The sequence below is a fragment of the Agromyces selenitireducens genome (genome assembly GCF_052748465.2).
The window spans coordinates 3,610,793-3,667,722 of sequence record NZ_CM188259.1; the positions used below are offsets into that span (position 1 = coordinate 3,610,793).

The window sequence follows — 56,930 nt, forward strand, 5'->3', positions numbered from 1 at the left end:
GTGCGATCTCACCGCGTTCCGCGAGTCGGTGAAGATCGAGCGGAGCCTCCGCAAGCGGGTCGACGCGGGCGAGGAGCTCGACGCGGTCGACGCACAGCTGCTCGAGCACGCGAAGCTCGTGCAGTACGCGGTGATCTTCGACCGCATCTTCCGGTTCGCGATCACCGGCTCGCGCGTGCGGAACTACGACGGCCTCGGCGGCCAGCTGCTGTTCGCGTGGCTGCACCAGAAGCACGTGCTCGAGTGGACCGACGTGTCGCTCAGCTTCGACTGGGCCGCCGTTCCCGACGCGGTCGTCGAGCTCGGCGACGCGATCGACGAGCTGTACTGGAAGTCGATCGACCGCCCGAAGACGGTGCACTGGCTCGCCGCGTACGACCTCGTGCGCAGCGTGCTCACGCCCAACCCGGCGTCGGTCTGGGCCGAGGGCCTGCCGCGCGAGGTGCTCGCCGGCCCGCCCAAGGGCTACACCGACCTCGTGATGGACGACGAGTTCCCGCTGTCGATGTTCTACGAGGCGCTCGACAAGAAGATGAAGCCGGTCATCGAGTCGACGGTGGGCATCACGGCCGCCGACGCCTGACGACCGGCCCGGCCCGGCCCGGCCCGGCGAACCACCCGCGAGTCACCCCGAACGGCCACAACCCGAGGCATCCGCCGGTCGTTCGGGGTGACTCGCGCCATGAGAGGATCTCCTACCGTGACTCAGCTGCAGGACAAGGTCATCGTGATCGCCGGCGCCACGAGCGCCTCCGGGCGGGCCGTGGCCCGCGCCCTCGTCGACGCCGGTGCGCGCGTGGTCGTCGTCGGCACCCACCAGGGCCGGCTCGACGAGCTCGAGGTCGAGATCCCCGGCGTCGCCGGCGAGCGCGCCGACCTCACCGACGGCGACGACGTGCTCGAGCTCGCGATGCGCGTGCACGCGAGGGTCGGCGACGTCGACGGCGTCGTCCACCTCGTCGGCGGATGGCGCGGCGGCGGCGGCATCGCCGGCCAGACCGAGGAGGACTACCGCGTGCTCGAGCGCTCGTTCACGGCGCTGCGGTACGTGAGCCGCGTGTTCTTCGACGACCTCGTCCATTCCGATGCGGGCCGCATCGCGATCGTGTCGTCGACGACCGTCGAGAAGCCGACCGCCGGCGGCGCGAACTACACCGCCATCAAGGCGGCCAGCGAGTCGTGGATGCGGTCGCTCGCCGACGGATTCGCGAAGGCCGAGGCGCCCGCCGCGGCGGTGACCTTCCGGGTGAAGGCGCTCGCGGGCCTGGAGGACCGGCTCGCCGACGCCGTCGTGGCGCTGTGGTCGACGGACGCCGCGGCAGCCGACCTCAACGGCCGCGTCACGACGCTCGAGGCCTGACTCGCGGCGCGCCGCCGACCGCGTCGGACCGGTCAGTCGACGGTGGGCGGCAGCGCGGCATCCGTCGCGGGCTCGTCGCCGGCGTGCGGACCGGGCGTGACCTCTCGGGCGGTGTCGGCCGGGTCGTGCTCCGCGCGGCTCAGGAGCACGAACGGGATCGCGAGCGCCTGGACCACGCCGCTCCAGAGCATCGAGAACCCGTAGCCGCCGATGTCGGCCGTCCGGCCGAGGACGGGCTGGATGACGGCGCCACCCGCACTGCCGAGCAGCGAGTCGAACGACAGCACGGTCGCCCGCTGCTTCGACGGGATCATGTCGTTGAGGTACGCCCGGTGCACGGGGTCGTCGATCGACGACGAGACGCCCCACACCGCGATGAGCACGATCGCGACCCAGAAGTTCGCGGAGATCGCGAGCGCGACGAGCACGAGCGCGCTCGTCACCGTCGACAGCAGGATCACCGACGTTCGCTTGTGGAACCGCCGCCGGACGACGGGCGCGAGCAAGCCGCCCACGATCCCGGCACCCGACAGCAGGGCCGCCGCGAGTCCCGCGATAGAGTAGGCGCCCTCGTCGCCCCACAGCTCGAGCAGGTACGGCTGGAGCGCGTAGAACGCGTAGAAGCCGACGCCCGTCGTGAACGGCGTCGTGAACATGAGCCAGCGAACGGGGCGGTTGCCGAGCCCGTACTTCACCGAGGCGCGGAAGACCGTCCCCGTGGCCTTCAACGGCCCGGCGCCGCGTTCGGGGGTGAACCCGAGGTCGCGCATGAGCGCAGCGGCCACGCCGAACATGACCAGGAGGATGCCCGCCCTGATGAGGAACGGCACGCCGAGGTTCGTGAGCTGCGCGATCACGCCGCCGAGCACCGACCCGCCCAGCATCGCCACGCTGCCGACGATGACGGCCCGGCCGAACACCGCCTCGAGGCTGCCCGAGTAGCCGGTCGCCTGGAGCGCATCGACGAGCCACGCGTCCACGGCGCCCGAGAAGAACGTGAAGCCGAGCCCGAGCAGCACCGACACGATCGCCCACGCCCAGAACGGCGACTGCCACACCCAGAGCAGCCAGTACAGCGCCGTCGTCGTCGCGAGCGTGACGGTGCCCAGCAGGTACGAGACGCGCCGTCCGAGCGTGTCGGCGACCACGCCCGTGGGGATCTCGAAGATGAACATGCCGACGCTGAAGAACGCGTTCGCGGCGAACGCCTCGAGGTTGGTGAGGCCCGCGTCGAGGAGGAACAGCGTGTTGATGCCCCAGATGAACGAGGCGGCGAGCGTGTTGCCGAGCGTGAGCGTGTAGTAGGTCCCCTGCACGCGACGGGCGGCCCGCCCGTCCCCCTCGAGGACGTTGCGGGCGCTCATCTCCGGCAACCCCGGCCCCCGCGACCCACGGTGCTCATCATGCACCCCGAGCCTGCGGCGAGGGAAGTGCGGAGACGATGCCGGGGACCGGCAAGTCCCACATCGGGTGGTGGCTTTTGTCGTGGAATGTTGAAAGCCGCGCACGTTTAATGCTCTTTTGCTTGACCACTGTTCGATTAATGCCGTAGCGTCCGAGAAAGTTCGTGGACGCCGACCCACGGGCAACGGAGCGGGGAGTGGCTCGAACGGCCGCCGCGCCCGTCATCGAATCGGTTCAGTGCAAAGGAGCATCATGGATGAACTGACGGAACAGGCCGAGCACGACGCCCGCATCCTCGGGCGCAGCCTCGGCCTGACGCGCCGGCAGCTGCTGGCTGCCACCACCGGCATGGCCGCGGCCGCCGCGGTCGGGCTCGCGGGAGGACACACCCACGCGCACGCCACGCCGGCGGCCGCCTCAGGCGGCAACGGGGTGCTCGTCCCGCCCGGCAAGCGGGGCATCATCCTCTACACCGTCCGGGACGCGGTCGGCCGCAACCCGCTGACCACCGACCCGAGCCTGCCCTCTGGCTTCAAGGCGGTCTTCGAGGAACTCGCGAAGATGGGCTACAAGCAGATCGAGTTCGCGGGGTACAACCAGAACGCCAACTCGCCGGGAGGCAACGTCAACAACGTCGCCGGGGCGCAGCTGCTGCGCACCTGGCTCGACGACAACGGGCTCGAAGCCGAGGGCAACCACGGCTCGATCCCGAGCGTCGTCAACGACGCCACGCTCGCGCAGTTCGACGCGCAGTGCGAGATCGCGAACATCCTGGGCTTCGGGCACATCGGCACGGGCAACGACCCCACCCGGAGCTCGTACCTGGCCGACTGGCAGACCGCCGCCGAGGTCTGGAACACCTTCGGCGAGCGCGCGGCGTCGCACGGGCTCAAGCTGTACACGCACAACCACGACCAGGCGTACAGCTTCCTGCTCGACAGCGGCCCGCTCGACGCCGCCGGCAACCCGACCCGTTCGAGCGGCCTGCGCCGCCTCGAGTGGTTCCTGCAGCACACCGACCCGAACTACGTGTACCTCGAGATGGACGTCTACTGGGCGCACGTCGCCCAGCACCGGTACCAGAGCTTCACGGCACCGGACGGGTCGGTCGTCGAGGACTGGTTCGACCCGGCCGGCCTGGTCGCCGAGCAGACCACGCGGTTCCCGCTCTTCCACGCGAAGGACGGCGCCCGCAACGACAGCGCGGCCGGCTACTCGATCGTGCCGTTCGGCGCGGGGGACATCGACTACACGACGTTCTTCCAGCGCATCGGGGCGAAGGGCTACCACAACGCGATGTACGAGCAGGACAACGCCTCGAGCGTCCCGATGGCCTCGCCGTCGATGTCGCTGGAGAACGCCGCCTCCTCGTACGCCAACCTCGCCGCACTGCGCGGCTGACGCGAGCCCCGGGCCGCGCGGTGCCCTACTCCCGCGCGGCCCGGCACCACATGGATCCCGCCGAACCTCCTTCAATGCCGACTGGAGCACATCCATGCACATCGCACGATCACGCCTCGCGGCGCTGACGATCGGGGCCGCGGTCGCGGCATCCGTCGCCTTCGCGGGGCCCGCTGCCGCTCACCCCGGCCACGACCACGGCGACGAGGTCACGGCCACGACGTGGGCCAACTACGAGCGCGTCACGCTCGCCACGACGGACGGGGTCGGCGAGCCGATCGACCTGGCCGTCCTGCCCGACTCGCGCGTGCTGCACACCACACGCTCGGGGCAGCTCCGCCTCACCGATCCGGCCCAGGGCACCACGACGACGGTCAACACGATCGACGTGTACGCCAACTCCGAGGACGGCCTGCAGACCGTCACGCTCGACCCGGACTTCGAGGAGAACGGCTGGGTCTACCTCTACTACGCCCCGCGCGTCATGGAGGCTCCGTACCCGACGACGACCCCGACCGGCTCGGCACCGCAGACGCTGCCCGCCGGCGCCGACGCGTCGTACTGGGACCAGTGGAAGGGCTACAACCAGCTCAGCCGCTTCACGTGGGACGCCGAGGCGAACGCCCTCGACATGTCGACCCAGCAGGACATCATCAAGGTCGAGGTCCAGCGCGGGCAGTGCTGCCACGTCGCCGGTGACGTCGCCTTCGACAACGACGGCAACCTGCTGCTCGCCACGGGCGACAACACGCCGGCCGGTACCCCCGGTGCGAACGGCTACGCGCCCAACAACGACCGCCCCGGCTACAACCCCGGCTTCGACGCACGTCGCGGCGCCGGCAACACGAACGACCTGCGCGGCAAGATCCTGCGCATCTCCGTGCAGGAGGACGGCAGCTACACGATCCCCGAGGGCAACCTGTTCGAGCCTGGCACCGCCGACACGCGTGCCGAGATCTTCGCGATGGGCCTCCGCAACCCGTTCCGCATGGACTTCGACCCGGTGACGGGCGCCGTCACCTGGGGCGACTACGGCCCCGACGCCGGCACCGCGAACGACCTGCGCGGCCCGATGGGCTACGTGGAGTGGCAGTCGACGACCACGCCGATCAACGGCGGATGGCCCTTCTGCCACGGTCCGAACGCGAACTACAACGACTGGGACTTCGAGACCGCGACCCAGGGCGAGTGGTTCGACTGCGAGGGAACGCTCATCAACACGAGCACCCACAACACCGGGCTCGACCAGCTGCCCACCGCGACCGCGCCGCAGATCTGGTACGGCGACCGGCCCGAGCACCAGCCCTGGCCGGAGTTCGGATCGGGCGGCCAGGCCCCGATGGGCGGCCCGACCTACCGCTACGACGAGGAGAACGAGTCGGCCACCAGGTTCCCGGCCTACTGGGACGGCAAGGCCTTCATGGGCGAGTTCTCGCGCGACCGCGCGTTCGTGTTCTCGCAGGACGACCCGGACGGCGAGGTCACGGAGATCGAGGACTTCCTGCCGAACAGCGCGCTCGGCGGCGCGGACCTCGGCGCGTGGGACAACGTGATGGACATGGAGTTCGGTCCGGACGGTTCGCTCTACGTGCTGAACTACGGCGACGGCTTCTTCCGCCCCAACCGGGATGCCGGCCTCTACCGCATCGACTACGTCGAGGGCACGAAGGGCCCGCGTGCGGTGGTCGAGGCATCCGTCACCTCTGGTGACGGCCCGCTGACCGTCGAATTCGACGCCTCCGGTTCGACGCACCCCGACGAGCTCGCGCTGAGCTACGCGTGGGACTTCGAGAACACGGGCACGTTCACCGAGGGTGAGGCGACCGCGTCGCACACCTACGAGGAGGACGGCCAGTATCAGGCCCGCGTCCGCGTCACCGACGAGGGCGGCCGGGTCAGCCTGGCCTCGCTCACGATCACCGTCGGCAACACCGCGCCGATCGTCGAGATCGTCTCGCCCGTCAACGGCTCCTTCACCGACTGGGGCGACGAGGTCGCCTTCGAGGTGAAGGTCACCGACCCGGACGAGGAGATCGACTGCGAACGCGTGCTGTGGAGCTACGGCCTCGGCCACGACAACACGCACACGCACCCGCTGTTCACGGGGTCGGGCTGCACGGCCACGATCGAGACGGCCCTCGAAGCCGGGCACGGCGAGACCGAGAACATCTACGCGCAGATCGGCGCCTCGTACACCGACGCCGGCACCGACACGGCGCCCGCGCTGACCGGTGACGACGTGGTGCTCCTCAACCCACGTGCCCTGCAGGCCGAGCACAGCGACGCCCGCAGCGGTGAGCAGACCGTCGTCGACGACGAGACGGCGGCGGGCTTCCGCCACCTCACCGGACTCGACGCCGGCGAGTGGATCGCGTTCGACCCGGTCGAGTTCGGCGGCATCACGGGCGTCCAGGTCCGCGCGAAGGGCGAGGGCGAGGTGTCGCTCCGCTGGGCCGACGCCGACGCCGACGCCTTCGCGACGTTCTCCGTCGACTCGGCGGAGTGGTCGGACGTGTCGGTGCCCCTGGTGACGATCCCCGAGGGGACCGGACGGGTGGTCGTGACCTCGACGGGAGGCGTGGACCTCGACCAGTTCGTGTTCACGACCTCGGCGGGCGACATCCGCTCGCTGCTCGACACGCTCGCCGCAGGCACGCGCATCACCAAGGGCGCGGCCGTCTCGTTCGGCGACGTCCTCGACGAGGTCGAGGCGGCACTCGAGGCCGGTGACGCGGCGACGGCGACCGAGCGGCTGCAGTTCATCGTCACGCAGGTCCCCAACCGGATCCGCACCGACGATGACGCCGCGACCCTCGTGATCCGCGCGGTCGAGGCGGTGATCGCCGACCTCGCATAGCGCTTCGCGGCGGCGGGGCTCATCACCCGCCGCCGCGAATCAGGCCGGTGCGGTCGGGAAACGACCTTGGCGGGATCCGCCGGCCGCACCAAGTCCGAGTCGGGCCGTGCTCCACGTGGAGCACGGCCCGACTCGTCGTGCGCACCTCTCGTGCACCCGCCCGGTTCGGCACTAGCCTTCGACCATGGTGCGCCTCCTGATCAGCTTCGCGATCTCCCTCGTCTCCGCCGCGCTCGGCCTGCTGATCGCCGCCTGGATCCTCGAGGACTTCCACGTCGAGCCCGGCGGCTTCATCGTCGCGGTCCTCGTGTTCGCTATCGCGCAGGCGATCCTCTCGCCCTTCATCTTCAACGTGGCCCGTCAGTACGCTTCGGCGCTCCTCGGCGGGATCGGCCTCGTCTCGACGTTCGTCGCCCTGCTCATCGCGTCGCTCTTCCCGGGCGGCATCCGCGTCGACGGCGTCGTCACCTGGGTGCTCGCGACCCTCATCATCTGGATCGTCACCGCGCTCGGCATCTGGCTGCTCGGCCTGTGGTGGCTGAAGGGGCGCCGCGCAGAGCGCAAGGGCGCCTGACCGGGGGCATACCCACCCGGGTACCAGACCCGGCGTCGTGCGCGCAACGGCCTTGCGATCGGCCGCCCATCCCGGTGGCATGGGCGCCAGGAGGTGGACGCCATGTCGACGAACAGGGAAACGCACGCCACCGGACACGGAGGCGACGGGCACGGCAGCGCCGAGCATGACGAGAAGGAGCAGTCCCGTCAGACCCTGAGGATGTACCTGCGCTTCGCCGCGATGATCCTGACCTCGATGGTGGTCATGTACTTCGTGATGTTCGCCGGCTCGTGGGAGTGGACACACATCCGGTTCAGCCAGAGCCGCATCTTCATGGCCGTGACGATGGGCGGCACCATGGGACTGGTCATGCTGGCCTGGATGCTCGGCATGTACAAGAGCACGAAGGGCAACATCGCCGTCATCGCCGCGAGCGTGCTCCTCATCGGCGGCGGCATCGCCCTCGACCGCACGCAGGCCACCGTGGACGACACGTCGTTCATGCGCGCGATGATCCCGCACCACTCACTGGCGATCACCCGGTCCGAGCGGTTCCAGAACGAGGACGTCCGCGTCTGCGAGCTCGCCGTCGAGATCAGCGAGGCGCAGCGACGCGAGATCACCGAGATGGACTGGCTGATCCGGGACATCGTGGAGAACGGCCCGGCGACGACCGCCGCCGAGGCGGAGTCGCGCGCCGTGCCCGACTTCGGCGAGCCGGCCGATCGGACCTGCCCGTCCGAGTGACGGCCCCGGCAGCGGCGCGACGAGGGGTGACGGATGCGCGGCTCGGGCAGCCGGCGGCGCGTGGCGGGTGGCGGGTGGCGGGCGTCAGGCGTGCTCGGGACGGTACGCGAGCACCGCGCCCGCGACCGAGATGCGCACCTCGGCGCCGCGCGGCATGAGTCCCGACGCGGTCACGCGGGCGCGCAGGCGCATGCCGTCCGCGAGCGCGATGGCGAGCATCGCGTCGTGTCCGGTGTACTCGACGTCCGTCACCACGCCGTCGAGGGCAGCGGATGCGACCGACTCGGCACCGGCGGCGACGGATGGGGCGTCCGCGGGCGTGACGCGCAGCTCCTCCGGCCGGATGAGCACCGTGACGGCGTCGCCGTCGGCGGGCGTGAGCCCCGCGGCATCCGTCACCGGAACCGCGCGCAGCCGCCCGACCGACGTCGCGACCTCGTCGCCGTGCAGCACGCCCGGCAGGAACACCGCATCGCCCACGAACCCCGCCACCCACGGCGTCGCCGGCACCCGGTAGACCTCCTCGGGCGTGCCGAGCTGCAGCACCTCGCCGCCGCGCAGCACCGCGACATGGTCGGCGATCGACAGCGCCTCGGCCTGGTCGTGCGTGACCAGGATCCCGGTGACGCCCTCCGCGCGCAGCAGCTCGCGCACCGAGGCGCGGAGGTCGGCCCGCAGCATGGGGTCGAGCGCGCCGAACGGCTCGTCGAGCAGCACGAGCTCGGGTGCGGAGGCGAGGGCGCGCGCAAGCGCCACCCGTTGGGCCTGCCCGCCCGACAGCTGGCCGGGCGAGCGGTCGGCGAGCGGGCCGAGGTCGACCAGGTCGAGCAGGCGGCGCACCTCGTCGGACTTCGCCGCACGACGGGCGGCCCGCGAGGAGCCGCGGCCGGCGAGCATTCCGAACGCGACGTTCTCGGCGACCGTGAGGTGCGGGAACAGCGCCGCGTCCTGCGGCACCCATCCGATGCGGCGCTTCTCGGGCGCGAGGTGGATGCCGTGCGTGGTCACCATCCGGTGCCCGATGCGGATCTCGCCGGACCGCGCGCGGAGCAGGCCCGCGATGGTGCGCAGCAGCGTCGTCTTGCCGCAGCCGCTCGGACCCACGATCGCGAGGAGCTCGCCGTGCGGAACCTCGACGTCGACGGCGTGCAGCACCGGCGCCCCGTCGTACCCGACGGTCAGGTCGCGGACCTCGAGCCGACTCATCCGATGACCTCCCTGATCGGCTCGTGCGCCGCGACCCGACCGGTGCTCGTCGCGGGCGCGATCGCCTCGCGGGTCGCCTCGCGTCCGGCGCGCGCGTCGGAGAGCAGGAACGCCGGGACCGCGGCGACCAGCAGCAGGGCGACGGCGTACGGCGCCGCGGCGCCGTACGCGGAGACATCCGTTCGCTGCCACAGCTCGACCGCGAGCGTGTCGGTGCCGGTCGGTCGCAGCATGAGCGTGGCGGGCAGCTCCTTCATGGCGCTCACGGCGGCGAGCAGGGCGGCCGCGAAGATGCCCGGGCGGGCGAGGCGCGCCGTGACCGTGAGCCACGTGCGGGCGCGCGAGTTGCCCAGGGTCCGCGAGACGTCCTCGAGGGACGTGGGCACCTGGCCTGTCGCCGCGCGGATCGACCCGATCGCCTTCGGCATGAACAGCACGCCGTAGGCGAACGCGAGCACGAGGGCGGTCTGGTACAGCGCCGGGACGACGCTGAGCGAGAAGAACACGAGCGACAGCCCGACCACGATGCCCGGCAGGCCCAGTGCGAGGTAGCCGGCCGACTCGATCGTGCGCACGGCGCGGCCCCGGTGCCGAGCCGCGAGCACGCCGATCGGCAGCGCGAGCGCGACGGCGACGACCGCGCCCCCAGCCGAGAGCAGCACGGTGTTGCCGATGGCCTGCGCGAGGTTCGCCGGGTCGAAGGCGCGCAGCGTCTCGGCCGTGAGCACGCGCGAGAGCAGCACCGCGACGGGCACGACGACGGCGACCGCGGGCACCAGCGCGAGCAGCAGCATGCCCGGCATCGTCCAGCGGCCGAGCCGCGCCATCCGTCGCCGACCCGTCGCAGGCGCCGCCTGGATGCGCCGCGCGGCGCGACCGCGCGCGACCTGCTCGGCGACCACCACGAGCAGCGCGAGCGTCACGAGCAGCACCGCGAGGACCGCCGCCTCGTCGCGACTGAAGCTCGCCGAGTACGCCTGCTGGATCGCGGTCGTGAGCACGGGGAACCGGAAGAGGGCCACGCCGCCGAAGTCGCTCAGCGTGTACAGCGCGACGAGCAGCGCGCCGGCGCCCACGGCCGGCCGGATCTGCGGCCACGTGCCGAGCATGAACGAGCCGAGCGGGCCGCGCCCGAGCGTGCGGGCGACGTCGTCGAGCCCCGTGCCGCCGATGCGCAGCGCGGCCGCGACCGGCAGCGTCACGTACGGCACCGACACGAAGCTCAGCACGAGCCACGCGGCCCAGAACCCCTTCATCGACGGCTGCCAGGCGAGCCATCCGTACGCGGCGAGGTACGACGGCATCGCGAGCGGCAGCGCGGCGAGCACCGCCCAGAACCCGCGCCAGCGCAGCCGGGTGCGGGCGAGCAGGTACGCGCTCGGCACGCCCAGGGCGACCGCGGTGGCGGTGACGGATGTCGCGAGCAGCACCGAGTTGCCCACCAGCATCGGGATGCGGGGCCGCTCGAACACCGCCGCGAGCTCGGCCGGGTCGGCCGAGGCCACCCGCACCACGAGGTGCACGACGGGGATCGCGGCGAGCGCGACGGCCACGAGGGATGCCGCGACGAGCCCCCACGGGCGGCGGGGGCTCGGAGTCGCGACCTGGGCAGTCATGTCGTGGTCAAGCGTAGGGCTGCGAAGGCGGATGCCGGCTGGGAGGGGTCCGCGCGCAGCATCCGCTCACCCGCCGCTAGATCAGGCCGTTGTCGGCCAGCAGGCGCTGGGACTCCTCGACCGAGTCGAGGTCGGAGAGGTCGAGGCCGGGGTTCACGAGCGTGTCGATCGCGGGCAGGCCCTCGGGGGCGTCGATGCCGGGCAGCAGCGGGTACTCGAAGGTCTCCTCGACGAAGTACCGCTGCGCCTCCTCCGAGACGAGGTACTCGACGAACGCGCGGGCGTCCGCGTCATCCGCCGCGCCCTTCAGGATCGCGGCACCCGTCACGTTGACGATGCCGCCCGGGTCGCCGGGCAGGAACTTCAGTTGGGCCCGCATGCCGTCGGCGCCGACCTCGGCGGCCTGGCGGAACCAGTAGTAGTGGTTGATGAGGCCGAGCTGCACCTGGCCGGTGTTCACCAGGTCGAGCGTGGCGAGGTTGTTCTCGGTGAGCTCGGGGTCGTTCGCGGCCATGCCCTCGACCCAGGCGGCGGCAGCCTCTTCGCCCTCGAGCACGCGCAGGGCCGTGATGAAGGACTGCGTGCTCGCGTTGCCGGGCGCGAACGCCACCTCGCCCGTCCACTCCTCGCCGGTGAGCGCGTCGACGGAATCGGGCACCTCGTCCTCGGCGAGCTCCTCGCCGTCGTACGCGATGACGCGGGCGCGGCCGGTCACGCCGATCCACGAGTCGTCCTGCGAGGTGAAGCCGTCGGGGATCAGGCCGGCAAGGTCGGACGGGATGTCGGCGACCAGGTCGGCGTCGGCCAGCGCGCCGAGCGCGCCGGCGTCCTGCGAGAGGAAGACCTGCGCGGGCGTCTGCGCGCCCTCCTCGAGGAGCAGCGCCGCGAGCTCGGGCGTCGCGGCGTATCGGGCCTCGACGTCGATGCCGGTCTCCTCCTCGAACTGCTCGACGAGCGGGCCGACCAGGCCTTCGTCGCGCCCGATGTAGACCGTGAGCGTCCCTTCCTCGTCGGCGGGGTCGGTCGCACAGCCCGTCAGGACGAGTGCTGCGGCGAGGCCGGTCGTGGCGAGGGCGATTCCGCGGTGGGCGCGCATGGGCGGGCTGACTCCATCGGTCGGTGGAAGGTGAGGACCCGTCGAACGCGGGTGGTACTTAGCTTAGCCTCACCTGCCTTCGCGCGCGTGCGGGGCGTCGCTGCGCGACATCCGCGGTCGCCCGAGCGCTCGCGCTCGACCCCGATTCGCTCGGCTCCGGGCCCGTCCCCTCCCCTCCCGACGCCCACCGTTCACAGGAGTTTCCGCCGTGCGAAGGACGAACGGGGCGACGAGATCCTGCGCATCGCGGATTCTCCGGTACACCGCGAGCGCTCCGAACGCTTGACGCACCTGGACGGCCGGCGTAGCGTAAGCAAATCATTAATTAAGGAGTTGCTTACGTGAAGGCGGCGGACGACGAGCTCAGCCGGGTGTTCCACGCACTCGCGGATCCGACGCGGCGGGCGATCCTGTCCCGCCTTCATGCCGGTCCGGCGACGGTGGGCGCCTTGGCTGAGCCGTTCGCGATGAGCCGTCCGGCGATCTCGCAGCACCTCGCGGTGCTCGAACGCGCCGGGCTCATCGAACGCACCGCCACCGCGCAGTGGCGCACGTGTTCGCTGCGCACCGAACCACTAGACGAGGCGTCGGCCTGGGTCGATCGGCACCGCGGCGAATGGAACGAGCGGTTCGATCTGCTCGACGAGCAGCTCCGCCGGATGAAAGGGGAGAACCCATGACCGAGCGCACGCATGACGCGCAGTTCACCATCACGCGCGTCTTCGACGCGCCCCGCGAGCTGGTCTGGCAGGCCTGGACGGCGTCGGCGGATGCCGCGGAGTGGTGGCATCCGCGCGGCATCGAGATCAAGGAGGGCAGCGTGGCGATCGACGTGCGACCCGGCGGGCGGTACGCCTACACGATGGTGAACCCCGCCGACGGCGCCGAGTACCCGACCGTGGGCGTCTACCGCGAGGTCGACCCGCCGAAGCGGCTCGTGTTCACCTGGGCGTCACCCGGCGAGCCGGATGACACGGCGCCCGTGATCACGATCGACCTGCGAGAACTCGAGGGCGACCGCACCGAGATGCTGTTCCACCTGCGCGGCGTCGCCGGAGCCGCGGGCGACGAGAACGTCTACGACGGCTGGGACTCCGCGTTCGACCTGCTCGACGAGCAGCTCGCGGCGCAGGTGCGCTGATGGGCCGCCTCGTCGTCGAGCAGATCGTCTCGGCCGACGGGTACGCGGCCGACGCCGACGGCGGCATCGGGTTCTTCGAGGCCTCTCCCGAGATCGCCGGCGACGCGGCATCCGGCGCCGGACCGATCGACCGGGAGCAGCTCGAATGGCTCGCCGGCGTCGACGCGATCCTCCTGGGTGCGAACACCTACCGCATGTTCGCCGACTACTGGCCCGACGCCGATCCCGCCGTCGAGCCGGTCGCCGAACCGATCGCACGGCTTCCGAAGCACGTCGTCTCGAACACGCTCGAGCGCGCGCCGTGGGGCGACGGCGAGATCGAGGTGCTGCGGGGGGATGCCGCGGCATCCGTCGCCCGCCTGAAGGCACGCTTCGACGCGACCGTGCTGTGGGGCAGCCTGCAGCTCGCCGACGCGCTGTTCGAGGCCGGACTGGTCGACGAGTTGCGGCTGCGGGTCGTGCCCGTGCTGATCGGGGCCGGGCGGTCGTTCACGCCGACGGGGCTCGGGCAACGCGGGCTCGCGCTCGACCACGCGACGACGCAGCCGTCGGGGCACGTCTCGCTGCACTACCGGCTTCGGTGAGCCTCACCGGCGCGGATCGGCGGCGAGCCGATCCGCGCCGGTCGGCTCCTCGGCGGCGACCGACCCGGTGACGCCGGCGAACTGCGCCGAGATGAGCCGGTACGACCGCGTCGTGAAGGCGAGCAGCGCGAGGGCGACCATGACGAGCCCCGCGAACAGGAACACCAGGGCGATGCCCCGGGCGTCGCCCTCGCCGAGCACCCAGCCCCATGCCGCCCGCCCGCCCTCGGACTCCATGAAGGGGATGATCCAGAACTCGGCGATGGGCGCGATGAGGAACGCCGTGACGGGCGCCGCCGCCGACTCCACTGCGGCGGCCAACCCGAAGACCCGGCCCTGCCGGCGGAACGGCACGACCTTCTGGATCACCGTCTGCTCGGCCGCCTCGACCGCCGGCACGAGCGCCATGTAGAGGAAGATGCCGGCGGCGTACAGCCACCACCATTCGCGGATCGTGAACAGAGCGCCGAGCACTCCCATGCCGACGACCACGAGGAGCATGGTTCGGATCGGGTTGCGCCCGAGCCCGAATCTCGCGATCGCGATGCCGCCCACGATGAACCCCGTCGACGCCACTCCGAGCACGATGCCCCACACCTCGACGGCGAACAGCGTGAGGCCGTACGGGTCCATGAGTGCCAGGTAGACGCCGCCGATCAGGTTGTTGAACGTGGCGAAGAGGATGAGCGCGAACAGCCCCGGCGCGGCCCGGATCGCCACGACGCTGCCGCGTACGTCGATCGCCGGCTGACGGTCGCCGTCGCGCTCGGGGATGCCCTCGGGGATGCGGAGGAACAGCAGGTGCACGAGCGCGGCGAGGGTCAGTGCGATCGCGATCACGAGGGTCCACCCCATGCCCAGGAACCCGATCGCGAGGCCGCTGAAGACGCTCGTCACGATGAACGCGAGGCCCTGCACGGTGCCGACCATGCCGTTCGCGTTCGCGTGCCGCTCGACGGGCACGAGCAGCGTCACCGTCGTCGACAGCGCGATGTTGCGCATGTGCTCGACGACCGAGCCGAACAGGATGATGCCCGCGAACACCCAGAACCAGGGTCCGCCCAGGTCGACGAGCGCCGACTCGGGCTGCAGCAGGTAGACGACCCCGGCGAGGGCGAACGACGCGAGCGTCAGGGCGCTCGAGAAGATCATCACCTGGAGCTTGCGGTGCCGGTCGACGATCGTGCCGAACAGCATCGCGAAGAACGCGATGAGCAGCATGTAGGCGCCGCCGATGATACCCGTCGCGAGCACCGAACGGGTCTCGAGGTACACCCAGAAGGTGAGCGCGAACCACAGGAAGCTCGTCGTGATGTTCGCGACCATCGTGTTGGCGAGCACCTGGAGGAACAGGCGCATGCCGTTCGGCGGCGGCTCCACCCCGGGTCCGGATGCCCCGCGCGAGTCGGTCTGTCCCTCGGCCATGATCGGGAGCGTAAGCCGATCCACCGACATCCGGGAGCCCCACCTCACCCGCGCGACGGATGCCGTGGGGGGCGGCGGCGCATAGCGTGGTGCCATGCCCCGCAGCCCCGAGGAGACGCCGCCCGTGCTCGACGGCGTCGAGTGGGTTCGGCCCCGGCCCACCCCGGAACACGTGCGGAACGACGCCCTCCTGGCGTTCGTGCTCCTCGCGGCGGCCACCGCGAGCCTCGTGCTCTACCGCGCGACAGGCTACGGCGACGACGCGCACTGGGCCTGGTCGGCCCTGTGGGCGGCCGGCATGACCCTGCCGCTGGCCGCGCGTCGACTCGCCCCCGAGATCGTCGCGATCGTCGCGGCGGGCGTCTTCATGGCCGGAGCGATCGCCGAGGTCGGCGAACTCCTCATCTGCAACATCGCCCTGTTCATCGCGATCTACACCGTCGGGGCGTGGGGCCGGAGCCGAGTCCGCGCCCTCGTCGCGCGTGCCGTGATCGTCGTCGTCATGTTCGGCTGGCTGCTGTGGACGCTCGCCTACTTCTCGGCGGTGCAGGACTACCTGCCCGACCTGGACCGCGAAGCTGACGGGCTCCTCTCGCCCTACGTCGCGTACGGGCTCATCAACGTCCTGACCAACCTGCTGTACTTCGGCGGTGCGTGGTACTTCGGTGACGCCGCGTACCGCTCCGCGCGAGCGCGGGTCGCACTCGAGCAGCGCACGTCCGAGCTCTCCGCGGAGAGGGAGCGGTCGCGCGAGCAGGCGGTCGCCCTCGAGCGCATGCGCATCGCCCGCGAGCTGCACGACTCCGTGGCCCACCACGTCTCCGTGATGGGCGTGCAGGCCGGTGCCGCGCGGCGCGTGCTCGAGCGGGATCCGGAGGCCGCGGCATCCGCGCTCTCGTCGATCGAGCAGAGCGCGCGCGACGCGGTCGACGAACTGCATCGCACGGTCGCGGCGCTGCGCGCACCCGATGACGCGACCGGGGCACGGACGGCGCCCGGTGACGGGGTCGGCGACTCCGAGCCGACGGATGCCGCGGTGAGCACGCTGCGCATCGAACGCCTCCCGCGTCTCATCGACGACGTGCGCGCCACCGGCCTGCCGGTCGAGCTGACCGTCGTCGGCGAGTCGCGCGACGTGACGCCCATGGTCGACCTCGCGCTCTACCGCATCGCGCAGGAGGCGCTCACCAACGTGCGCAAGCACGCGGGGGCGTCCGCGCGGGCCGACGTCCGCGTGCGCTGGCTCGACGAGGCGATCGAACTCGAGGTGACGGACACGGGTGTCGGCGGGCGGGCGACGGGGGATCCCGTCGGGGCGGCTCCGGCCAGGGGCGGGATCCGCACCGGCGGCCTCGGGCAGCTCGGCATGCGCGAGCGCGTCGCGGCGGTCGGCGGCACGCTCGAGCTGGGGACCCGTCCACGGGGCGGCTACCTCGTGCGGGCGCGCGTGCCGTACCGGCGGGGGACCCGATGACCGCGGGCGGGGCCGCGAGAGCCCCCGGTTCCGCCATCCGGGTGCTCGTCGTCGACGACCAGGCGCTCGTGCGCGCGGGGTTCCGCACCATCCTCGACTCGGAGGAGGGCATCACGGTCGTCGGCGAGGCGGCGGACGGCGAGGACGCGATGGATGCCGCGGCGTCGTTGCGGCCCGACGTGATCTGCATGGACGTGCAGATGCCGGGGACGGACGGGCTCGAGGCGACCCGCCGCATCCTCGACGCCGCGTCGCCGACGCCGCCCGCGGTGCTGGTGCTCACCACGTTCGACCGCGAGGACTACCTGTTCGCGGCCCTCGAGGCCGGGGCGAGCGGCTTCCTCCTGAAGAACTCGAGCCCCGAGCAGCTCATCGAAGCGGTGCAGGTCGTCGCCCGTGGCGACGCGCTGCTCTCACCGGACGTGACGAGGCGGGTCATCGAGGCGGCATCCGCGGCTCGGCGACCGCGAAGCCACCCCCCGGAACCCGCCCTCGCGGCGCTCCGCGACCTCACCGCTCGCGAACGCGAGGTGCTCGTGCTGCTCGCCGAGGGACTCTCGAACGCCGAGATCGCCGCGCGCATGTGGGTCGGCGAGGCGACCGTGAAGACGCATGTGTCGAAGGTGCTGATGAAACTCGGGCTCCGCGACCGGGTCCATGCCGTGGTCTACGCCTACGAGCACAGCATCGTGCGGCCACCGGGCTGAGCACCGCCGTCCGGCCTCCGTCGCGCGACGGAGGCCATGCGCAGCCGGCGTCGACGAACCCGACCTGCGACGGATGCCGCGGCCGGAGCTTCTGCGTACCGTGGTCCGCATGCTCGAACTCAGTCACCTCACCAAGCGGTACGGTGAGCGCCTCGCGCTCGACGACGTCTCCTTCACGGTCGGCGCGGGCCGCCTCACCGGGTTCGTGGGCGGCAACGGCGCGGGCAAGACGACCGCGATGCGGATCATCCTCGGCGTGCTCGCCGCCGACACCGGCCGGGTCGCGCTCGCCGGGTCCCCCGTCACCGAGATCGATCGCCGCCGGTTCGGTTACATGCCCGAGGAGCGCGGCCTCTACCCCAAGATGCGGGTGCTCGAGCAGATCGTGTACTTCGCTCGGCTGCACGGCTGGAGCCAGGCGGCGGCGCGACGCAACGCCCTCGACCTGCTCGAGCGCCTCGGGCTCGGCGAGCGCCTCGACGACACCGTCGAGTCGCTCTCCCTCGGCAACCAGCAGCGGGCGCAGATCGCGGCGGCGCTCGTGCACCGACCGGAGGTGCTCGTGCTCGACGAGCCGTTCTCCGGCCTCGACCCGATGGCGGTCGAGACGGTGCAGTCGGTGCTGACGGATGCCGCGGCATCCGGTGCGCCCGTGCTGTTCTCGTCTCACCAGCTCGACGTCGTCGAGCGGTTGTGCGACGACCTCGTCATCATCGCCGACGGCCGCATCCGCGCGTCCGGATCGAGGGACGAGCTGCGCGAGCAGCACGGCGCCGAGCGCTGGGAGCTGCTCATGTCGGGCGACGCGGGCTGGCTGCGGGAGCGGCCGGGCATCCGGGTCGCCCGGTTCGACGGCGGGTGGGCCGTGTTCGAGGCCGAGTCGGAGGCGGCCAGGCAGGCGGTCCTCGCCGAGGCGGTCTCGCGCGGCGAGGTCGTCACGTTCGCACGCGAGCACACGACGCTCGCCCAGATCTTCAAGGAGGTCGTCCGATGACCGTCGATGCACGCCACGACGCGGAGCGCACCGTTCCGACGTTCCCGGCGACGGTCGGGCTGGTCGCCGGCCGCGAGATCATGTCGCGGCTGCGCTCCAAGGCGTTCGTGATCTCGACCGCCATCCTGATGCTCGCGGTCCTCGCGTCCGTCATCCTGCCGAGCGTGCTCGGCGGGGGCGATGAGGACGCCCGCGTCGCGGTGGTCGGCTCCGCAGCGGCGGCGACGGACGGCGTCGACGGGCTCGAGTCCGTGCCCGTGGCCGATCGAGCGGAGGGCGAGGCGCTCCTCCGCGACGGCGAGGTGGAGGCCGTCGTCGTGCCCGCGACATCCGAGGGCGTCGGCGTGACCGTGATCGGGATGGACGAGGCGCCGGGTCCGGTCGTGTCCGCGCTGTCGATCGCGCCCTCGGTCGAGCTCCTGGAGCCGGCACTGGTCGACACGGGCCTCGCCTACCTCGTCGCGTTCGGCTTCGGGATCGTGTTCTTCATGTCGGCGATCACGTTCGGGTCGACCATCGCCTCATCGGTGGTCGAGGAGAAGCAGACCCGCGTCGTGGAGCTCCTGCTGTCGACGGTCAGCGCGAGGGCGCTCCTGACCGGGAAGGTCGTCGGCAACTCCGTCATGGCCTTCGGCCAGATCGTGGCGATCGCGGGGCTCGCGCTGATCGGCCTGGCCGCCACGGGCCAGCGCGTGCTGCTCGGCGGCGTCGGCCCGTCGGTCGCCTGGTTCGCGGTGTTCTTCGCGGTCGGCTTCGTCATGCTCGCGGCGCTGTTCGCCGGCACGGCGTCGATGGTCTCGCGCGTCGAGGACGTGGGGTCGGTCACCACGCCGGTGACCATGCTGATCATGCTCCCGTACTTCCTCGTGGTGTTCTTCTTCGACGACCCCGTCGTGATGGCGATCATGAGCTACGTGCCCTTCTCGGCGCCGATCGGGATGCCGGTCCGGATCTTCCTCGGCGACGCGGCGTGGTGGGAGCCGCTGCTGTCGCTCCTGATCCTCGCTGCGACGACCGTCGCCGCCGTCCTGATCGGCGAGCGCATCTACCACAACTCGCTGCTGCGGATGGGAGCGCGCGTGAAGCTCGGCGAGGCGCTCGCGAAGTAGGGCTCCGGTCAGCGGATGCCGGCGACCACCGCGACCGTGCCGGCGGCGGTGCGCTCGGGATCGCCGCCGTCGCCCTGCGTGCACGCGGCGAGCGCGAGCACGCTCCCGACGCACAGCACGAATCCCGCGAGGTAGGGCACCACAGTCCGATCGATCACGGGGGCAACGTTCCCCCAACCAGGGGGTGGCGTCAACGGGTTGCGCATCACGTTCACGTCTCGTTCACGCGCGGGCGCGGCATCCGCTCGGCCGGGGAACGGGTCGTCGGGCCGCGTCTGGGAGAATCGTCCGGTGACCCACGAATTCGTCCCCCTCCACGATCCCGAGTTCCGCGGCTTCGCCTCCGACAACTACTCGGGCGTGCACCCCGAGGTGCTCGCCGCGATCGCCGGCGCCAACGGCGGGCACCAGGTCGCGTACGGCGACGACGCCTACTCCGACGACCTGCAGAGGCTGTTCGCGCGGCACTTCGGCGACCCCGTCGAGGTGTACCCGGTGTTCAACGGCACGGGCGCCAACGTGACGGCGCTGCAGTCGATGCTCCCCCGCTGGGGTGCGGTCATCGCCGCGTCCACGGCCCACATCAACGTCGACGAGGGCGGTGCGCCCGAGCGGGTCGGCGGCATCAAGCTGCTGACGGTGCCGACGGACGACGGCAAGCTGACGCCCGAACTCGTCGACCGCGAGGCGTGGGGGTGGGGCGACGAGCACCGCGCGCAGCCGCTCGTCGTGTCGATCACGCAGACCACGGAGCTCGGCACCGCGTACTCGGTGGACGAGATCCGCGCGCTCGCCGACCACGCGCACGAGCGCGGCATGAAGCTGCACATGGACGGCGCGCGCATCTCCAACGCGGCCGCCTCGCTCGGGCTGCCGCTGCGCGCCTTCACGCGCGACGCCGGCGTCGACGTGCTGAGCTTCGGCGGCACCAAGAACGGCGCGCTGCTCGGCGAGGCCATCGTGGTGCTGGACCCCGAGGCATCCGTCGGCTTGAAGTACCTGCGCAAGCTCAACATGCAGCTGTCGTCGAAGATGCGGTTCGTGTCGGCGCAGCTCATCGCGCTCCTCGACGGCGACCTGTACCTGCGCAACGCGTCGCACTCCAACGCGATGGCGCGCCGCCTGCGCGACGCGCTCGACGCCGGCATCGCCGCGGGAGAGATGCCGGGCCTGTCGTTCACGCAGGAGACCCAGTCGAACGGCGTGTTCGCGGTGCTGCCGCCGGGGGTCGCCGATCGACTGCGCGAGCGCGGGTTCAAGTTCTACGACTGGGACGCCGCGCGCGGCGAGGTCCGCTGGATGTGCGGGTTCGACACCACCGAGGACGACATCGACGCGTTCGTGCAGGGCATCCGCGAGGAGCTCGCGCGCGGCTGATGGTGTGCGTTGCTCAGGACGGCGCGCCGGTGGCGGCGCTGTCGGGCGGCGAGTCGTCCTGAGGAACCGTCTGTTCGCGGACGCGGTTCCTGAGAACGGATGGCGCGGGCCCGCAGCATCCGACCTCGGAATACCGATCCGATCGATGCGTTGTAATGGAGTGGGCCGACGGCGTCCCGGCACATCCGCACCGTCCGGGAAGGCCACGCCATGACCCTCATCGAAACCACCACCCGCCGCGCCGACACCGACGCACCCCTCATCGCTCCCCTCATCGAGCGCTGGAGCCCGCGCGCCTACGACCCCGCCGCAGAGCTCTCGGAGCAGGACGCCCGTACCCTGCTCGAGGCGGCACGCTGGGCGCCGTCGGCGAACAACCTGCAGCCGTGGCGGTTCATCTTGGCCCGCCGCGGCGACCCGGCCTTCACCACGATCCACGACGCGCTCATGGGCTTCAACCAGGCGTGGGCCGACTCGGCCGCCGCGCTCGTCGTGAACGTCGCCGAGGTCGCCGACGACGCGGGGACGCCGCGCCCGTGGGCGAAGTACGACCTCGGCCAGGCGGTCGCCCACATGACCGTGCAGGCCCAGCACGACGGCCTCCACACCCACCAGATGGGCGGTTTCGACGGCGCCCGCCTCGCCGAGGCGTTCGGGCTTCGCGACGGCCTCGAGATCGTCTCCATCACGGCCGTCGGCAAGGTCGGCGACGCGTCGGCCCTGCCCGAGCCGCTCCGCGAGCGCGAGGTGGCCCCCCGCAGCCGCAAGCCGATCGACGAGCTGCTCATCACCGCGGCCTGAGCCGCCCGCCGAATCCGACGGGAGGAACTTCCGTGAGACACGCCGTCCCCGCGCGGGCGACGCGCGCAGCATCCGCCCGAAGTTCCTCCCGTGCCGGCTACGGGCGCAGCAGCACCTTCGTCGCGCGGCGTTCGTCCATCGCGGCGTAGGCCTCCGCGGCATCCGTCAGCGGCAGTTCGAGGTCGAAGACGAGACCGGGGCGGATGGCGCCGGAGCGCACGTCGGGCAGCAGGTCCTCGATGTACCCGCGCACCGGCGCGACGCCGCCGTTCACGCCGACGTTGCGGTTGAACATCTGCCGGATGGGCAGCTCGGGGCCTCCGTTCGGCACGCCGACGTAGCCGACCATGCCGCCGGGCCGCGCCGAGCGTAGCGCCTGGTCCATCGACTCCTTCGTGCCGACGCACTCGAGCACCCGGTCGGCGCCGATGCCGCCGGTGAGCTCCTGCACCGCCGCGACACCCTCGTCGCCGCGCTCCTCGACGACGTGGGTGGCGCCGAACTCGCGAGCGAGCGCCTGCCGGTCGGCGTGCCGCGACATCGCGATGATCGTGGTCGCGCCCAGGCGCTTCGCGGCGATGATCGCGCACAGCCCGACCGCGCCGTCGCCCACGACGGCGACCGAATCGCCGGGGCCGACGCCGGCCGAGACCGCCGCGTGGTGACCGGTGCCCATGACATCCGACAGGGTCAGCAACCCGGGGACCTCGTCGTCGTCGACCGGCCCCGGCACGACGACCAGCGTGCCGTCGGCGAGCGGCACGCGCACCCGCTCGCCCTGCGCGCCGTCGGCGAACCCGCCCGCCTTGTCGTCGCCGCCCCACCAGCTGCCCTGCAGGCACGAGGTGCTCACGCCGTTGCGGCAGTTCGCGCAGGTGCCGTCGCAGACGTAGAACGGCGCGATCACGAAGTCGCCGGCCTCCACGCGCGCGACGTCGGAGCCGACCGACTCGACCACGCCGACGAACTCGTGCCCGATGCGGTGCGGCTCGCGCGTCGGGGTCACCCCGCGGTACGGCCACAGGTCGGATCCGCACACGCACGCGGCGACGACGCGCACGATCGCGTCGCCGCCGGTCGACAGCACGGGGTCGGGCACCTCCTCGACGCGGATGTCACGGGCAGCGTGGATCACGGTGGCGAGCATGCCCTCGAGCCTAGGCGGCGACCTGCGACGGGTCGATCCGGGCGCACCCGATGCCGTGTCGTCGGGCTCCGGCAGAATGCTTCGAGTGACCGGCATGACCGCCTTCTGGAGCGCACTCCCGACCGAGGGGCGCTGGCTGCTCTCGACGGTCGCGATCTCGACCCTGGGGCGCGGTCTCACTCTGCCGTTCACGATCATCTACCTGCACGAGGTGCGCGGCTTCGACCTCGCGCTCTCCGGCGCGCTCATGAGCCTCATCGCCGTCACGGGGCTCCTCGTGACGGGCCCGGGCGGGACGCTCATCGACCGATACGGCGCGCGCCCGGTGCTGCTCGCCGGACTCGCGTCGATGGTCGCCGGGGCGTCGCTGCTCGCGTTCGCGACGCATGCCGCGGTCGCCGCGGTCGCCCTCGTCCTCATGGGCGTGAACTTCGGCGTGTCCTGGCCAGGCTTCAACGCGCTCATCGCCACCGTCGTCGACGGCGATCTCCGCCAGCAGTACTTCGGGGTCAACTTCGCCCTCGTGAACCTCGGCATCGGCGTCGGCGGCGTCATCGGCGGCTTCTTCGTCGACGTGGCCGAGCCGGCCACGTTCACCGCGATCTTCCTGATCGACGCGGCGAGCGCCCTCATCCCGATGGCGCTGCTGCTCGGTCCGCTGCGACACGTCCGCACGCACGCCGCGCCGGAGGAGCACGTCGACGAGTCCGCTGACCCGGCGAGCTACCGGGCGATCCTCCGCCGCCCGGCGATCCTCTGGCTCACGCTGCTCACGTTCATCGCGATGTTCATCGGCTACGGGCAGCTCGAGGCGGGCTTCCCGGCGTTCGCGCGCCAGGTCTCGGAGGTGTCGACGCGCGTCGTGGGGCTCTCGTTCGCGGTGAACACGGCCGTCATCGTGGTGCTGCAGTTCGCCGTGCTCAAGCTCATCGCCGGTCATCGTCGCACGCGCGTGATGCAGGTGATGGCCGTGATCTGGGCCGGCGCGTGGCTGCTGCTCGGCGCCACCGGACTGCTGCCCGACTCGATCGCGGCGGCGATCGGCGTGCTCGCATTCATGGGCGTGTTCGCCTTCGGCGAGACGATGCTGCAGCCCACCGTCCCCGCGATGTACAACGACCTCGCCACGGACCGCAACCGAGGGCGGGTCAACGCGATCAACTCGGCGGCGTTCCAGGGCGGCGCGATCACGGGCCCGATCGTGGCCGGCCTGCTGCTCGGCGAGGGGCTCGACGCCTGGTACATCGCGACGATGGTCGCCGGCTGCGCCGCGATCGCGCTGCTGGCCGTGGCCCTCGAGCGCCGCGTGCCGGCGTCGGCCAACGGTGTTCCGGCGAGGGCGCCGGTGGTCGAGTAGCGGCCACCGGCGTACGGCTACTCCTCGACGATCTCGGCGTCGATGACGTCGTGGTCGCCGCCGACCGGCACGTCGCCCGGAGCCTCGGCCCGCGTGACCGTGAGGTGCTCACCGCTCGGGTCGAGCCCGACCACGACGGTGTCGCCGTCGCGGATCTCGCCCGAGAGCAGCGCCCGCGCGAGACGGTCGGCGACCTCGGTCTGGATGAGCCGGCGCAGCGGGCGGGCGCCGTACAGCGGGTCGTACCCGCGCTCCGACAGCCAGGCGCGCGCGTCGGGCGTGACGCCGAGCTCGAGCCGGCGCTCGTGCAGCCGCGCCGTGAGCCGGTCGACCTGCAGGTTCACGATCTCGCCGAGCTCCTCCTGCGTGAGCGTCGAGAACACCACGAGGTCGTCGAGTCGGTTCACGAACTCGGGCTTGAACGACTGCCGCACGGCCGCCATGACCGCGCCCTCCTTCTCCTCCCACGACAGCGTCGGGTCGATGAGGAACTGCGACCCCAGATTCGACGTGAGCACCAGGATCACGTTGCGGAAGTCGACCGTGCGACCCTGCCCGTCGGTCAGGCGACCGTCGTCGAGCACCTGCAGCAGCACGTCGAACACCTCGGGGTGCGCCTTCTCGACCTCGTCGAGCAGGATCACCGAGTAGGGCCGACGGCGCACGGCTTCGGTGAGCTGGCCGCCCTGCTCGTAGCCGATGTAGCCGGGAGGGGCGCCGACGAGCCGCGAGACGGAGTGCTTCTCGCCGTACTCCGACATGTCGATGCGCACCATCGCGTGCGGGTCGTCGAACAGCACGTCGGCGAGCGCCTTGGCGAGCTCGGTCTTGCCGACGCCGGTGGGGCCGAGGAACAGGAACGACCCGGTCGGCCGGTCGGGGTCGCTGACTCCGGCGCGGGCACGGCGCACGGCGTCGGCGACGGATGCCACGGCGCGCTTCTGCCCGATGACGCGCTTGCCGAGCTCGCCCTCGAGCTGCAGCAGCTTCTCGGTCTCGCCCTGCATGAGCCGGCCGACGGGGATGCCGGTCCACTGCGCGATGACGGCGGCGATGTCCTCCTCCGTGACCTGCTCGTTGACCATGCGGGGCTCGTCCGGCGCCTCCTCGGCGCGCTCGGCCTCCTCGAGGTCGCGCTGCAGCCGGGCGATGGTCTCGTACTCGAGCTGCGACGCCTTCGCGTAGTCGGCCTCGCGCATGGCACGGTCGCGCTGGGTGATGGCCTCGTCGAGCTCCTTCTTCAGTTCGCCGACGCGGTTCAGCGACATCCGCTCGCGCGCCCAGCGCTCCTCGAGTCGCACGAGCTCGCGCTCCTGCTCGGCCAGCGTCTCGCGCAGCTTCTCGAGCCGCTCCTTGGACGCGTCGTCCTTCTCCTTCTTGAGCGCGAGTTCCTCGAGCCGCAGCCGGTCGACCTGGCGCTTGAGCTGGTCGATCTCGACGGGGCTCGAGTCGATCTCCATCTTGAGCCGGCTCATGGCCTCGTCGACGAGGTCGATGGCCTTGTCGGGAAGCTGGCGGGCCGTGATGTAGCGGTTCGACATGGATGCCGCGGCCACGAGCGCGGCGTCGGTGATCGTCACCCCGTGGTGCGCCTCGTACCGGCCCTTCAGCCCGCGGAGGATCGCGACCGTGTCTTCGACGGACGGCTCGCCGACGAACACCTGCTGGAACCGGCGCTCGAGCGCGGCATCCTTCTCGATGTACTCGCGGTACTCGTCGAGCGTGGTCGCGCCGATGAGTCGCAGCTCGCCGCGCGCGAGCATGGGCTTCAGCATGTTGGATGCCGCGACGGAGCCCTCGCCGCCGCCCGCGCCCATGAGCAGGTGCAGCTCGTCGACGAACGTGATGATGCGGCCCTCGGCGTCGTTGATCTCCTTGAGGACGGCCTTCAGGCGCTCCTCGAACTGGCCCCGGTACATGGCGCCCGCGACCAGGGCGGAGATATCGAGCGCGACGAGTTGCTTGTCCTTCAGCGACGCGGCGACGTCGCCCGCGACGATGCGCTGCGCGAGCCCCTCGACGACCGCGGTCTTGCCGACGCCGGGCTCGCCGATGAGCACGGGGTTGTTCTTCGTGCGGCGGGTGAGCACCTGGCTGACGCGACGGATCTCGGCGTCGCGGCCGATCACCGGGTCGAGCTTGCCCTGGCGGGCGATCTCGGTGAGGTTGACGCCGTACTGTTCGAGCGCCGACTTCTGCTCCTCCTGCGTGCTCGGCGCGCCCTGCATGTTGGCCACGGGGCTCCCTTCGACAAAGTTGAGTGTACTACGCTCAACTCTCCCGATGCGAGTGGTATTCCGGATGCCGCGACCGGATGTCGCGGCCCTCGAACCCCCTCACGCGCCGCGAGTGTCCAGCGGATGCCACCGCGGGCCCTCGGACGCAGCATCCATCGGACACTCGAGAGCCTCAGGCGGCGCGTGCCCGGGCGCATCAGTCGGACTCGCCCGGCGCGAGCCCCTCCTCCTCCTGCACGGCGTGCGCGTCCTCCGCGCGCGCCCGGTCGGCCGCGACCTCACCCGCACCCGCCCCGCTCCCGCCCGCGTCCTCGCCGACGTCGATCGGACCGCCGGCCACGAGGCCGTCGTCCGTGTCCTCTCGGTCCCCGGCATCCGCGTGGCCGTCGGCGCCGCGGACCATCCCGTCGCCGAACGCCGCCTGCTGCCCGGCGCTCATCGCCGCGGCATCCGCTCGCCCGCGGTCCTCGCCGTCACCCGTCGTGTCCATTCCACGCCTCCTTCGCTGATGCGGCCAGCGTAGGCACCCTGCCGCGCCACCGCCCGGGGGTTGCGCTCGCGCGCACGATCCCTCCATCCCGTTCTCAGGAGGCGGTCGCCCCGACCTGCGCTGCTCAGGACGGCACGCCGGTCCGCGCTACCGCGCGCGGCGTGTCGCCCTGGGAACGGAATGCGTGCGAGGCCCGCCACGTTGGGCAGAACGGACGCAGGAACCGAACGAGGAGGAACGGATGCCGCTGCAGGGCGAGTACGCACCCAGCACGTCGAAGTGGGCGCGCGACCAGGCCGAGACCTACGAGGCCACGGGCGGGCAGGAGGCCAACCTGCTGCGCGGGCGCCCCGTGATCGTGCTCACGACCGTCGGCGCGAAGAGCGGCAGGCTCCGCAAGACCGCGCTCATGCGCGTCGAGCACGACGGCGAGTACGCGGTCGTCGCGTCGCAGGGCGGCGACCCCGAGCACCCGGCCTGGTACTTCAACATGAAGCGGCAGCCGCACGTCGAGCTGCAGGACGGACCCGTCAAGCGCGACTACCTCGCCCGCGAGGTCACGGGCGACGAGAAGGCCGTCTGGTGGCAGCGAGCGACCGCGGTGTGGCCGCCGTACGACGACTACCAGGCGAAGACCGACCGGCAGATCCCGCTCTTCGTGCTCACGCCGTTCGATCCCGACGCCGGCTGAACGCGGCGCCGACGACGCGCGGGGGGCGAGCGCTCAGAGCCAGCGCATCGTGAACGCCCGCGCGAGCAGCGCGCGCGTCGGCGCCAGCCCCAGCATCCGCACCGACGCGTTGCGCGCACGCAGCCGCAGCCCGCTCACGGGCGCGCCCATGCGCATGTTGAACGCCGCCTGCCGCATGGCGCGGATCGCGGCCCCGCGCCGCGCGCGCTCGTAGGCGGCGAACGCGTCGAGCGGCGCGCCCGCGGCGAGCGCCGCCTCGAGCTCGTGCGAGAGGTGCTGCGCGCCGATCCAGCCGAGGTTCATCCCCTGGCCGCCGATGGGGCTGACCTCGTGGGCGGCGTCGCCGACGAGGGCGACGCGTCCCGCCGCGATCGGCTGCGCGAGGTGCTGGCGGGCGTCGAACGCGGTCGGCTCGCCTGCGGCATCCGTATCGAACCCCTGGCCTGTGCGGGCCTCGACGATGGCCGCGACCGTCGGCGCATCGAGCACCGACGGCCGGCGCCGCACGCGGGCGACGTACCGGCGCAGGCCCCCGGGCATCGGGAACGACTCGACGACCCCCGTCGGCTCGAAGTGCAGCAACGCGGTCTCGCGCGCTCCGGTGTCGTCGCGCGTGTCGCACATGACGTAGGTCGCGCCGCGCCCGCGGGGCCGCCAGCGCGCGTCGATGAGCGAGCGGATGCCGCTGCGCACCCCGTCGGCGCCGACGACGTAGCGCGCCGGCACGTCGACCTCCGCGCCGGCCTGCGTCCCGACGACGACGACGTGCGTGCCCCGGTCGCGGAGTCCCGTCACCTCGACGCCGCGACGCACCCGCACGTCGGGCAGCTCCTCGAGGCGCTCCTCGAGCAGCGCCTCGACCTCGCGCTGCGGCAGCGACCGCACGAGGCCCGAACGCGGGAACCGCATTGCCCCGAGCGTGCGCCCCTCGCACGTGACGCGCCCCTCGCGGATGACGACGGCACGCTCGCGCACCGCGTCGCCGATGCCGACGTGGTCGAGCACCTTGAGGCCGGGCGGGTGGACGCCGATCGCCCGCGATGGCGCTCCCGGCGGCGGCGGCTCGGTGCGTCGTTCGAGCACGACGACGTCGCGACCGCGAGCGCCGAGCAGGCACGCGAGCAGGAGCCCGACCGCGCCGCCGCCGACGATGGCGACGTCGTGGATCGGCGCGTCCGGGCGGACGGCCCCGGCCGGGTCAGTCATCGCGGATCTCGCTGCCCCACACGAGCTCGAGGCGGGAGGGGAAGCCGCGCTTGACGCGCCATCCGCCCGGCACGGCACGGGCGAGCTCCGGTGCGGTGTGGCTGCGGCGGATCGACGTCAGCCCGTCCGGACGGATGAACGAGCCGGCGAAGACGGTGAGCGCGAAGGGCAGCGTCGCCGCCCAGAACGCCAGGTAGGCGCCGCGGCTGCGCTCGATGTCGCCGTGCACGGCGATGCCGCCGGGGGCGACGAGCCGTTCGGAGTCGGCGAGCAGCCCGCCGAGCTCGGCCGCGGTGAGGTGGTGCAGCACGTGGTTCGACCAGACGACGTCGAAGCGCTCGCCCTCGGCGACGAGGTCAGAGGTCGTCGCCGCGCGCGCCCGGAGCCGCGGACCCGCGTAGCGCGACGCGTACCGCACGGCGCGCTCGTCGGGGTCGATCGCGAGCACCTCCAACCGCAGCCCGTCGCGTTCGGCATGCCGGAGGATCTGGCGGGGAAGGTCGCCCCCGCCGGCGCCGATGTCGAGCAGCCGCGAGGTCCGCGTCGGCGAGAGGTGCGGCCGCACCCACTCCTCGTACACGGCAGCGGGGCGCGACACGATCCGGTTGACGAGCCCGAAGCGCCGGTACGTGCGGTCGAGCGCGACGGGGTCCGCGGCGGGGTCGTCCATGAGCTCGAGGGCGTGCTCGTCGCGTCGGTCGAGCGTGGCGAGGGCGCGCAGCAGCCCGGGCTCACCGGACCCGAGGCGCGCCATCCGTCACCCCCGTACCGTCAACAGCGCCGACTCGACCGTGAGGCCGGGTCCGAACGCCATCGCCGCGACCCGATCGCCGTCGGCCGAACCCGCACCGTCGAGGATGTGCCGCAGCACGAAGAGCACGGTGACGCTCGACATGTTGCCGAAGTCGCGCAGCGTGTCGCGCGCCGGGACGAGCTGCGCCTCGGCGAGCGCGAGCCGCGACTCGACCTTGTCGAGGATGCTGCGCCCGCCCGGATGGATGGCCCAGTGGGCGACGTGCTCGCCCGCGGCATCCGTCGCCAGTGCCTCGGCGAGGTCGTCGTCGGGGGCGAACAGCGGTTCGAGCGCACCCGTGATGTGGTCGTCGATGATCGACGGCACCGCGTTGGAGAGCACCATCTCGAAGCCGTGGTCGCCGATCTTCCAGGCCATGTCGCCCTCGCCGACGGGAGTGATGCGCGTCTCGAAGCGGTCGAGCGAGAGCGCCCGCTCACCCTCCTCGAGCGGCCGCGCCGTGACGATGCCGGCGCCCGCGCCATCGGCGAACAGCGACGACGCCACGATCGTGTCGGGGTCGTTCGACGAGCGCAGGTGCAGCGTGCACAGCTCGACGCTCACCACCAGCACGACGGCGTCGGGATCGGCCACGCAGAACTGGGCCGCGTTCCGCAGCGCCGGGATCGACGCGTAGCAGCCCATGAACCCGAGGTGGTACCGCTGCACGGCCGGGCCGAGACCGAGTTCGCGCACGAGCATGAAGTCGGGGCCGGGCGCGTAGAAGCCGGTGCACGACACGGTCACCACATGGGTGATGTCGGATGCCTCGACGCCGGGCGTCGCCGAGATCGCCTGCCGGGCTGCCTCGAGGTAGAGCTTCGTCGCCTCGACCGCGTAGATGTCGTTGCGGGCCTTCGTACCGGGGAAGAGCAGGTCGCCGCTCACGCGGTCGAAGAACACCGGGTCGTCGCCGACGTCCTCGAAGGTCAGCTCGTCGAGCACGGTGTACCTGCGCTCGATGCCCGACACGTCGAACGACGTCGTGATGATGCGCTGCGCCAGCCGGTTGAGTCCGGGCTGGGCGGCGAAGACGTCGCGGACGGCGGGCTGCGGCAGCACGGTCGCCGGGACCACGGTCGACAGGCCTCGGAGGTGCACCCCCGCGCTCACGCCGTCGTCCTCGGATCGGTTCGTCGCTGCGGCATAGGTGCCCCCTCTCCCGCTTGCAGACTAACCAGCCGGTCGCGCGCGGGTCTAGGGATCGCGCCCGGGAGTCTGCTGGGGGACCCGCGCGTCGCCCGAGAGCCACCGCAGCCACCGCGCGCCCGGGTCCCCGTCGAGCAGCACGTCGCGGAACAGCAGCGTGAGGGGGATCGAGAGGATGGCGCCGAGCGGGCCGATCACGAACGTCCAGAACACGACCGAGAAGAAGCTCAGCGTGAGCGACAGGTCGACGGCGTCGCTCACGAACTTCGGTTGCACCAGCACCTGCAGGACCACGTTCACGACCGAGTAGATCGCGATCACGGCGAGCATGAGCGGCAGCCCGCCCACCACGAATGCGAGGATGGCCGGCGGCACGAGTCCGAGCACGAACCCGACGTTCGGGATGAAGTTGGTGACGAACGCGAGGATCGCCCACACCACGGGCGCGGGCACGCCCAGCGCCCACAGCGCGAGCCCGTCGATGATCGCCACGACCGCACCGAACGACGCGTTCACGACGTAGTAGCGGCGCACCGACGAGTTGTAGTCCCGGATGCGCTGCACGGTCGGTCGGATGCCGGGTCCGAACGCGCGCTCGGCCCGTCCGTACCGTGCGGCGTCGGCCGCCATGAAGATGATGTACGCGAGCACGAAGAACGCCGCGGTGAGGAAGCCGAGCAGCCAGCCGCTGACGCCCTGCGCCACGTCGAGCAGCACCGACGGGTCGAGGGCGGATGCCGCGGCATCCGCTGCCTGCTCGCCGACGCCGATCGAGGTCAGCCATGCGCCGAGTGAGGCCGCGGCCGCCTCGAGCTCGTCGAGCACGTCGGCCACGAGCACGCCGAACTCGTACCCCGCGAACACGAGCAGGGCGGCGAGGATCGCGAGGATCAGGTACGCGACCGCGATCACCACCGTGGTCGCCAGCCAGCGCGGCCAGCCGCGGCGTACGAGCGGATGCCGGATCGGGTGCACGATGATCACGAGCACCGCGGCGAGCGCGAGCGGCGCGACGATCTCGCGCGCGAACCACATCGCGGCGAGCACCGCGAGCACCGCGATGACGAGGACGAGCGTGCGCAGGCTGGGCGACGGGGTGCCGGTGGCGCCCCCGGTCCCCGGTGCGACCTCACCCGTCATCGCGGCCTCCGCTCACGGGAGCACGATATCGAACGACGGGTCGCCCGGCTGGAGCACCGACGTCAACCGGTCGAGCACGCCCGCGTCGCCGTCGACGTCGATGCCGCCGCTCGCACGGTCGCCGCCGAGCAGCGCAAGCAGGCGCGGCTTGGCGAGCGACACGGTCGCCTGCGCGCTCTCCCGCTCGGCCGGCTTCTCGACGTAGACCAGCACGCCGTTGCGGAGCGTCACGCGGAAGTTCCGGCCGAGGTCGCTGAACGTCAGGTCGAAGGCGAGGTCGAGGTCCCAGGCGCGCGGGCCGTCGACGGTGATCGCGATCGCGTCGAGCAGCTGCTCGGGGGTGAGCTGGGCGAGGATCTCGGGCGGGGCGGTGCTCGTCGGCGTGCCGAAGTTCTCGCCCCGCAGCTCGCTCGCGCCGGAGAGGAAGAAGTTCCGCCAGGTGCCGTTCTCCGAACCGTAGGCGAGCTGCTCCAGCGTGTCGGCATAGAGCGTGCGTGCAGCGCCGTGGTCGCGATCGGCGAACACCGCGTGGTCGAGCAGCGTGGCCGCCCACCGGAAGTCGCCCTCGTCGTACGCCGCCTGCGCGAGTTCGACGACGCGGTCGATGCCGCCGATGGCGGCGACGTAGCGCTCGGCGAGCGGCTGCGGCGGGTGCGGCCAGAGCCGGGCGGGGTTGCCGTCGAACCAGCCCATGTACCGCTGGTAGATCGCCTTCACGTTGTGGCTGACCGAGCCGTAGTACCCCCGGGCGTGCCAGGCGTTCTCGAGCGCCGGCGGGAGCTGGATCGCCTCGGCGATCTCGGCGCCCGTCATGCCCTGGTTGAGCATCCGGAGCGTCTGGTCGTGCAGGTACGCGTAGAGGTCGCGCTGCAGGCCCAGGAACTCGCGGATCTCCTCGGCGCCCCAGGTCGGCCAGTGGTGGGAGGCGAAGACGACGTCGGCACGGTCGCCGAACCGCTCGATCGCCTCGGTGAGGTAGCGCGACCAGACGTGCGGGTCGCGCACGAGCGCGCCACGGAGCGTCAGCAGGTTGTGCAGGTTGTGCGTGGCGTTCTCGGCCATGCACAGCGCACGGTGCTGCGGGAAGAGGAAGTGCATCTCGGCCGGCGCCTCGGTTCCGGGCGCCATCTGGAACTCGACCTCGACGCCGTCGACGACGTGCGTCTCGCCCGTGGTCCGGATCTCGAGCGTCGGCACGAGGATTCCCGGTGTGCCCTTCGACGTCGACTGGCCGAGGCCCGCACCGACGGCGCCCTTCGGCCCGCGCTCGAGGGCTGCTCCGTACATGTAGCCCGCGCGACGCGCCATGGCCGTGCCCGCGTAGACGTTCTCGGCGACCGCCTCGCCGACGAATCCCGCGGGGGCGATGACCTGCACGCCGCCGGCGTGCACCTCCTCGGGGCTGACGATGCCGAGTACGCCGCCGAAGTGGTCGATGTGGCTGTGGGTGAAGATCACGGCGACGACGGGCCGATCACCGCGGTGCGCGCGGTAGAGGCCGAGCGCCGCCGCGGCGGTCTCCTTCGAGATGAGCGGGTCGATGACGATCACGCCCGTGTCGCCCTCGACGAAGCTGATGTTCGACAGGTCGAGCCCGCGCACCTGGTAGATGCCTTCGACCACCTCGTACAGGCCCTGCTTCGACACGAGCGTCGACTGCCGCCACAGGCTGGGGTTCACGGTGTCGGGCGCGTCGCCGGTGATGAAGGCGAACTCGTTCGCGTCCCACACCTCGACGCCGTCGTCGCGGTGCACGACGCCGGGTTCGAACGCCGCGATGAACCCGCGGTCGGTCGCCTCGAGGTCGCGGGTGTCGTCGAACGGCAGGGCTGCCCCGAGCTCGCGCTGCTGCGCTCGGATCGCCTCGGTCGCCTCGTTCTGCTGCATGTGTTCCTCTCCATTCCCCAGATGGTCGGTCCGGCGCCGCGGCGCGGCGCCGAGGTCAGAAGTTGCCGATGCCCTTGCCGATCAGCACGACGCCGATCACGAGCAGGAGCACGGCCATGACGGTGGCGTTGTTGTGCACGAGCCAGCCGCGCAGGCGCTCGAGCGGCGCGGCCATGCGGTCGGAGGCCACGAGGTAGGCGATCACCGGCACGGCGACGGATGCCGCGGCGATGACCGTGAACACGAGGAGCACCACCACGATCGCCCCGACCTCGAGTCCGGCGGAACCCACCGCGACGCCCGCCGCGGCGCCGAGGAGCAGGTTCTTCGGGTTGACCGCGGCGAGCAGGAAGCCGAGCCCGAGCGCCCGGCCGGCGGTCATCGTGTCGATGCCCGCCATCCACTTCGGCAGCGGCGGCTCCTCGCCCGGGGCGGGGCGCGACCGCCACTGGCGGAGGGCCAGGAACAGCAGGCCGGCCCCCAGCAACAGCTGGATCACGGCGGTCACGGGCTTCGCGGCATCCTCGTCGGCTTCGGGCAGCACCGACGAGAGCAGGGTGAACACGGTCGCCGCGACGGCGATGCCGAGCACCCAGCCGCCGAGGAACCCGACGCTCGTGCTCCGCGCCTTGGGTGAGAGCAGCATGAGGATCGCCGCGATGATCGGGATCGGGCTGATCGCGATGCCGACCGCGAGGGGCAGGATGTCACCGATGACGGAGCCCACGGGCGTCCTCCTCGTCGTCGGGCGCGGCGGGCGCCGCGCCGCCCGCGGCGGCGAGCGCCGCCCGGTTGGTCGGGTGGATCGCCACGCCGTCGAGCAGCCCGAAGCGCTCGAACCGGCGGCGCACCGTCGGGCGCATCCGGCTCATCGACAGCGTCACCTCGTGCTCGCGCAGCCAGGACCGGAGCGACTCGAACGCCTCGGCGCCGGTCACGTCGAGGTCGGTCACCGCCTCGCCGTCGAGGACGAGGTGGTGCACGGGTTCCGATGCGCCGGTGACGGCGCGCTTCACGGCGTCGCCGAACGAGGTCGCGTTGGCGAAGAACAGCGGCGCGGCCAGCCGGACGACCACGACCCCGGGGGCGGTGACGTCACCGGCGGGCGCCGGGTCGAGGAGCGAGGCGGTCGGCTCGCCGTCGGACGCGAGGACGTCGACCGCCGGACGCGCAGCCCGCCGTGCCAGGTTGACGAGGGCGAGCACGAACGACACCACGATGCCCGCGATGGCGCCCACGAACAGCGTCGTGAGGAAGCACGCGGCCGCCACGGCGAGTTCGAACCGGTCGAGCCGCCAGAGCGTCGCGAATTCGCGGATGCCGAGCAGTGGGATGATCGCCACCGCGACCACGGCGCCGATCGCGGGCGAGGGGATGTCGGCGAGCAGGGCCGTGCCGAAGACGAGCAGGAGCAGCGTGCCGGCCGCCGCGACGAGCGCCGGGAGCTGGGTGCGCGACCCGGCCTGATCCATCGCCGCCGTGCGCGACGTGGAAGCGCCCACAGCGAAGCCGCCGCTCACGCCTGCGGCGATGTTCCCGAGGCCGAAGGCGAACAGGTCGCGGTTCGGCCGGTCGGGATAGCCGCGGCGCTCGGCATAGGAGCGCGCGACGAGCAGCCCCTCGGCCGTGGTCACCATGGTCAGCGCGAGCGCGGATGGCACGAGCAGGAGCCACGTCGTCCACTCGAGCACCGGCCAGGTCAACGTCGGCGGGCCCGCCGGCACTTCGCCGAGCACGTCCACGCCCGCGTCGTCGAGGCTCGCGAGCACGACGAGCGCCGTGGCGAGCACCAGCACGACGAGCGCCCACGGCACCGCGCGGGCGACGCGCCGCCCGCCGAGCAGGATCGCGACGGCACCCGCCGCGATCGCGACGGACCACGCGTCGATCTCGGTGAGGTTCGCGACGAGCCCGGCCAGCTTGCCGACGAACTCCTCGCCCGAGTCGATGGAGACGCCCAGCATCTTGGCGACCTGGCTGACCAGGATGTCGAGTGCCAGGCCGGCGACGAACCCGACGAGGATCGGCTTCGACAGGAAGCTCGCGAGGAAGCCCAGCTTGAACACCGAGGCGAGCACGAACATGACGCCGCTCAGGATCGCCTGCGCGAGCGCCATCGTCGCGTAGTCACCCGCGCCTGCTGCGGCGAGGCCGACGAGCGACGAGGCCACGAGGGCGGCCGCCGCGGCGTCCGGCGACGCGACCACCTGCCTCGACGACACCGCCAGGGCATAGACGATGGCCGGCACCACCAGCGCGTACAGGCCCGCGGTCGGCGGCAGGCCGGCGATCTGCGCGTACCCGATATTGAGCGGCACCGCGATCGCGAGCAACGTGACGCCGGCGCCGAGTTCGCGCGCGAGGTTGCGCCGCGTCAGGCCGGCCAACGGCCGCTCCGTGCCCGCCACCGTCAGATCCTGATCGGGAAGGTCGTCAGGATCACCACGCCGACCACGGCCACGACCATCGCGAGGCCGAGCAGCGTGCGCCCCACCCAGGGCGCGAGCTCGCGCTGCGACATCGCCGTGAGGAAGAGCACGAGCGCGAACAGCACGGTCAGGAGCGAGTAGTTGTCGCCGCGCTGGTTGTTCTCGAGTGCCTCGGCGAACTTCTCGTCGGCCCGGTCGTTGAGCTCCTGGGCCTCCACGGTGCCCTCGGGCACGTACTCCTCCCGCGCGAACGGACCGTTCTCGACCTGGCCGTCATCGACCCACGCGTCGTACGCGACCCGGAACTCCGGCGTGAACCGGTCGCGGATGTAGTCCGCGAGGTCATCGTTGCCGTCACCCACCGCCTCGACGTACGCCGCGTAGATGGTCAGGTCGAACGCACGTGCAGAACGGGCAGCGCCGTCGGCGCCAGCGGCCTGGATGCGCGCGCTCGACGCCTGGCTGAATGCGATCGACATCTCACCGCCCCACTTGGAGGCCTGGAACCCGCACCACGCGGTGAGGACGGCGACGACCGAGAGCAGAAACACCCCGACGATCTCGGACGCGCGCTGCCACCGCTCCGGGGAACGCGACTCGGTGCTCGACACGACGTGCGTCAGCCGAGCGATCGGCGTGTTCGTCGACGGATATCCTCCGGCCCGTACTCCGACTCAGACACGCGCATACCCCCCGCCGTGAACCCCGATGGGGACATGTCTTCCCCCGCACCCGACCCTAATCGGGATCGGATGCGGGGGAAAGGTTCCGATTCCGTGTCAGCTGAGCAGCTTGGCCTTCGCGGCGGCGAACTCGGCGTCGTCGAGGATGCCCTGTTCCTTCAGCGCGGCGAGCTTCTGCAGCTCGGCGACGACGTCCGGGCCGCCGGCTGCCGGAGCGGCCGCGGGCGGTGGCGGTGGCGGTGCGGCCGCGGCGGCCTGCTGCGCCTCGTACTGCTGCGCCTCCCACTGCTGCTGCGCCGCGGCGTCCTGCTCGGCCTGCTGGCTCGCGTACCTCTGCTGCTGGCGGTTCGCAACGCGACCGCTCACCGCGGTCGCGGTGCCGGCGACCACCGCGGTGCGCGCGGCCATGCCGACGAGTCCCGGTCGGCCCATCCTCCTGAGTGGCATCGTCCCTCTCCCTACTCGTCGCTCGCCTCGGCGAGCACTTCGTTGACCACCGTCGCGGGGATCCGCTCGACCTGCAGCACCTCGCCGCCCGAGGCGGCGAACGCCGACGCGAGCTTCTTCGCGAAGATGAGCTCGAGCGCCATGATCGCGCCCGCAGTTCCCGGCGGGATGATCTCGGCGAGCTCCTCGATGTCCTCGTCGCCGACGGCGCCGACGGCCTCGAGCTCGACGACCGTGAAGCCGAACTCGTCGCGGAACTCCTCGTACTCCCGGACCGTGACCTGGCCGTCGTCGCCTCGGGCGACGATCAGCAGGTCGAGCAGCCGGACCTCGTCGTTGACCATGAGGTCGCCGAGCGCGGACAACGTCGCGTCATCCGGCCTCGACCCCTCGAAGCTCACGACGTAGATGTCGACCGGACCGTATTCGAACTCCGCCATCGGATTCCCCCTGTCGTCGCAGTGCGCCACGGCGACCCCGGGCACCCACCGATTCAAGCCGATGCGACGGCGCGCCCATGTGCCGAAAGTCCCGGACCGTCGTCGACCCGTGGGTAGGGTGACGCTCGAGGGAGCAGGTCTTCGCTCCCCGTCACCTATCGGAAAGGCGCACCCCCGTGGACTTCTGGGACAACTTCTGGAACCTCGTGTGGATCTTCTTCTGGAGCTTCGCATTCATCGCCTACCTGTTCGCGCTCTTCGCGATCATCGGCGACCTGTTCCGCGACGACAAGCTGAACGGCTGGCTCAAGGCGGTCTGGATCATCTTCCTGGTCTTCCTGCCGTTCCTGACCGCACTCGTGTACCTCATCGCGCGCGGCGACGGCATGGCCCGCCGCTCGGCGAAGCAGGCCTCCGAGGTGCAGGCCGCGACCGACCAGTACATCCGCCAGACGGCAGGTGCCGCGAGCCCCGCCGACGAGATCGCCAAGGCCAAGGCGCTCCTCGACGCCGGCACGATCAACGCCCAGGAGTACGAGGCGCTCAAGGCCAAGGCGCTGTCCCACTCCTGATCACGCTCGAACGGTCGGCCGGGTGCGCGGGCGCCCGGCCGACCGTCGCGTGCAGCGGATGCCGCGGCATCCGTCACGCCGTGACCGCGACCACCCGCTTCGGCCCGACCGAGCCCGTGTTGCGGAGGAACAGGATGATCCAGCTGAAGATCAGCACGCCCGCCACGAGCTCGACCGCGGTCAGGTTGTAGTAGCCGATCGCGAAGAAGACGCCCAGCACCACGATCACGCCGACGTACACCCAGCCGAGCATCACGAACACCCGCGGCATCGTCGGCAGGAAGCGCGGCAGCCCGATCACCACCACCGCGTACACCACGGCCATGCCCGTCGCGACGGTGTTGTGCACGAGGAAGAACTCGTCGACGGGGAACACCCCGACGAGCGCCAGCAGGATGCCGATGAGCACGAGCCCCCAGCGGACCACGTCGCGCCCGCGTCGCTCCTTCGGAGTCCCGGCCGGCAGCCCGGCGGTGGCGTACCGCGCGACGATCGTCACGATCGCGCCCGCGATGATCAACGTGAGATTGAACGCGAGCGACGAGATGTCGTTCGTCATGCCGAGCGCGCTGAGGTTCTTCTCCCACCACAGCGGGTCGGTCGAGCTCAGCATCGCGGTGATGACGCCGACCACGAGGAACACCGCGAGCACGAGCGACAGCAGCATCGGCGTCATCCGCACCGACGACAGGAACGACACGTAGGCCGACACGGCGAGGGCGACGCCGAACAGCAGGGCGGCCGGGATCGGGAACACCTCTGCGCCGAGGAAGCTGCGCTCGAGGATGTCGGCGAGGCCCGTCCAGCCGAGCAGGGCGATCACCGCATGCGCGACCGAAAGCGCGACCACGTCGAACCAGTGCAGCCGCGGACCGGGGTGGTCGGGCGCGCCTGCCGACCCGGCCGGCGTGCGGGTGCCGCCGGGTTCGGGCTCGACGACGGATGCCGCGCCGAACCGCCGTCGCAGGACGAGCCGTCCCGCGACGAAGGCGAGCGCGGCGACGATCGCACCGCCGAGCGCCACCGCCGCGCCGAGGGAGTCGCGCCCGGCGATCGGGAGCGCCGTTCCCCAGAACACCAGCAGGCCGAGCGGCGCCGCGACCACGAACACCGCCGCGCCGACGATCAGCGCCGACGACTCGATCGACTCGGTCGTGCGGGTCGGTTCGCGCAGGATCCCCACGATCGACGACGGCTGGGACATGGTTCCTCCGCTCAGCGGCCGCGCCACCGCCGTCCTCCGGCGCGCGCACGCGGCTCGCGGGACCAGACTGCCAGCTACCGGCCGATCGGGTCGAGCACCTCGAGCATCGATCCCTGCACGATGCCCGCCCACTCGTATGCGGCGCGGAGGTAGTCGTCGCGTTCGTCGTCGGCGGGCTCGGCCTCGTCCGGATCGGTGACGCCCACCCGCTCGGCGAGGATCAGCCGCAGGTCGGTGAGGAACGTCAGCCATCCCCATGCCTGCACCTGGTCGAGCTCGATCTCGACGATGCCGTCGCCGCGGGTCGCGGCCGTGGCATCCCGCACCGACTGCGCCGCCTGGCGCTTGCCGTCGACGAGGCTGTCGCGCGTGTACCGCTCGAAGTCGCGGGCGGATGCCTCGTCATCGCGGTACGCGGCCGGGAACAGCCGGCCCAGGGCGGGGTCGTCGTCACCGCCGAGCAGCAGCACCGAGTCGACCTGGTCGGCCAGCTCGGACAGGAGCATCGCCTCCTCGGTCTCCAGCACGATGCGGACGCCGTCGGCGCCTCCCTCGCGGCCGGCGACGATCACGGCTCGGCCCTCGACACGGTCGCCTGCAGGCCGTACCCGTGCATCGCGTGGACGTGCCGCTCCATCGACTCGCGGTCACCCGTCGCGACGATCGCCCGCCCGTCGTTGTGGACCTGCAGCATGAGCCGCTCGGCCTCCTCGCGGGGGAACCCGAAGTAGCTGCGGAACACGTAGGTGACGTAGGTCATGAGGTTGACGGGGTCGTCCCACACGATCGTCCGCCACGGCAGGTCGGGCCGCACGGCCTCGTCGGTGACGAGGTCGGCGTCGAGCTGCTCGATCGTGGACGTCACCCTTCCAGCCTGTCACGGACCCGGCCCGGATGGCACGTCCCCCGTGAGGTCGCGTCCGAGCGCGTAGGCGACGGCCTGCCTGAGATCCATCTCCATGCCCGACCGGTACAGCGGCGCCAGGTCGTCGCGCTCGGGGTCCAGGTCCTCGATCGAGAGGCCGCGGATCCGCGTCATCTCGTGGTCGACGATCTTGGCGCCCGAGGAGTTCCGGAGACCGCGCACGGCTCCGGCGAGCCGAGCCGCACGTTCCTCGTCGCCGGCGGCCTGCGCAAGCGCCGCCGCCAGCGAGAGGAACAGCACGACCGCCGAGACGTCCCGGTGCGGCGCGAAGAGTTCGAGGCCCTGCTCGAGGTAGTCCCACGCTGTCTCGATGTCATCGAGACGCGCGCTGAAGATGGCGACCTCGAACATGCCCCAGCCCATGCCGAACTCGTTGCCCGCGCGCCGATAGTGCTCGATGCTCTGGTGGAATAGGGCGAGTGCGCCCGACACGTCGTCGTCGAGGTCGGAGACCGCCAGCCCCCTGCCCCAGGTGATGTTGCCGAGACCGTCCTCGTCGCCGAGCCGGCGGTAGATCGCCTCCCCCTCGTCGTAGAGGCCGAAGACCTCGCGGCGGACCTCGTCGGTGACGCCCGACGTCACGGCCGCCACGGACTGCCCGATCGCCGCGTTGTAGATCGCGTTGGCGATCTCGCCGGGATCGCCGAGCTCGCGCTGGATCGCGAGCGCCTCACGGTAGGGCGGGACGCATCGGTCGATCTCGCCCTGCCACCAGTACACGCCGCCGAGCGCCTCGAGCGCCCGCGCCCGGTGCAGCGGCTCACCGCCCTGCAGCGAGACGACGGTCTCGAGCCGGCTCCGCCCTTCGTGGAGGTGGCCGCGCGACTGCCAGAACCGCCACGATGCGGCGGCGAGACGCAATGCGAGATCGGTCTCGCCGTGCACCGCGGCCCAGTCGAGCGCGGTGCGCACGTTGTCGTGGTCGGCGTCGAACCGGTCGAGCCACTCCGACCGATCCTCGCCCATGAGGTGCGTCGCGACGTCCTCGGCCCAGTCGACGTACGCCTCGAGGTGGCGACGGTGGATCGCCGGCCCCGAGCCGCTCGCCTCAAGCTTCAGCAGGGCGACCTCGCGGATCACGTGCAGCGTCCGGAACCGGGCACGGCCGCCGGGCGCCGCGACCTGTCGCAGGAGCCCCTGGTCGACGAGCTCGGCGAGCCCGCTCAGCAGGTCGACGTCGACGTCGTCGCACACCCGCTCGATCTGCTCGAGGTCGGCGCCGCCCGCGAAGACGCCGAGCCTCGCGAAGAGCTGCTGAACGGGCGGGTCCAGCAGGTCGTAGCTCCACGCGATCGCGCCCTCGATCGTCCGCTGTCGTTCCGGCAGGTCGATGGTTCCGGTGCCCGGCCGCGCCGGGTCGAGTCGGGCGAGGATCTCGGGCACCGGCAGCAGCCGCACGCGTGACGCGACGAGTTCGATCGCGAGCGGAAGGCCGTCGAGTCCGCGTACCAGCTCGGACACCGCTGCGACGTTCTCCGGGGTCACCGCGAAGTCCGGTCGCACCGCCATGGCCCGATCGACGAACAACGCGACCGCGTCGGAGCCCGTCGCCCCGACCGGGTCGTGCCGGTCGGGCAGGTCCATGGGCTCGAGGGGCATCTCCTGCTCGGCGGCGATGCGGAGCGGACCGCGCGACGTGACGAGGAAGCGTGATCTCGGCGACGCCGTCACGAGGTCGGCCACGACGGGTGCCGCGGCGATGACCTGCTCGAAGTTGTCGAGGATGAGCAGCACCTCCCGGTCGGCCAACCGCTCGAGGAGCGCGTCGCGCGGCGGCCGGTTGCCGGGCGCCGAGTCCTCGCCGAGCGACCGGAGCACCTGGGACGGGACGACGTCGGGATCGTCGACGGGCGCGAGGTCGACGAAGAACACCCCGTCGCGGAAGCGGTCGCCGATCTCGGCTCCGACCTGCAGGGCGAGCCGCGTCTTGCCGGTCCCGCCCGTGCCCGTGATGGTCACCACGCGCGAGGATTCGAGCAGTTCCCGCACTCGGGCGCTCTCGCGTCGGCGACCCACGAAGTGTGTGACCTGCGCGGGCAGGTTGTTCGGCACGGCCTTGAGCGATCGCAGTGCGGGGAAGTCGCGATCGAGCCCGTCGATGTCGAGCTGGAAGAGGCGCTCGGCCCGGGGGAGATCCCTCAGGTGGTGCCTGCCGAGGTCGTGCATCGCGACGCCGCCGGGCAGTTCGTGGTCGACGAGCGCGGCGGTCGCCGCGGAGAGCACGACCTGGCCGCCGTGCGCGGTCGACGTGATGCGGGAGGCGCGGTGCACGTCGAGCCCGATGTAGTCGTCGCCACCGAGAAGGCCGAGGCCGGTGTGGAGTCCCATCCGCACCTTCGGCGCCAGCCCGTCGGGCCACGCGTGCCTCGCCAGCGCTCGCTGGGCGTCCGCCGCAGCCCCGACGGCGTCCACGGCGGACTGGAACGCCGCGAAGAACCCGTCCCCCTCGGTCTTGACCACGGTGCCGCCGTGATCGGTGATGGCGTCGCGGACGAGCCGGTCGTGGTCGGCCAGCAGCGCGGGCCAGCGGTCGGCGGCAGCCTCCAGCAGACGGGTCGATCCCTCGACATCCGTGAACAGGAAGGTGACCGTCCCCGTCGGGAGACGACGACGGCTCGCTGAAGCCGTGGTGGTCACCCTTCGAGAGTGGCACGACGGCCGTCCGTCCGCATCCCCTTTCCGCCGCGTGCCTCAGCGCACGGAAGCGGTCACCGTGAACTTCGGGTTGCGGGCGACCTGTCGCGTCGGGCCGACGATCCGCTCGAGCAGCGGCCGGTACCGCAGGTGCGAGTTCCACACGCACCACAGTTCGCCGCCCGGTTCGAGCACGCGCGCGGCCTCGGCGAACAGGTGCGTCGCGATCCCGGTGTGCACGGCGGCATCCGAGTGGAAGGGCGGGTTCAGCACCACGAGCCGCTCGCTCGCAGCGGGCAGGTGCTCGAGGCCGTCGGCCTGGGCGACGCGAACGCGGTCGGCGACGCCGTTCGCGGCGGCGGTCAGGGCAGCGGATGCCGCGGCCGCGGCGCTCCGGTCCGACGCGTGCACCACGAGCCCCGGTCGCTCGCGCGCGAGCCACGCCGCGACGACGCCCGAACCGCAGGCGAGGTCCACGGCGCTCACGGCGTCGGGAACCGCGTCGCCCAGCACGCCGAGGAGGAAGCGCGTGCCGATGTCGACGGCGGCACCGGCGAACACGCCGCCGTGCGCGACGATCGCGAGCCCCAGCGCGTCGTCGAAGCCCTCCGCGGGTCGGGGAGCGCCCTCCGGGCGCGTACCGAGACCCGAACCCGACGCCACGAGCACCCGCGACTTCTGCCGGGCGTGCGTCACGTCGACGCGCGCGAACCACCGGCCGAGCACCTCGTTCATCGCGAGCGACATGTGCTTGATCCGTCCGCCCGCGAACACGCGCACGTCGGGCGCGGCGTGCGCGGCGATCACGCCGGCGACCGCGTCGAGCCGGTCGAGGGAGCGCGGCAGGCGCAGGAGCACGACCCGCGCGCCCGCGACGAGCTCGCGGCCCAGGGGGAGGCTTCGCGGACGGTCCGCCTCGGCGACGCCCAGTCGCGCGGCGTTCTCCGCGAGGGCCCGCTCGCCCGTGATCGGATCCTGGTGCACCCTGACGCCGCGTGCACCGGCGTCGAGCGCACCGAGCGCGAGCGCACCGTACGCGTCGTCGACCACCACGACGGCGCCCGGCTCCGACCCGACCTCGGCGAGCGCGGCGGCAGCCTCGTCGAGGATGAGCCGGTCCGCGGCATCCGTCGCCAAGAGCCCCGGCGCCTCGAGGTCGGGGTGCCGCCGGAGCGCGTCGAAGTCCACCACGGCACCCTACCCGCCGGCGCTACCCGACAGGCGGCGCCGTCGTCAAGATCCTTCCGCCGCCGCTCGCCCGCGCCCGATGATTCGAGGACGCCCACGCGACGACGGGAGTTCACCCGCAGGGAACGCCCGCTCCGTAGCGTGTGCCCGGCGTGCCCACGGCCCGCCCGTTCATGCGAAACCGAGAGGAACACCACCACGTGAAGACACGACTCATCGGAGCGGCGGCGACCGCCGTCCTCCTCCTCGGCGCCGGCGCCGCCATCCCGGCGGCCGCCGCCCCGAACGACGCGCACGACCTCGACCTCACCCTGCTCGCCACGACCGACCTGCACGGCCGGGTGCTCAACTGGGACTACTTCAGCGACCGCGCCTACAGCGACCGCGCCGGCGACAAGGTCGGGCTCGCGTCCGTGGCATCCGTCGTCGACGAGGTGCGCGCCGAGGTCGGCGACGACCGCCTGCTCGTCGTCGACAACGGCGACGCCATTCAGGGCACCCCGCTCAGCTACTACTACGCCGTTCAGGAGCCCGTGCACGAGACCGGCGCGGACCACCCGATGGCCGCGGCCTACGCCGCGATCGGCTACGACGCGCAGGTCGTCGGCAACCACGAGTTCAACTACGGCCTCGACCTCCTCGACGCCTACGAGGACGACCTCGGCTTCCCGCTGCTGGGCGCGAACGTTGTCGACGCCGAGACCGGCGAGCCCGCGTTCGACCCGTACACGCTCGTCACGAAGAAGGTGAAGGGCCACAAGCCGGTCACGGTCGGCATCCTCGGCCTCACGACCCCCGGCTCGATGATCTGGGACAAGGCGAACGTCGAGGGCGAGCTCGAGTTCCGCGACATGGTCGACGCGGCCGAGGAGTGGGTGCCCGAGGTGCGTGCGGCGGGGGCCGACATCGTGGTCGTGCTCTCGCACGCCGGCACCGGAGCCTCGTCGTACGACGAGTCGATCGCCCCGCCCGAGAACGCGACGGCCGAGGTCGCCCGCAAGGTGCCCGGCATCGACGTCATGGTCGTCGGTCACTCGCACCTCGACAAGCCGAGCGAGGTCGTCGTGAACGAGGTCACGGGCGACGAGGTGCTGCTCACGCAGCCCTACCGCTGGGGTTCGACCGTCTCGCGCGTCGACCTGTCGCTCGAGAAGGTCACGGGGCAGTGGGATGTCGCGGACGCCGAGGCCTCCGCGATCCGCACCGCCGGCTACCCCGAGTCGCCCGAGATCGTCGACCTCGTCGCCGAGCAGCACGAGACCACGGTCGCGTACGTGAACCAGGTCGTCGCCCAGTCGACTGAGGAGTTGTCGGCGGTCACCAGCCGCTACGAGGACACGGCGATCATCGACTTCATCCAGCAGGTGCAGACGGATGCCGTGGCGGGCTCGCTCGCCGGCACGGCCTACGCCGACCTGCCCGTTCTGTCGATCGCGGCACCGTTCAGCCGCACCGCCGTCTTCCCGCAGGGCGACGTGACGGTGCGCGACATCGCCGGGCTCTACATCTACGACAACACCCTGCAGGCGGTCACGATGACCGGCGCCCAAGTGAAGGAGTACCTCGAGTACTCGGCGAAGTACTACGCGACCGTGCCGTCGGGCGGCACCTTCGACCCCGAGGCGCACACCGGCGCGGGCGGCACGCCCGACTACAACCTCGACATCATCGCGGGGGTGGAGTACGAGCTCGACCTGTCGCAGCCGGTGGGTTCGCGGGTCGAGAACCTCGTGCTGTCGGGCGGCGCCGAGCTCGCGGCGGACCAGGAGGTCGTCGTCGCAGTGAACAACTACCGTCGCTCGGGCGGCGGCGGGTTCCCGCACATCGCGTCGGCGCCGATCGTGTACGACGAGCAGAAGGAGATCCGCCAGCTGCTGATCGACTGGGCGCAGGAGCGCGGGGTGATCGACCCCGCCGACTTCGCCGACGAGTCGTGGTGGCTCACGGTCGACGGCGTGCGCGTCGGCTGACGCGGTCACCGCACGGGGCCCGGACCGCGCGAGCGGTCCGGGCCCTTCGCCGGGCAGCGCGATACACGGCCCCGCCGATCCTCGGTCACCGGCCCGGAGTACGCTCGGCCGTATGCCCGATCTGATCGAACTCGCGCGCGCCATCGACGCCGACGAGGCGGTGAGGCAGCGGGTCCAGCGACGCACGCTCGCCGTCGTCGTGGCGAGCCAGGTGCTCGGCGGGGCCGGTCTCGCCGCGGGCATCACGGTCGGCGCGCTCCTCGCGCGAGACATGCTCGGCTCCGACAGCGTCACGGGCGCGCCCGCAGCGCTGTTCACGCTCGGATCGGCGCTCGCGGCGTTCCTCGTCGGGCGGATCACGCAGCGGTGGGGCCGCCGTACGGGCCTGGGCCTCGGCTTCGCCGCGGGCGGCGCGGGCGCGCTCGGCGTGGTCGCCGCCGCGGTCGCCGACAATGTGCCGCTGCTGTTCGTCTCCCTGTTCGTGTACGGCGCCGGAACCGCCACCAACCTGCAGGCGCGGTACGCGGGCACGGACCTCGCGCTGCCCACGCAGCGCGGCACCGCGGTGAGCGTCGCGCTGGTCTCGACCACCCTCGGCGCGGTCGCCGGGCCGAACCTCGTCGAGCCGCTGGGCGCGCTCGCCCTCGCACTCGGCATCCCCGCGCTCGCGGGGCCGTTCCTGCTCGCCGCGGCCGCGTACCTCGGCGCGGGCACGGTGCTGTTCCTGCTGCTCCGGCCCGACCCGTTCCTCGTCGCCGAGCACCTCGACCACACGCCCGGCCTGCCTCCGGTTCCGGCGTCCTCCCCCGCCGGTCGGCCCGATGCAGAGCCGGACGGCGGAGCGCCCGACCTCTCGGCACCCGAGGCCGCCGCACCCGACGCCGCGGAGCCCACGCCGGCCCGCGACCGCTTCGTGCCCGGCGTGGTCCTGGGCGCGACGATCATGGTGCTCACGCAGGCCACGATGGTCGCGATCATGACGATGACGCCGGTCCACATGCGCGGCCACGACCACGCGCTCTCCGCTGTCGGCATCGTGATCGGCATCCACATCGGCGCGATGTACCTGCCCTCGCTCGTGACCGGCGTCCTCGTCGACCGCATCGGCCGCATCCCGATGGCGATCGCGGCCGCGGTGACGATGCTGCTCGCGGGCGCGGTCGCGGCCCTGGCGCCGAGCGACTCGCTCGTGCTCCTCGTCGTCGCGCTCACGCTGCTCGGCCTGGGCTGGAACTTCGGCCTCATCTCGGGCACGGCCCTCGTCGTCGATGCGACCTCGCCTACGCACCGCGCGAAGACGCAGGGATCGATCGACGTGCTGATCGCGCTCGCCGGCGCGGGTGCGAGCGCCCTGTCTGGCCTGGTGCTCGCCGCGTCGTCCTACGCGACGCTCGCGGTCGTCGGCGGATTGCTGTCGCTCCTGCTCGTGCCGGTCATCGTCTGGGCACGACGTGCCACGCGCCGCCGTCGAGCGACAGGGGGCTGACGGCACCCGGCACCGTTTGCTAGCCTCGGCCCCCGATGCGACATTCGGCGCAGCACCAGGGGGAGCGTCGCGCGGCGGTTCGAGCGACCGCGCGGCGCCCGTTCCGTGTGCGCGGCCGCCGGCGCCGGGCCGACCGGGCCGATCGGCCTCGTCTGGCACGGCGGCGCAGCGTCGTGGCGATCGCGGCGGTCGTCGCGGTCGGCGGACTGCTCGCGACCGTCGCGCTGGCCCCGCTCCCCCGCCCGTCGGTCGCCCTCGCCGACGCCGCGGCGACCTCGCTCTCGCCCTTCCACGGCGACGTCCAGGACTTCTCGGTCCCGGGCGACCTCACCACGGCGGCCGTCTCGCGCGAGGGCTACGCCGCGGCGACCGGGCCCGAGACGCTCGTGGCATCCGGCACCAACTACGACTGGGCGACGCTCGTGCTCGTGCTCGGCGATTGGCCCGTGACCGACGAGAACGTCCGGCTCATGGTCGAGTGGATGCGCGAGGAGAACGGTCCCGACAACTGGTGGAACCGCAACAACCCGCTGAACAACGGGTACGGTTCGGGCGGCGGCAGCGGCCTCGGCAGCTATGCGACCCTCGTCGACGCGGCCCGGTACGCTGCGTCCAACCTGCAGAAGCGCACGTTCTACGCCGACATCGTCGCCGGGCTCGAAGCCGGCACGTCGGCGGATGCCACGGCGCGGGCGATCTGGGCCTCGCCCTGGGCCGAGAGCCACTACGGGTACGGCACGTGGTGGTCGACGTCGCGCGTCCCGGAGGTCGCGGCGCCCGCGTCGGCCTGGGGACGCTGACCCGGGCGATCAGCCGCGGTCGAGCGGTCGCCACACGACGACGGCGTTCTCGCGGCGCAAGCGCGTGCCCGCCTTGAGCGAGACGACCTCGCCGTGCGCGCCGGCCGCGAAGACGCGCCGGCCGGGGCGGTTCAGCATCTCGTCGGCGAGCGCACGCTCGAGCTCGCGCACCCGCTCGCGGAGCTCGGTGACCTCGTTCTCGAGGCCGAGCACGCGGCGGATGCCCTCGAGGCTCACGCCCTCGCTCGACAGCTGCTGGATCTCGCGAAGCTGCGCGACGTCGCGCATCGAGTAGCGGCGGGACTTGCCCGCGGTGCGCTTCGGCGAGACGAGCCCCATGCGGTCGTACTGGCGGAGCGTCTGCGGGTGCATCCCGGCGAGTTCGGCCGCGACCGAGATCACGAACAGGGGGCTCTCGCCGTCGACCTGCATCAGTGGCCCCTCGCCTTGGCGAGGAGGTCCTCGCGGGGGTCCTCGTCGGGCAGCAGCGCGGAGAACTCGCGCAACTTCTCCTCCGCCTCCTTCGACAGGTGCGACGGCACGGCCACCTGCACGACGGCGAGGAGGTCGCCCGTGCCCTTCTTCGTCTCGACGCCGCGGCCCTTGACGCGCAGCACGCGGCCGCTCGGGGTGCCGGGCGCGACACGCAGCTTCACCGGGTCGCCCGCGAGGGTCGGCACCTGGATCGTCGCGCCGAGGGCGGCCTCGGTGTACGTGACCGGCACGTTGACGCGCAGGTTGAGCCCGTCGCGCTCGAACACGGGGTGCTTGCGCACCTTCACGGTGAGCACGATGTCGCCGGGCTCGCCACCGTCGGGCGACGGATGGCCCTTGCCGCGCAGCCGGATCTTCTGTCCGTCGGCGACGCCCGCGGGCACGTTGACGGTGATCTCGCGACCCTCGGCGGTCTGCAGGGTGATGCGGTCGCCCTTGGTCGCCGTGACGAAGTCGAGCGTGGTGGTCGCGGTCACGTCGCGCCCGCGCGTCGGGCCGCCGTAGCCGCGGTACCCGCCCGACGGCTGGCCGAACCGGCCGCCGCCGAAGAGCCCGCTGAGCAGGTCGTCGTACTGGCCGCCCTGCTGGTAGGTGTACCGCGTGCCGCCGGCGCCGCCCGGACCGCCGAACATGCCGCCGAAGACGTCCTCGAACCCGCCGGCCCCGCCGCCGGGTGCCGTGAACCGGGCCCCGCCGCCCATCGCGCGGACCGCGTCGTACTCCTTGCGTTCCTCGGGATCGGAGAGCACCGAGTGCGCCTCGCTGATCTCCTTGAACTTCGACTCCGACGCGGCATCCCCCGGGTTCTGGTCGGGATGGTACTTGCGCGCGAGCTTGCGGTAGGCCTTCTTGATGTCGGCGTCGCTCGCGTCCTTCGAGACGCCGAGGATCGCGTAGAAGTCCTTGTCGAACCAATCCTGGCTGGCCATCGGCGCCTCCTTCCTCGAAATCTAGTGGGTGGTGCGGGTCGAGGAGCACCCGGCGGAGCCGGGAGCGTCTCGAGACCTCGTGCGAGGGGGTCTCGAGACGCAGCTGCGCCGCTCCTCGACCCGCAGCCGCGCTACGCGGGCGTCTTCACGACGACCTTCGCGGCGCGCAGCAGCGTGCCGCCGAGCAGGTACCCGGTCTCGACGACGTCGGCGACCGTGTCGACCTCGACCTCGTCGGAGTGCTGCTGGAAGATCGCCTCGTGCCGCTGCGGGTCGAACGGCTCGCCGACCTCGCCGAACGGCGTGAGGCCGAGCTTCTCGACCGACGCGCGCAGCTTCGCCGCGATCGTCGCGAACGGGGTGTCTCCCTCGAGGTCGCCGTGCTTCTCGGCGCGGTCGAGGTCGTCGAGCACGGGCAGCAGCACGGCCACGGCCGCGCCGATCGCCCGCTCGCGCTCGACCTCGCGGTTCGCCTCGGTGCGCTTGCGGTAGTTCGCGTACTCGGCGGTGACCCGCTTGAGGTCGGCGAGGTGCTCGGCCGTCGGGTCGTCGACCTCGGCCTGCGCGGCGTTCAGGATGTCGTCGACGGTGAGCGTCTCCTCGTCGGCGGTCTCCTCGTCGACCGCCTCCTCGTCGAGGTCGTCGGCAGCGGATGCCGCAGCAGCATCTGCCGCGGCATCCGTCGCCCCGCCTTCGGCGGCGGGCTCGCCGCCTGCCCCCTCGGCACCGGCCACGGGGCGAACCTCACCCGTCTCGGGGTCGATCCGCCGCTTGTCGCGGATGATCGGCTCGTCGTGGTTCTGGTTCTCGTCAGCCATGTCTACTTCTTCTCGTCCTCGTCGTCGATGACCTCGGCGTCGACCACGTCCTCATCGGACGACTCGGGGCCCTCGGAGCCCGACGGAGTGGCGTCCTCGCCGGGGTTCGCGCCCGCGCCGGCGGTGGCATCCGCCTGCTGGCCCTGCGCGTAGATCGCCTCGCCGAGCTTGCCCTGGGACTGGTTCAGCTTGTCGAACGCCGACTTCACCGCGTCGTCGTCGTCGCCCGCGAGCGCCGTCTTGAGCGCGTCGACGTCGCCCTGCACCTCCGACTTGATGTCGGCGGGAAGCTTCTCGTCGTTCTCCTTGATCAGCTTCTCGATCGAGTACGCGAGCTGCTCGGCCTGGTTGCGGGTCTCGGCGGACTCGCGGCGCTTCTTGTCCTCGGCCGCGTGCTCCTCGGCGTCGCGCACCATGCGCTCGATGTCGTCCTTCGGCAGCGACGAGCCGCCGGTGATGGTCATCGACTGCTCCTTGCCGGTGCCCTTGTCGCGCGCCGACACGTGCACGATGCCGTTGGCGTCGATGTCGAAGGTGACCTCGACCTGCGGGATGCCGCGGGGAGCCGGTGCGATGCCGGTCAGTTCGAACGTGCCGAGCGGCTTGTTGTCGCGCGTGAACTCGCGCTCGCCCTGGAAGACCTGGATCGCGACCGACGGCTGGTTGTCGTCGGCGGTCGTGAAGGTCTCGCTGCGCTTGGTCGGGATGGCCGTGTTGCGCTCGATGAGCCGGGTCATGATGCCGCCCTTGGTCTCGATGCCGAGGCTCAGGGGGGTGACGTCGATGAGCAGCACGTCCTTGCGCTCGCCCTTGAGGACGCCCGCCTGGAGGGCGGCGCCCACGGCGACGACCTCGTCGGGGTTCACGCCCTTGTTGGGCTCCTGCCCGGTCTCCTTCTTCACCAGGTCGGAGACGGCGGGCATGCGGGTCGAGCCGCCGACGAGCACGACGTGGGCGATGTCGGACACCTTGATGCCGGCCTCGCGGATGACGTCCTCGAAGGGCTTCTTGGTGCGGTCGAGCAGGTCGCTCGTCATGTTCTCGAACTGGGCCCGCGTGAGCGTCTCGTCGAGGTTCGCCGGGCCGTTCTCGGTGAGCGAGAGGTAGGGCAGCTGGATGCTGGTCGACATGCTCGACGACAGCTCCTTCTTGGCCTGCTCCGCGGCCTCCTTCAGGCGCTGCAGGGCGATCTTGTCCTTCGAGACGTCGACACCCGTCGAGTCCTTGAAGCGCTTGATCAGGTGGTCGACGATCCGCTGGTCCCAGTCGTCGCCGCCGAGGCGGTTGTCGCCCGCGGTCGCACGGACCTGGATGGTCGAGAAGTCGTCGTCCTTGCCCACCTCGAGGAGGGACACGTCGAAGGTGCCGCCACCGAGGTCGAAGACGAGGATGAGCTCGTCCTCCTTGCCCTTGTCGAGGCCGTAGGCGAGCGCGGCCGCGGTGGGCTCGTTGATGATGCGCAGGACGTTGAGGCCCGCGATCTCGCCGGCCTCCTTCGTGGCCTGGCGCTCGGCGTCGTTGAAGTACGCCGGTACGGTGATGACCGCGTCGGTGACCGTGTCGCCCAGGTACTGCTCGGCGTCGCGCTTCAGCTTCTGCAGGATGCGCGCCGAGATCTCCTGCGGCGTGTACTGCTTGCCGTCGATCTCGCGCTTCCAGTCGGTGCCCATGTGGCGCTTGACCGACGCGATGGTGCGGTCGACGTTGGTCACGGCCTGGCGCTTCGCGGTCTCGCCGACGAGCACCTCGCCGTCCTTCGTGAACGCGACCACCGACGGGGTGGTGCGGAAGCCCTCGGCGTTCGCGATGACGACGGGCTCGCCGCCCTCGAGGACGCTCACGACCGAGTTGGTGGTACCCAGGTCGATTCCGACTGCACGTGACATGTGTGCCTCTCCTTCTGCCGGGGGTGTTGCGGATGTCGCCCCACGGCGATCGGCCCGGCGTTCCTCGCCCGCGGCCGAAGTCGATGGTGTCGAGACTTGAGCCTCGACCGCTCAAGTCTCCCAGCGGCATCCGATGGGTGTCAAGTCGCCGCCGCAAAACTTGAGCGCACTAGACTCAACCTGCCGTCGTCGCACCCTATTCCCTTCCCTGCCTCGCCTCCTCTGCCCACCCGGAGTCGAGTGTCCAGAGAATGCGAGTCTCGCGCTCCCGACGCCGCATCCTTCGGACACTCGACTTGGCGGGCAGCCGCGCATGGCGTCCGCGTGTCCAATGGATGTGGGACCGGCGCTCGGGATGTGACATCCGTTGGACACTCGTGGCGGCGGCGCGGGGCGGGACGGGACGGGACGAGAGGCAGGGGTCACTGGAGGCGACTGGTCCTGCACCGCTGCCGCGGGTGGGTGCCGGCTCACAGCTCCGGGCGACGGTGCGAACGGCCGCGCCGGTCTCGGTGAGCATGGACCCCGTGCGAGCTCGTCCCCTTCCACCCGCGCTGCGCGAGGTGCCCTTCACGGTGCGCAGGTCCGACGAGCTCGGCGTGCCGCGGGGGCGGCTACGGGCGCGCGACCTCTCGGCACCACACCACGGGGTGCGCACGACGGTTCCGCCGTCCGCCTACGACGAGCGATGCCGGGCCTTCGCCGCACGTATGCCCGCATCCCAGGTCTTCAGCCACGCCAGCGCCGCCCTGCTCTGGGGAATCCCTCTGCCGTCGGCACTCGAGCACGGGCCGCTGCACGTCTCGGCCCTTCGAGGTCGCGAACCGCGCGTGCCCGGCGTCATCGGCCACCGCACCCTGGCCGAGCGCGTGCAGCGCTCCGTCGTGCGCGGCGTGCCGGCGGTGTCGGCATGCGATGCCTGGTGCCAACTCGCGTCGACGCTGTCCCACGACGACCTCGTCGCCGCGGGTGACCGACTGCTGGGCTGGCCGCGCCCGCTGGCGACGGTCGATGAGCTGGATCGACGGCGAGCAGCATCGGGAGGACGACGTGCAGCCCACCGCGACGTCGAACGACTCAACGATCTGGCCGCCGCCGGGTGGATCGTCATCCGTGTCGGGCGGCGTCTGCCGCCGGCCCGCGCACTCGACCAGCTCGAGCGTGCTCTGCGAAGTCGCGGCTGGCGCGGCGCCCGCTCGTCGGCATGATCGAGTCGCCACTTCCGCCAGGGACGAGACGGAATGGCCGACGCGAGTGGCGACTCGACGGGCAGCGGATGCCACCGAGGCACTCTGCGCCCGGCTCAGGGTGCGCCCCGGCGTGTCGTGGCGGGCCGGTCGTTACGGTGAGGGGCATGACCCGGACCTTCGCGCCGCGCGTGCTCGCGGCATCCGCTGCCCTGACCCTCTCGCTCGGACTCGCCGCGTGCGCGGGGAACGCCGGCGAACCCGCCGAGAGCGCGTCGCCGACCACGCCGGCCGCCGCATCGCCCGAACCCACCACCGAGCCAACGCCGACCGACACGCCCGCGATCGGAACGAGCTGCGAGGACGTCCTCGCACCCGAGGCGTACGCGCAACTCGAGGCCGACGGACTCGAGCCGCGCGACCTGGACCCGAACGACCCGATCATCGCGAGCATCGCAGAGGAGGGCGGGCTGGTGTGCTCGTGGGGCAAGCCGCAGTCCGACATCATCCTCCACGTCGCGCAGGCGAGCGGCGTCGACGAGGCCGCGTGGGGCGACGAACTCACCGCCGCCGGCTACGCGCAGACGGACGACCCCGTCCCCGGCGCCTGGACCGGACCGGTCGAACCGGGCAGCGGGCTGTCCCCTGTCGTGGTGCTCGCCGACGGCACGATCACGTTCGTGAGCGCGCCGACGTTCGCGCAGTGGGTCCGGCCCGCGAGCTGATCCGCCGAAGACGCAGGATTCGTGCGTGGATCGGCGGCTCCCGCTCTATCGCGATCGGCCGCCGCCGTCGTATCGTTCGACAATCGGCGTGAAGGGGAGACCATGATCCGGAACAGGGCGAGGTTGATCGGCGGCGCGACCGCCATGGCGATGGCACTCGGCGCATTGGGCGCGTCGGCTGCCGCGGCGGCACCGGGCGGCAACGGCCCGGACTCGGCGGGGCCGAGGTACACGGCGGGCGCCTCCGGCGTCGGGGACGAGTACTTCCCCTTCGCCGGCAACGGCGGCTACGACGTGCAGCACTACGACCTCGACATCCGCTACACGCCGCCGGCGCCCGCCCCTGCCCCGCTCGAGGGCGAGTTCGACGGCGTCGCGACCATCGATCTCGTGGCGACGCAGGACCTCGATCGCTTCAACCTCGACCTGCGGGGCATGGACGTGGAGTCCGTCACGGTGAACGGGAAGCCCGCGGCATCCGTCGAACCGCCGGTGGCCGGCGAGGAGGTCGACGGCGCGGCGTTCTGGCACGTGCAGGACGACGCGGCGCGCGTCTGGGAGCTCACCGTGCAGCCGCGGCCCAAGATCAAGGCCGGTCAGGCGGTGCAGGTCGTCGTCGACTACGGCGGCACGACGACGCAGCCGACCGACATCGAGGACGCGTTCTACGGCTGGGTCACGATGCGCGACGGCGCGATGGTCGTGAGCGAACCCGAGGGCTCCATGACGTGGTACCCCGTGAGCGACCACCAGACCGACAAGGCGTCCTACTCGTTCGAGATCACGGTGCCCGAGGGCAAGGTCGCGGTCGCGAACGGCCTTCCCGCCGGCGAGCCCGTCACCGAAGGCGGCTGGACCACCTGGTTCTGGGACGCGCCCGACCAGCAGGCGAGCTACCTCACCACGGCGTCGGTCGGTGATTTCGACCTGCGCGACACCTATTACTCCGGCAGCGGCGTTCCGATCATCGACGCGGTCGACACGAAGCTGAGCTCGGGGCGCCTCGCGACGACGAACGCGAGCCTCGGATGGCAGGCCGAGATGATCGACTTCTTCGAGTCGAAGTTCGGACCCTACCCCTTCGTCGCCTACGGCTCGATCGTCGACAACGACACCGTGTTCTACGCGCTCGAGACGCAGACCCGTCCCGTGTACTCCTCGCAGGCGAGCGAGGGCACCGTCTCGCACGAGCTCGCCCACCAGTGGTTCGGCAATGCGGTGAGCCCTGAGCGTTGGCAGGACATCTGGCTCAATGAGGGGTGGGCGACCTACGCGAACTGGATGTGGAACGAGGAGCGCGGCATCCGAACCGCGCAGACGGCGTACGACAACTGGTACGCCCCGGCGCGGACCCAGGCGTACTGGGACCTGCAGATCGGCGACCCAGGCGAGTTCGGGCTCTTCGCAACCCAGGTGTACAACCGCGGTGCCGCGACCCTCCACGCCCTTCGCGTCGAGGTCGGCGACGACGCGTTCTTCGAGGGCGCGCAGCTCTGGCTCGAGCGCTACGACGACTCCGCGGGCACATCGGAGGACTTCCAGGCGGTCTACGAGGAGGCGTCCGGCGAGGACCTGGACGCGTTCTTCCAGACCTGGCTCTACGACCAGGAGAAGCCCCCCGCCACCTGGACCACGCCGTAGCCGCGGCGAGCAGGCGCAACCGGGGCGCCCGGGCATCCAGCCGATGCTCGGGCGCTCCCGCGTACGCTGGTGGGATGCCGACCGACACGCCCGAGTCCCCCGCGCGCCCCGGGGAGGCCGCAGGGACCCCGCGCGACGGCGCGGTGCGCGAGGCGCAGGCCGGCGGCATCCGCTCGACCAGGCCGCGCCAGGTGCGCCCGAAGACCGAGGGCTGGCAGCAGGCGAAGGATGCCGACGGTCGCCCGCTGCTGCAGTTCGCGTCGCCCAAGCGCGGCAAGCCGCCCGCCCACCTGGCCGACCTGGCTCCAGAAGAGTGGAAGGCGAAGGCCGACGAGCTCGGCATCCCCGCATTCCGGCTCAAGCAGGTGGCACGCCACTACTTCACGCGGTACACGACCGACCCCGCCGACATGACCGACCTTCCGGCCGCGGGTCGCGAGGAGCTCGTCGCCGGGCTGCTGCCGCCGCTGCTCACCGAGGTTCGGCGCCTCGAGACCGACCGCGGCGACACGATCAAGT

General features: G+C 71.8%; 53 protein-coding genes (2 of these 53 running past the window's edge). 25 read left to right on the plus strand and 28 right to left on the minus strand.

What is annotated here, in order from left to right:
• Both ACULK4_RS17005 and ACULK4_RS17010 read left to right on the plus strand, forming a co-directional pair.
• On the plus strand, positions 1–583 hold the 3' portion of the coding sequence (locus tag ACULK4_RS17005) for a DUF6421 family protein (RefSeq protein WP_445963576.1). 881 nt of this gene lie to the left of the window's left edge; 583 of the gene's 1,464 nt are visible here — the last part of the coding sequence; its start codon lies beyond the left edge, outside the window; the stop codon is at positions 581–583.
• A 117-nt stretch (positions 584–700) separates the two neighbouring features.
• Positions 701–1,360 carry an SDR family NAD(P)-dependent oxidoreductase gene (locus ACULK4_RS17010; protein ID WP_445963577.1) on the plus strand — a complete coding sequence of 220 codons (660 nt, stop codon included), beginning with the start codon at positions 701–703 and terminating at the stop codon, positions 1,358–1,360.
• Positions 1,361–1,392: 32 nt separating this feature from the next.
• On the opposite strand, the gene ACULK4_RS17015 is transcribed toward ACULK4_RS17010, so the two are convergent.
• Positions 1,393–2,724, minus strand: a complete 1,332-nt coding sequence (locus ACULK4_RS17015) for an MFS transporter (RefSeq protein WP_445963578.1) — start codon at positions 2,722–2,724, stop codon at positions 1,393–1,395.
• A 292-nt stretch (positions 2,725–3,016) separates the two neighbouring features.
• Between ACULK4_RS17015 and ACULK4_RS17020 the strand changes: the two genes are divergently transcribed.
• The 4 genes from ACULK4_RS17020 to ACULK4_RS17035 all read left to right on the plus strand — a co-directional run bounded on the left by ACULK4_RS17020 (position 3,017) and on the right by ACULK4_RS17035 (position 8,325).
• Positions 3,017–4,165, plus strand: coding sequence for a sugar phosphate isomerase/epimerase family protein (locus tag ACULK4_RS17020; protein ID WP_445963579.1), 1,149 nt, complete (start codon positions 3,017–3,019; stop codon positions 4,163–4,165).
• 94 nt (positions 4,166–4,259) lie between these two features.
• Positions 4,260–7,022, plus strand: a complete 2,763-nt coding sequence (locus tag ACULK4_RS17025) for a PQQ-dependent sugar dehydrogenase (RefSeq protein ID WP_445963580.1) — start codon at positions 4,260–4,262, stop codon at positions 7,020–7,022.
• A 184-nt stretch (positions 7,023–7,206) separates the two neighbouring features.
• Positions 7,207–7,596, plus strand: coding sequence for a phage holin family protein (locus ACULK4_RS17030; RefSeq protein ID WP_445963581.1), 390 nt, complete (start codon positions 7,207–7,209; stop codon positions 7,594–7,596).
• 102 nt (positions 7,597–7,698) lie between these two features.
• Positions 7,699–8,325, plus strand: coding sequence for a DUF305 domain-containing protein (locus tag ACULK4_RS17035; protein ID WP_445963582.1), 627 nt, complete (start codon positions 7,699–7,701; stop codon positions 8,323–8,325).
• Between the two features lie 84 nt (positions 8,326–8,409).
• Here ACULK4_RS17035 and ACULK4_RS17040 read toward each other — a convergent pair whose 3' ends face one another.
• From ACULK4_RS17040 to ACULK4_RS17050, 3 genes are all read right to left on the minus strand, one after another.
• The gene (locus ACULK4_RS17040) at positions 8,410–9,531 is read right to left on the minus strand and encodes an ABC transporter ATP-binding protein (protein ID WP_445963583.1); all 1,122 of its coding nucleotides are present in this window, start codon (positions 9,529–9,531) and stop codon (positions 8,410–8,412) included.
• The gene (locus tag ACULK4_RS17045; RefSeq protein ID WP_445963584.1) at positions 9,528–11,147 is read right to left on the minus strand and encodes an ABC transporter permease; all 1,620 of its coding nucleotides are present in this window, start codon (positions 11,145–11,147) and stop codon (positions 9,528–9,530) included. The genes ACULK4_RS17040 and ACULK4_RS17045 overlap by 4 nt, the downstream gene beginning before the upstream one ends.
• Positions 11,148–11,223: 76 nt before the next feature.
• Complete coding sequence (locus ACULK4_RS17050; protein WP_445963585.1) at positions 11,224–12,243, minus strand: extracellular solute-binding protein; 1,020 nt, start codon at positions 12,241–12,243, stop codon at positions 11,224–11,226.
• 341 nt (positions 12,244–12,584) lie between these two features.
• Between ACULK4_RS17050 and ACULK4_RS17055 the strand changes: the two genes are divergently transcribed.
• The 3 genes from ACULK4_RS17055 to ACULK4_RS17065 are packed head-to-tail and all read left to right on the plus strand — an operon-like array spanning position 12,585 to position 13,968.
• Positions 12,585–12,923: an ArsR/SmtB family transcription factor gene (locus ACULK4_RS17055; RefSeq protein ID WP_445963586.1), complete on the plus strand. Its 339-nt coding sequence runs from the start codon at positions 12,585–12,587 to the stop codon at positions 12,921–12,923.
• Positions 12,920–13,384, plus strand: coding sequence for an SRPBCC family protein (locus ACULK4_RS17060; RefSeq protein WP_445963587.1), 465 nt, complete (start codon positions 12,920–12,922; stop codon positions 13,382–13,384). The genes ACULK4_RS17055 and ACULK4_RS17060 overlap by 4 nt, the downstream gene beginning before the upstream one ends.
• The gene (locus ACULK4_RS17065) at positions 13,384–13,968 is read left to right on the plus strand and encodes a dihydrofolate reductase family protein (RefSeq protein WP_445963588.1); all 585 of its coding nucleotides are present in this window, start codon (positions 13,384–13,386) and stop codon (positions 13,966–13,968) included. Before ACULK4_RS17060 ends, ACULK4_RS17065 begins: the two co-directional genes overlap by 1 nt.
• 3 nt (positions 13,969–13,971) lie before the next feature.
• Here ACULK4_RS17065 and ACULK4_RS17070 read toward each other — a convergent pair whose 3' ends face one another.
• A complete protein-coding gene (locus ACULK4_RS17070) occupies positions 13,972–15,327 on the minus strand; it encodes an MFS transporter (protein ID WP_445964138.1) in 1,356 nt (451 codons plus the stop codon).
• 160 nt (positions 15,328–15,487) lie between these two features.
• Between ACULK4_RS17070 and ACULK4_RS17075 the strand changes: the two genes are divergently transcribed.
• From ACULK4_RS17075 to ACULK4_RS17090, 4 genes are all read left to right on the plus strand, one after another.
• On the plus strand, positions 15,488–16,867 hold the full coding sequence (locus ACULK4_RS17075) for a sensor histidine kinase (RefSeq protein ID WP_445963589.1): 1,380 nt from the start codon (positions 15,488–15,490) through the stop codon (positions 16,865–16,867).
• The gene (locus ACULK4_RS17080; RefSeq protein ID WP_445963590.1) at positions 16,864–17,574 is read left to right on the plus strand and encodes a response regulator; all 711 of its coding nucleotides are present in this window, start codon (positions 16,864–16,866) and stop codon (positions 17,572–17,574) included. The genes ACULK4_RS17075 and ACULK4_RS17080 overlap by 4 nt, the downstream gene beginning before the upstream one ends.
• Before the next feature lie 109 nt (positions 17,575–17,683).
• Complete coding sequence (locus tag ACULK4_RS17085; RefSeq protein WP_445963591.1) at positions 17,684–18,568, plus strand: ABC transporter ATP-binding protein; 885 nt, start codon at positions 17,684–17,686, stop codon at positions 18,566–18,568.
• Positions 18,565–19,677 carry an ABC transporter permease gene (locus ACULK4_RS17090; protein ID WP_445963592.1) on the plus strand — a complete coding sequence of 371 codons (1,113 nt, stop codon included), beginning with the start codon at positions 18,565–18,567 and terminating at the stop codon, positions 19,675–19,677. The genes ACULK4_RS17085 and ACULK4_RS17090 overlap by 4 nt, the downstream gene beginning before the upstream one ends.
• 8 nt (positions 19,678–19,685) lie before the next feature.
• Here ACULK4_RS17090 and ACULK4_RS17095 read toward each other — a convergent pair whose 3' ends face one another.
• Entirely contained in the window at positions 19,686–19,835 is a 150-nt protein-coding gene (locus tag ACULK4_RS17095; RefSeq protein ID WP_445963593.1) for a hypothetical protein, read from the minus strand.
• A gap of 133 nt (positions 19,836–19,968) precedes the next feature.
• On the opposite strand from ACULK4_RS17095, the gene ACULK4_RS17100 reads away from it, so the two are divergent.
• Together ACULK4_RS17100 and ACULK4_RS17105 are read left to right on the plus strand one after the other, a co-directional pair.
• Positions 19,969–21,054 (plus strand): threonine aldolase family protein, encoded by a 1,086-nt coding sequence (locus ACULK4_RS17100; RefSeq protein WP_445963594.1) that lies wholly within the window; start codon positions 19,969–19,971, stop codon positions 21,052–21,054.
• Between the two features lie 210 nt (positions 21,055–21,264).
• Positions 21,265–21,855 (plus strand): nitroreductase family protein, encoded by a 591-nt coding sequence (locus tag ACULK4_RS17105; protein ID WP_445963595.1) that lies wholly within the window; start codon positions 21,265–21,267, stop codon positions 21,853–21,855.
• A gap of 97 nt (positions 21,856–21,952) precedes the next feature.
• On the opposite strand, the gene ACULK4_RS17110 is transcribed toward ACULK4_RS17105, so the two are convergent.
• A complete protein-coding gene (locus ACULK4_RS17110; protein ID WP_445963596.1) occupies positions 21,953–23,002 on the minus strand; it encodes a zinc-dependent alcohol dehydrogenase family protein in 1,050 nt (349 codons plus the stop codon).
• 94 nt (positions 23,003–23,096) lie between these two features.
• On the opposite strand from ACULK4_RS17110, the gene ACULK4_RS17115 reads away from it, so the two are divergent.
• Positions 23,097–24,359, plus strand: coding sequence for an MFS transporter (locus tag ACULK4_RS17115; RefSeq protein ID WP_445964139.1), 1,263 nt, complete (start codon positions 23,097–23,099; stop codon positions 24,357–24,359).
• A 17-nt stretch (positions 24,360–24,376) separates the two neighbouring features.
• Here the strand turns inward: ACULK4_RS17115 and ACULK4_RS17120 are convergent, their stop codons facing one another.
• Positions 24,377–26,587, minus strand: a complete 2,211-nt coding sequence (locus tag ACULK4_RS17120) for an ATP-dependent Clp protease ATP-binding subunit (RefSeq protein WP_445964140.1) — start codon at positions 26,585–26,587, stop codon at positions 24,377–24,379.
• A gap of 205 nt (positions 26,588–26,792) precedes the next feature.
• A complete protein-coding gene (locus tag ACULK4_RS17125; RefSeq protein ID WP_445963597.1) occupies positions 26,793–27,086 on the minus strand; it encodes a hypothetical protein in 294 nt (97 codons plus the stop codon).
• A 241-nt stretch (positions 27,087–27,327) separates the two neighbouring features.
• On the opposite strand from ACULK4_RS17125, the gene ACULK4_RS17130 reads away from it, so the two are divergent.
• Positions 27,328–27,777: a nitroreductase family deazaflavin-dependent oxidoreductase gene (locus ACULK4_RS17130; RefSeq protein WP_445963598.1), complete on the plus strand. Its 450-nt coding sequence runs from the start codon at positions 27,328–27,330 to the stop codon at positions 27,775–27,777.
• A 33-nt stretch (positions 27,778–27,810) separates the two neighbouring features.
• On the opposite strand, the gene ACULK4_RS17135 is transcribed toward ACULK4_RS17130, so the two are convergent.
• The 10 genes from ACULK4_RS17135 to ACULK4_RS17180 all read right to left on the minus strand — a co-directional run bounded on the left by ACULK4_RS17135 (position 27,811) and on the right by ACULK4_RS17180 (position 37,951).
• A complete protein-coding gene (locus ACULK4_RS17135; protein ID WP_445963599.1) occupies positions 27,811–28,983 on the minus strand; it encodes an FAD-dependent oxidoreductase in 1,173 nt (390 codons plus the stop codon).
• On the minus strand, positions 28,976–29,737 hold the full coding sequence (locus tag ACULK4_RS17140) for a methyltransferase domain-containing protein (RefSeq protein WP_445963600.1): 762 nt from the start codon (positions 29,735–29,737) through the stop codon (positions 28,976–28,978). Before ACULK4_RS17140 ends, ACULK4_RS17135 begins: the two co-directional genes overlap by 8 nt.
• A gap of 3 nt (positions 29,738–29,740) precedes the next feature.
• A complete protein-coding gene (locus ACULK4_RS17145) occupies positions 29,741–30,889 on the minus strand; it encodes a type III polyketide synthase (protein ID WP_445963601.1) in 1,149 nt (382 codons plus the stop codon).
• An 84-nt stretch (positions 30,890–30,973) separates the two neighbouring features.
• Complete coding sequence (locus ACULK4_RS17150) at positions 30,974–32,065, minus strand: AI-2E family transporter (protein ID WP_445963602.1); 1,092 nt, start codon at positions 32,063–32,065, stop codon at positions 30,974–30,976.
• A 12-nt stretch (positions 32,066–32,077) separates the two neighbouring features.
• Positions 32,078–33,952, minus strand: coding sequence for an alkyl/aryl-sulfatase (locus ACULK4_RS17155; RefSeq protein WP_445963603.1), 1,875 nt, complete (start codon positions 33,950–33,952; stop codon positions 32,078–32,080).
• A gap of 55 nt (positions 33,953–34,007) precedes the next feature.
• Positions 34,008–34,679, minus strand: a complete 672-nt coding sequence (locus tag ACULK4_RS17160; protein WP_445963604.1) for a GAP family protein — start codon at positions 34,677–34,679, stop codon at positions 34,008–34,010.
• A complete protein-coding gene (locus tag ACULK4_RS17165) occupies positions 34,660–36,360 on the minus strand; it encodes a SulP family inorganic anion transporter (protein ID WP_445963605.1) in 1,701 nt (566 codons plus the stop codon). Before ACULK4_RS17165 ends, ACULK4_RS17160 begins: the two co-directional genes overlap by 20 nt.
• A gap of 2 nt (positions 36,361–36,362) precedes the next feature.
• The gene (locus ACULK4_RS17170; RefSeq protein WP_445963606.1) at positions 36,363–36,992 is read right to left on the minus strand and encodes a hypothetical protein; all 630 of its coding nucleotides are present in this window, start codon (positions 36,990–36,992) and stop codon (positions 36,363–36,365) included.
• 168 nt (positions 36,993–37,160) lie between these two features.
• On the minus strand, positions 37,161–37,511 hold the full coding sequence (locus tag ACULK4_RS17175; RefSeq protein WP_445963607.1) for an SHOCT domain-containing protein: 351 nt from the start codon (positions 37,509–37,511) through the stop codon (positions 37,161–37,163).
• A gap of 11 nt (positions 37,512–37,522) precedes the next feature.
• A complete protein-coding gene (locus ACULK4_RS17180; protein WP_445963608.1) occupies positions 37,523–37,951 on the minus strand; it encodes a DUF6325 family protein in 429 nt (142 codons plus the stop codon).
• 176 nt (positions 37,952–38,127) lie between these two features.
• Here ACULK4_RS17180 and ACULK4_RS17185 point away from each other — a divergent pair, with 176 nt between their 5' ends.
• Complete coding sequence (locus tag ACULK4_RS17185) at positions 38,128–38,523, plus strand: SHOCT domain-containing protein (protein WP_445963609.1); 396 nt, start codon at positions 38,128–38,130, stop codon at positions 38,521–38,523.
• Positions 38,524–38,596: 73 nt separating this feature from the next.
• Here ACULK4_RS17185 and ACULK4_RS17190 read toward each other — a convergent pair whose 3' ends face one another.
• The 5 genes from ACULK4_RS17190 to ACULK4_RS17210 all read right to left on the minus strand — a co-directional run bounded on the left by ACULK4_RS17190 (position 38,597) and on the right by ACULK4_RS17210 (position 44,474).
• Complete coding sequence (locus ACULK4_RS17190; RefSeq protein WP_445963610.1) at positions 38,597–39,727, minus strand: hypothetical protein; 1,131 nt, start codon at positions 39,725–39,727, stop codon at positions 38,597–38,599.
• Positions 39,728–39,801: 74 nt separating this feature from the next.
• A complete protein-coding gene (locus ACULK4_RS17195) occupies positions 39,802–40,299 on the minus strand; it encodes a DUF2017 family protein (protein ID WP_445963611.1) in 498 nt (165 codons plus the stop codon).
• Entirely contained in the window at positions 40,296–40,592 is a 297-nt protein-coding gene (gene clpS / locus ACULK4_RS17200; RefSeq protein WP_445963612.1) for an ATP-dependent Clp protease adapter ClpS, read from the minus strand. The genes ACULK4_RS17195 and clpS overlap by 4 nt, the downstream gene beginning before the upstream one ends.
• Positions 40,593–40,604: 12 nt before the next feature.
• The gene (locus ACULK4_RS17205; RefSeq protein WP_445963613.1) at positions 40,605–43,289 is read right to left on the minus strand and encodes an adenylate/guanylate cyclase domain-containing protein; all 2,685 of its coding nucleotides are present in this window, start codon (positions 43,287–43,289) and stop codon (positions 40,605–40,607) included.
• 54 nt (positions 43,290–43,343) lie between these two features.
• Positions 43,344–44,474, minus strand: a complete 1,131-nt coding sequence (locus tag ACULK4_RS17210; RefSeq protein WP_445963614.1) for a class I SAM-dependent methyltransferase — start codon at positions 44,472–44,474, stop codon at positions 43,344–43,346.
• 200 nt (positions 44,475–44,674) lie between these two features.
• Here ACULK4_RS17210 and ACULK4_RS17215 point away from each other — a divergent pair, with 200 nt between their 5' ends.
• The 3 genes from ACULK4_RS17215 (at position 44,675) to ACULK4_RS17225 (ending at position 48,730) form a co-directional block, all read left to right on the plus strand.
• Positions 44,675–46,444, plus strand: a complete 1,770-nt coding sequence (locus tag ACULK4_RS17215) for a bifunctional metallophosphatase/5'-nucleotidase (protein ID WP_445963615.1) — start codon at positions 44,675–44,677, stop codon at positions 46,442–46,444.
• A gap of 112 nt (positions 46,445–46,556) precedes the next feature.
• Positions 46,557–47,930 (plus strand): MFS transporter, encoded by a 1,374-nt coding sequence (locus ACULK4_RS17220; protein ID WP_445963616.1) that lies wholly within the window; start codon positions 46,557–46,559, stop codon positions 47,928–47,930.
• 173 nt (positions 47,931–48,103) lie between these two features.
• Positions 48,104–48,730 (plus strand): hypothetical protein, encoded by a 627-nt coding sequence (locus ACULK4_RS17225; RefSeq protein ID WP_445963617.1) that lies wholly within the window; start codon positions 48,104–48,106, stop codon positions 48,728–48,730.
• A gap of 9 nt (positions 48,731–48,739) precedes the next feature.
• Here ACULK4_RS17225 and ACULK4_RS17230 read toward each other — a convergent pair whose 3' ends face one another.
• The 4 genes from ACULK4_RS17230 to dnaK form a co-directional block, all read right to left on the minus strand.
• The gene (locus tag ACULK4_RS17230) at positions 48,740–49,162 is read right to left on the minus strand and encodes a heat shock protein transcriptional repressor HspR (RefSeq protein ID WP_445963618.1); all 423 of its coding nucleotides are present in this window, start codon (positions 49,160–49,162) and stop codon (positions 48,740–48,742) included.
• The gene (locus tag ACULK4_RS17235) at positions 49,162–50,154 is read right to left on the minus strand and encodes a DnaJ C-terminal domain-containing protein (RefSeq protein ID WP_445963619.1); all 993 of its coding nucleotides are present in this window, start codon (positions 50,152–50,154) and stop codon (positions 49,162–49,164) included. The genes ACULK4_RS17230 and ACULK4_RS17235 overlap by 1 nt, the downstream gene beginning before the upstream one ends.
• A gap of 131 nt (positions 50,155–50,285) precedes the next feature.
• Positions 50,286–50,972, minus strand: coding sequence for a nucleotide exchange factor GrpE (locus tag ACULK4_RS17240; protein ID WP_445963620.1), 687 nt, complete (start codon positions 50,970–50,972; stop codon positions 50,286–50,288).
• 2 nt (positions 50,973–50,974) lie between these two features.
• On the minus strand, positions 50,975–52,858 hold the full coding sequence (gene dnaK / locus ACULK4_RS17245) for a molecular chaperone DnaK (RefSeq protein ID WP_445963621.1): 1,884 nt from the start codon (positions 52,856–52,858) through the stop codon (positions 50,975–50,977).
• 830 nt (positions 52,859–53,688) lie between these two features.
• Between dnaK and ACULK4_RS17250 the strand changes: the two genes are divergently transcribed.
• From ACULK4_RS17250 to rlmN, 4 genes are all read left to right on the plus strand, one after another.
• Entirely contained in the window at positions 53,689–54,066 is a 378-nt protein-coding gene (locus tag ACULK4_RS17250) for a hypothetical protein (protein ID WP_445963622.1), read from the plus strand.
• Between the two features lie 146 nt (positions 54,067–54,212).
• Positions 54,213–54,770, plus strand: coding sequence for a hypothetical protein (locus ACULK4_RS17255; protein ID WP_445963623.1), 558 nt, complete (start codon positions 54,213–54,215; stop codon positions 54,768–54,770).
• Between the two features lie 102 nt (positions 54,771–54,872).
• Positions 54,873–56,411 (plus strand): M1 family metallopeptidase, encoded by a 1,539-nt coding sequence (locus ACULK4_RS17260; RefSeq protein WP_445963624.1) that lies wholly within the window; start codon positions 54,873–54,875, stop codon positions 56,409–56,411.
• 74 nt (positions 56,412–56,485) lie between these two features.
• Positions 56,486–56,930 carry the 5' portion of a dual-specificity RNA methyltransferase RlmN gene (gene rlmN, locus ACULK4_RS17265; protein ID WP_445963625.1) on the plus strand. 875 nt of this gene lie beyond the right edge of the window, so only the first 445 of its 1,320 coding nucleotides appear in the window; the start codon lies at positions 56,486–56,488; its stop codon lies off the right edge, out of view.

Excerpts from the sequence above, each read along its gene's own strand:
- ACULK4_RS17085 (WP_445963591.1), top strand. The coding sequence starts at position 17,684 with ATGCTCGAACTCAGTCACCTCACCAAGCGGTACGGTGAGCGCCTCGCG.
- ACULK4_RS17235 (WP_445963619.1), bottom strand. The coding sequence starts at position 50,154 with ATGGCCAGCCAGGATTGGTTCGACAAGGACTTCTACGCGATCCTCGGC.
- ACULK4_RS17065 (WP_445963588.1), top strand. The coding sequence starts at position 13,384 with ATGGGCCGCCTCGTCGTCGAGCAGATCGTCTCGGCCGACGGGTACGCG.
- ACULK4_RS17175 (WP_445963607.1), bottom strand. The coding sequence starts at position 37,511 with ATGCCACTCAGGAGGATGGGCCGACCGGGACTCGTCGGCATGGCCGCG.
- ACULK4_RS17180 (WP_445963608.1), bottom strand. The coding sequence starts at position 37,951 with ATGGCGGAGTTCGAATACGGTCCGGTCGACATCTACGTCGTGAGCTTC.
- ACULK4_RS17230 (WP_445963618.1), bottom strand. The coding sequence starts at position 49,162 with ATGCAGGTCGACGGCGAGAGCCCCCTGTTCGTGATCTCGGTCGCGGCC.
- ACULK4_RS17190 (WP_445963610.1), bottom strand. The coding sequence starts at position 39,727 with ATGTCCCAGCCGTCGTCGATCGTGGGGATCCTGCGCGAACCGACCCGC.
- ACULK4_RS17045 (WP_445963584.1), bottom strand. The coding sequence starts at position 11,147 with ATGACTGCCCAGGTCGCGACTCCGAGCCCCCGCCGCCCGTGGGGGCTC.
- ACULK4_RS17035 (WP_445963582.1), top strand. The coding sequence starts at position 7,699 with ATGTCGACGAACAGGGAAACGCACGCCACCGGACACGGAGGCGACGGG.
- ACULK4_RS17070 (WP_445964138.1), bottom strand. The coding sequence starts at position 15,327 with ATGCGCCTGTTCCTCCAGGTGCTCGCCAACACGATGGTCGCGAACATC.
- ACULK4_RS17220 (WP_445963616.1), top strand. The coding sequence starts at position 46,557 with ATGCCCGATCTGATCGAACTCGCGCGCGCCATCGACGCCGACGAGGCG.
- ACULK4_RS17020 (WP_445963579.1), top strand. The coding sequence starts at position 3,017 with ATGGATGAACTGACGGAACAGGCCGAGCACGACGCCCGCATCCTCGGG.
- ACULK4_RS17040 (WP_445963583.1), bottom strand. The coding sequence starts at position 9,531 with ATGAGTCGGCTCGAGGTCCGCGACCTGACCGTCGGGTACGACGGGGCG.
- ACULK4_RS17125 (WP_445963597.1), bottom strand. The coding sequence starts at position 27,086 with ATGGACACGACGGGTGACGGCGAGGACCGCGGGCGAGCGGATGCCGCG.
- ACULK4_RS17105 (WP_445963595.1), top strand. The coding sequence starts at position 21,265 with ATGACCCTCATCGAAACCACCACCCGCCGCGCCGACACCGACGCACCC.
- ACULK4_RS17240 (WP_445963620.1), bottom strand. The coding sequence starts at position 50,972 with ATGGCTGACGAGAACCAGAACCACGACGAGCCGATCATCCGCGACAAG.
- ACULK4_RS17090 (WP_445963592.1), top strand. The coding sequence starts at position 18,565 with ATGACCGTCGATGCACGCCACGACGCGGAGCGCACCGTTCCGACGTTC.
- ACULK4_RS17260 (WP_445963624.1), top strand. The coding sequence starts at position 54,873 with ATGATCCGGAACAGGGCGAGGTTGATCGGCGGCGCGACCGCCATGGCG.
- ACULK4_RS17110 (WP_445963596.1), bottom strand. The coding sequence starts at position 23,002 with ATGCTCGCCACCGTGATCCACGCTGCCCGTGACATCCGCGTCGAGGAG.
- ACULK4_RS17115 (WP_445964139.1), top strand. The coding sequence starts at position 23,097 with ATGACCGCCTTCTGGAGCGCACTCCCGACCGAGGGGCGCTGGCTGCTC.
- ACULK4_RS17030 (WP_445963581.1), top strand. The coding sequence starts at position 7,207 with ATGGTGCGCCTCCTGATCAGCTTCGCGATCTCCCTCGTCTCCGCCGCG.
- dnaK (WP_445963621.1), bottom strand. The coding sequence starts at position 52,858 with ATGTCACGTGCAGTCGGAATCGACCTGGGTACCACCAACTCGGTCGTG.
- ACULK4_RS17025 (WP_445963580.1), top strand. The coding sequence starts at position 4,260 with ATGCACATCGCACGATCACGCCTCGCGGCGCTGACGATCGGGGCCGCG.
- ACULK4_RS17015 (WP_445963578.1), bottom strand. The coding sequence starts at position 2,724 with ATGAGCGCCCGCAACGTCCTCGAGGGGGACGGGCGGGCCGCCCGTCGC.
- ACULK4_RS17050 (WP_445963585.1), bottom strand. The coding sequence starts at position 12,243 with ATGCGCGCCCACCGCGGAATCGCCCTCGCCACGACCGGCCTCGCCGCA.
- ACULK4_RS17150 (WP_445963602.1), bottom strand. The coding sequence starts at position 32,065 with ATGACGGGTGAGGTCGCACCGGGGACCGGGGGCGCCACCGGCACCCCG.
- ACULK4_RS17140 (WP_445963600.1), bottom strand. The coding sequence starts at position 29,737 with ATGGCGCGCCTCGGGTCCGGTGAGCCCGGGCTGCTGCGCGCCCTCGCC.
- ACULK4_RS17255 (WP_445963623.1), top strand. The coding sequence starts at position 54,213 with ATGACCCGGACCTTCGCGCCGCGCGTGCTCGCGGCATCCGCTGCCCTG.
- ACULK4_RS17080 (WP_445963590.1), top strand. The coding sequence starts at position 16,864 with ATGACCGCGGGCGGGGCCGCGAGAGCCCCCGGTTCCGCCATCCGGGTG.
- ACULK4_RS17075 (WP_445963589.1), top strand. The coding sequence starts at position 15,488 with ATGCCCCGCAGCCCCGAGGAGACGCCGCCCGTGCTCGACGGCGTCGAG.
- ACULK4_RS17130 (WP_445963598.1), top strand. The coding sequence starts at position 27,328 with ATGCCGCTGCAGGGCGAGTACGCACCCAGCACGTCGAAGTGGGCGCGC.
- ACULK4_RS17060 (WP_445963587.1), top strand. The coding sequence starts at position 12,920 with ATGACCGAGCGCACGCATGACGCGCAGTTCACCATCACGCGCGTCTTC.
- ACULK4_RS17135 (WP_445963599.1), bottom strand. The coding sequence starts at position 28,983 with ATGACTGACCCGGCCGGGGCCGTCCGCCCGGACGCGCCGATCCACGAC.
- ACULK4_RS17120 (WP_445964140.1), bottom strand. The coding sequence starts at position 26,587 with ATGCAGGGCGCGCCGAGCACGCAGGAGGAGCAGAAGTCGGCGCTCGAA.
- ACULK4_RS17155 (WP_445963603.1), bottom strand. The coding sequence starts at position 33,952 with ATGCAGCAGAACGAGGCGACCGAGGCGATCCGAGCGCAGCAGCGCGAG.